This is a genomic window from Streptomyces sp. NPDC006512, assembly GCF_040611935.1.
Taxonomy (GTDB): domain Bacteria; phylum Actinomycetota; class Actinomycetes; order Streptomycetales; family Streptomycetaceae; genus Streptomyces.
Window position 1 is genome coordinate 1 of the sequence record NZ_JBEXPG010000012.1, and the last position, 54631, is coordinate 54631.

The following is a 54631-nucleotide window of genomic DNA, read 5'->3' on the forward strand; positions in this document are numbered from 1 at the left end:
TCGGACCACGGAGGTACGTCCAGTACGAGCCGTGGCCCTCCGCCTTGAGATGCACCGCACCGGACGCCGCGACCCGGCAAACCTTCCCGGCCACGACACTAGGCGCCCGGGCGCAGGCCGGCCGCGATGCGGTGGGCGGCCGCCGCGAGGTGGGCGCGGGCCTCGGCCAGCTGGGCCGGGGTCACTCCGTGGTCGCGGGCCGCGTCGCGCACGTCGTCCCGGAAGCGGTCGAGCAGCCGGTCCAGGTCCCGCGCCGGGTCGGCGGTGGCCGCCAGGTCCTCGGCCCAGCCGTACTCCGGGGCCGGCGGCGCGCCCGCGGAACCGGCGGCCTGCCCGGCACTCCCGTGGCCGTTGCCGCCGCCCAGCCAGGCCCCGGCCAGGCTGCCCAGGACCCCGCCCGGCTTCGTGAACTGCTCCTGGAGCTGCGCCGCGATCCGCTGGACCTCCTCGCGGGCCCGCTCCTGCGCCTCCTTGGCCTGGCGGCGGGCCTGCTGGGCCTCCTCACGGGCCCGGCGGCTCTCGTCCTTCGCCCGGCGCGCCTGTTCCTTCCACTCGGCCTTCGCCTTGCGGAGCTCCTCCTTGGCCGCCTTCCAGGACTCGTCCTCGACCTGGGTGGCCGTCGCGGAGGCCGCGGCCCGCATTTCGCGCCGCAGGTCGCCGGCGGCGCCGCGTACGTCGTCCCGGATCTCGGCGGCCAGCTCGGACACGGAGTCGCGGATCTCCAGCTCCAGGTCGGCCAGCTCGCCCACGCGGTCGGCGAGTTCGGCGCGGCCGGCCTCGGTGATCGAGTACACCTTGCGCCCGCCCTCGGTGGCGTGGGTGACGAGACCCTCCGCCTCCAGCTTGGCGAGCCGCGGGTACACGGTGCCCGCGGAGGGCGCGTACAGGCCCTGGAAGCGCTCCTCCAGCAGGCGGATCACCTCGTACCCGTGGCGCGGGGCCTCGTCGAGGAGCTTGAGGAGGTAGAGGCGGAGACGGCCGTGGGCGAAGACGGGCGGCATGTCAGAGCACCTTCTTGTCGAGCTGGAGGGGGGCGTCGGCCTCCGCCTGCGGGCGGCGCAGCAGCGCGATGGAACCGGAGACCGTGGTGGCCCGCAGGGTGCCCGCGCCCGTACCGAGGGTGCCGGTGATCCGCTTCGCGCCGAGCTGGCCGGAGACGCGCAGGTCCTCGAAGGCGTTGGAGACGCCCCCGGTGGCGGTGTTGGCCTCGACCTTGGCGTCGGCGGGGTGCGGAAGCCGGATGGCGACCTCGCCGGAGACGGAGTTGAGGGAGATGTCGACCGGCTTCGGCGCGGCCGCGTCGGGGGCCAGGTCGATGAGCATGTCCCCGCTGACCGAGTCGGCCCGTACGCTGCCGCCCGCACCGTCGACCACCGTCAGCCCGCCGGAGACCGAGTGGAAACCGAGCTCACCCGTGACGGACTGGGCCTCGACGCTGCCGGAGACGGTGTGCGCCTTGACCCGGCCGGAGAGCCCGACGAGGGTCGCGTCGCCCGAGACGCCGTTGACGTCGACGGGGCCCGCGATGCCGGAGACGAACGCGGTGGCGCTGACGGCGGCCAGCTGGACGCGGGTGCCGGCGGGGACGGCGAGCGTGACGGTGACGCTGCGCTCCCAGGCCTTGCGGCCGTCCTCGGAGGCGCCCGACCAGGCCTTCCACGGCTTGCCCTCGAACCACTTCTTGAACCCCTGGGTGCCGTTCCAGGGGAGGTCCTCGTAGGACAGGGTGAGCGCGCCGTCCTCGTGCACGACGTGCAGCGGCGGCCCCTCCACCTCGGCCACCTCCAGCCGGGCCGGACCCTCGTCGGCGGCGACCACGTTGACCGTGCCGCCGACCACACGGACGCGCAGCTCCGTCACCGGCTGCTCGAAGGTGAGCTTCTGGGGCGCGGCGACGGACCAGGTCATCTGCTCTGTCATGGTGCTGCTCCTCCTCGTGGGCTGACGCACGCAACATATCGCGTCTCGTACGAACACGATATATCGCGGTCAAGGGAAGTCAAGCACCGCCACCCCGTGCCGGGGCCAGACGCGAAGCCCGCCCGGGAGCGCGAGCGCGCAACCGAAACCGAACCCGCGAGTCGCGGAGCAACCGGGACCGGGGCCGGGAGCGCGGAGCCACCAGGACCGGGGCCGGGAGAGCGCGGGCCGGGGCCGGGGACGGGGTGGGGTGTCGTCCGGGACTAAAACGTGATTTGTTGGCGCCCTGTCCCACCGGCAAAGGGGGCCCGGAGCAGGCGCCATAAATCATGCCCGTCCCGGACGACACCCCACCCCGGCACCGGCCCCGGCCCCACCCGCAGCCCCCGCACGACCCCGGCCCGGACCCCGCCGCTGCGCGGACCCGTCCCCGACCCGCCCTTCCACCGTTCCCGCCTCAAACGCCGACGGGGCTCACGACCGGGGGCCAGCCCGGCGAGGCTGAACACGGGACACCACCTCAGCCACCCCAAGCCCCGCCCCAGCCGGGGCAGCACCCCACCCGCCCTCCGCCCGGCCAGGGCAAGGGCAGACCCCACCCGACCCCCGCCCGGCCAGGGCAAGGTCAAGGTCAAGCCACCAGCAGCGAATTCCCGTGGTACCGCAGCCACGCCCGGTACGGCGGGGTGCTCAGGGCGACTTCGCGGTAGGCGGCCCGGAGGTCCTCGAAGACCTCCGCATGGGCGCCCGGCCGCGTCGCGAGGAGCAGCCGCACCGCCAGCGGGTCCCCCGAGATCGGCCGGATCGCCATGTCCTCCCGCGGCCCGGACGTCGGCTGGCAGGGGGCCACCGCCTCGCCGGAGACGATCAGCGAGGTCGCCGTGTGGTAGTCGGCGTGCAGGACCGGCGGGTCGAGCCCGGCCCCGGCGAACACCCGCCGCAGTCCGTCCCATTCGCCGTCGACGGAGGGGTCGACCATCCACCGGTCGCGCGCGAGGTCCTCTAACCTGACGATCGCCGACCGCGCCGCCGGATGGTCCGGGGACATGGACACGAACTGCGGCTCGCGTTCCATCAGGACGTGCAGTTGCAGTCCCGCCGGCACCCGTAGCGGGCTGCCCTCCACCTCGTGGACGAACGCCACGTCCAGCTGCCCGGCGTCCACCATCCGCAGCAGCGCATTGGCCGAGACGTCCACGACCAGCGAGGTTTCCGCGTCGGGGTGTCTTCGGTGGAGCCGGCGCAGCCACCCCGGCAGGGCCCGGCTCGCCGTGGAGCCGATCCGCAGCCGCGGCCCGTGCGCGGCGGCCCGCGCTTCGGCGACGAGCGCCGCCATCTCGGCGAGCAGCGGACGCGCCCGCCCGAGTACCGTGCGTCCGAACGGCGTTGGCCGGCATCCGGTGCGTTCGCGCAGGAACAGCTCTCCGTCCAGGGCCCGTTCGATCCGCCGCAGCTGGGTCGTCAGCGAGGGCTGGCTCACGCCGAGCTGCCGCGCCGCCTTGTGCAGGCTGCCGGCGTCGGCGATGGCGCACAGCGCGCGCAGGTGCCTCACCTCGAGCTCCATGCCCCGAGGGTAGGGCGGGGCCGGTGGGCCGCACCAGCCGCCGATAGCCCCCCGAATCCCGCCATTCTCACGCCAGTTGGCCTACCGAAAACCTCCCGATAGCCCGGCGTTATCGGGCTCTGACATCATCCGCCGGCCCCTTCCGCTCCCGCAGACTCCGGTACCGAACGACCACCCCCCACACCGGATGAGTAGGAGCTCCCCCACATGCGCCACTCCCGCAAGGCCACGCTGGCCACCGCTGTCGGTCTCGGCGTCGCCGCCGCGCTCGGCGGCATCGTCCCCTCCGCGAGCGCCGCGACCCCCGCCTCCCCCGCCGGCAGCCCCGCCAGCTACGCGGCGTACGAGCGGTCCCAGGAGAACTCGGCCGCCAACCGGGCCTTCTTCGAGGCCGTGCAGCGCTCGGTCGCCGAGCAGCGCGCGGCGAACCCGGGCGCCCTCGCGGTGACCGTCACCTACAACACCCGCAACGCGCCCAGCTTCCGTTCGCAGATAGCCAGTTCGACCCGGATCTGGAACGGCTCGGTGGCCAACGTCAAGCTGCAGGAGGTGTCCTCCGGCGGGAACTTCTCGTACTACGAGGGCAACGACTCGCGCGGCTCGTACGCGAGCACGGACGGGCACGGACGGGGTTACATCTTCCTGGACTACCGGCAGAACCAGCAGTACAACTCCACCCGGGTGACGGCGCACGAGACCGGTCACGTGCTGGGTCTGCCGGACCACTACTCGGGTCCGTGCAGCGAGCTGATGTCGGGCGGCGGCCCGGGCACCTCGTGCACGAACGCCAACCCGAACAGTGCCGAGCGGGCGCGCGTGAACCAGTTGTGGGCGAACGGCCTGGTGGCGTCGGGCCTCGGCTCGAAGGGCTGATCCGGCCGGTCCTCCCGGGGGCTAGACCCCCGGGGGGACGCGGCGCGGGCACCGCGGGTCCCGGCAGGGGCCCGGACCCCATTGCGGTACGAAGACCCCGAGGGACTTGTGCCGCCTGACCACCGTTGCGACGGGGCTCCCGCAGCCCGGGCACGTCTGCTGCTCGTGCCCGGCCTGCGGAGCGGCCCGCTCGTGCGCGCGCTGCTCCTGGTAACCGGCCATGCCTCCACGGTAGGCCGGTTTTCGCCCTTGCGGCGAGTCAGCGCTTGACGGTGTAGCTGCTGATGATCTGGCCGCCGCCGAGGACGGTGGCGCCGGTCAGCTCCAGCGGGCGCACGCCGAATCCGGCCCGGGACATCGGCATGCCCGTGCCGACGACGACCGGGTAGGTCTTGACGATGTACTCGTCGATCTCGTCGGCCAGCTGCCCGGCGAGGTCCGCCCCGCCGCACAGCCAGATGCCGAGCCCGTCCTGCGCCTTCATCTCACGGACCTTGGCGACGACGTCGCCGCTGATCAGCCGCACCTGCGGGTCGGGCGCCTCGGCGAGGGAGCGCGAGACGACGTACTGCTCGCGCATGTGCCCGTAGGGGCTGGCCAGGCCGGCCTTGAGGCCCGGTTCGTAGGTGCCGCGGCCCATGAGGACCGCGTCGAAGCGCTTCGGGGCCGCGTCCTCGATCCCGAGCTGCGCGCGTCCTGCGGCGGAGACCGTCTCCGGGTACTCGGCCGTCAGGTGGGCGATGAACTCCGGGTCGAGGTGGGCGTAGAGGAAATCGGCATCGCCGTCCGGGGCTCCGATGAACCCGTCGACGGTGGTGGCGATGAAGTACGTGAGCTTGCGCAAGCGAGTCTCTTCCGTTGGACGGTGCCACCGCTCCGGGGCACGTCGATGAAAGTACTTCACCTGAAGTACTTTGCCAAGAGCCATTTCGCGGGGCCGCGCACCTCACCCCTGTGGCTTGCGCCACATCGGCCACATCAGCGGCCCGTCGGGCAGCCGTACCGCCTCGCCCGTGAACTCCCAGCCGAGCCGCTCGTACAGCCGCCTGCTGCGCTCGCTGCTCGCCTCCAGGTACGCGGGCACCCCCTCGCGGTCGCAGCGCTCCAGCACCGGCCGCATCAGCTCGGTGCCCAGCCCCTCGCCCTGGCGGCCCGGCGCGACGGCGATCATCAGCAGGTACTCGTGTTCCTCGGCGGTCGGGTGCACCTCCCCGGTGAGCCGGCCGACCAGTTCGCAGCGCTCGTTGCCGGGGTCGGCCACCGCGCGCATCTTCGCCGGGACCTCGTCCTCGCCCTCCGGCTCGCCGGCCGGGACCCGCAGCCACAGCGCCGCCGCCGAGCCGTCCTCCGTACGGTCGATCCGGCCCTCGGCCAGCGCCACGTCCACGAACACCCCGAGGAACCTGCCGTGCACGGCGGCCCGGTGCTCCGGGTCGGGGAAGACCCACGTGCTCACCGGGTCGTCACGGAAGGCCTCGTCCAGCAGCCGTGCGACCGCGTCCCGGTCGGACCGGTCCGCCCGGCGTATCTCCAGCACCACAGGTAGCACCCTTCACTCACGCGTCAACAACCGTGAGTGATCCTAGAGTTGGCCCACCGGCACGGTAAGGCCCGTTCCGGCACCCCCAGGTACCGGAACGGGCCTTGCGCGCACTCCCGCTACTTGGTGCGGCGCGTGACGAACTCCGCCAGCGCCAGCAGGCCGCCCGCCGCGCCGAGGTCCGGAACGGCCCGGGACAGCTCCTGCACCGCGCGGCCCATCCGGTCGGCGGCATGGGCCTGCGCCCAGTCACGGCCGCCGGCCCGCTCCACCGCCCGGGCCGCCTCGCGCACGTCGTCCCCGGTCATGGGGCCCGCGTACAGGGCGGCCAGGTCGGCCCCCGCCGCGGTGCCCGAGGTGAGCGCGGCCACGACCGGGAGGGACTTCTTGCGGGCGATCAGGTCGGCCCCGGCCGGCTTGCCCGTGTGCCCCGGGTCGCCCCAGATGCCGATCAGGTCGTCGATCAGCTGGAAGGCCAGCCCGGCCTCCCGGCCGAAGGCGTCCATCGCGTCGACCTCCTCCGGCCCGGCCCCCGCGTACAGCGCGCCCAGCGCGCACGCGCAGCCCAGGAGGGCCCCGGTCTTGGCCGTCGCCATCGTCAGGCACTCGTCGAGGGAGACGTCCGGCCGCTCCTCGAAGGCGCAGTCCGCCTGCTGCCCCGCGCACAGCTCGATGACGCAGGCCGCGAGCCGGGCCGAGGCCGGCGCCGATGCCGGGTGCGGGTCCTCGGCGAGCAGCCGCAGCGCGAGCGCCATCATGGCGTCGCCCGTGATGATCGCGTCCGGTACGCCGAAGACGGTCCACGCCGTGGGACGCCCGCGCCGCCGGACATCGTTGTCGATGACGTCGTCGTGCAGCAGCGTGAAGTTGTGCGCCAGCTCCACGGCCACCGCCGCCCGCACCGCGTCCTCGGCGACCTCGGGCGCGGCGCCCAGGGCCTGCGCCGAGGCCAGCACGAGCGCCGGCCGGATGGCCTTGCCCGCGTTGCCCTCGGCCGGGGTGCCGTCCGCGTCCTGCCAGCCGAAGTGGTACATCGCCACGTTCCGCATGGAGCCGGGCAGGCTCTCGACCGTCCGGCGCAGCCGGGGGTTGACCGTTTCTCTCGTGCGTTCCAGCAGGGCCCCGGCGTCCTGCCCCTCACCCGTGGCGAGGGCGTTGGCAGTCATCAGGGCCAGCGGCCGATCTCGACGTTCTCCAGGACGCCGAGCGCGTCCGGCACCAGCACCGCGGCGGAGAAGTAGGCGGTGACCAGGTAGGAGATGATCGCCTGCTCGCTGATGCCCATGAAGCGCACCGACAGGCTCGGCTCGATCTCGTCCGGGATCCCGGGCTGGTGCAGGCCGATCACGCCCTGCTCCTCCTGGCCGGTGCGCATGCACAGGATCGAGGTCGTGCGGGCGTCGCTCACCGGGATCTTGTTGGACGGGAAGATCGGCACGCCGCGCCAGGAGGGCACCCGGTGTCCGCCGATCTCGACCGACTCCGGGTACAGGCCGCGCTTGTTGCACTCGCGGCCGAAGGCGGCGATGGCCTTGGGGTGGGCGAGGAACAGCTTGGATCCGCGCCGCATGCTGAGCAGCTGGTCCATGTCGTCGGGGGTGGGCGCGCCGTCGTGGGGCTGGATGCGCTGGTCGTAGTCGGCGTTGTGGAGCAGGCCGAAGTCGCGGTTGTTGAGCATCTCGTGCTCCTGGCGCTCGCGCAGCGCCTCGACCGTGAGCCGCAACTGCTGCTCGGTCTGGTTCATCGGCTGGTTGTACAGGTCGGCGACGCGGGTGTGCACGCGCAGGACCGTTTGTGCAATGGAGAGCTCGTACTCGCGGGGCCGGGCGTCGTAGTCGACGAAGGTGCCGGGGAGGACGGCCTCGCCCTCGTGGCCGGCGGAGAGGTCGATCGCGGCCTCGCCGTACTTGTTGGTGCGCTGCTCGGGCATCGTCCGTACGTGGTCGATGTGCGCGCGCAGGGACTCGACGCGGTCGGCGAGGAGCTGGAAGTCCTGGCGGGAGAGGACGAGGGCGGTGCCGGAGGTGGCGGCGCGGGCGGTGTACTCCCAGATCGCCTCCTCGTCGGTGAGGGAGTCCTCGCCGAAGTAGGCGCCGTCGGCGACGGTGCGCAGCACCGCGTCGTCTCCGTAGGGGCCGGGGCCGATCTGGTCGACGCGGCCGTGGGCGAGGAGGAACACCTGGTCGGAGGTGTTGCCGAAGGAGGTGAGCTCCTCTCCGGCCGCGAAGTCGATCTGCCGGCACCGGGCGGCGAGTTCGGTGAGGACGTCCTCGTCGTCGTAGTCGCGCAGCAGCGGGAGTTCACCGAGTTCGGCCGGGATGACCTGGACCTGGGTCCCGGTCTTGATGAACTCCACGCGCCCGTCGCCGACCGAGTAGCTCAGCCGGCGGTTGACGCGGTACGTGCCGCCCTGGACCGAGACCCACGGGAGCATCTTCAGCAGCCACCGCGAGGTGATCTCCTGCATCTGCGGCGCGGACTTGGTCGTGGTTGCCAAGTTCCGTGCGGCCGAAGTGCCGAGACTGCGCTGCGGTGTCTGGGCTTCGGTTTCGGAACCTGCCTGGACCGACATGTCTTTCCCTTTCGATCACTCCATGGATCTGCGGTACGAAAGGCTGTCAGTACGCAACGTGGCCGGACCATTACACAAAAGGGTGGGACTACTCCGTGTGGGTGTGGGCATCCTCTGCGGTCGGTTTCTTCGCGCGCTCCGCCCCGGACCCACTGTTTCCGGCCACCTCGCGCGCACCGCCGCCGCGCACCTGTTTTTAATTTGCATCGCGGATGCAAGGTTTCTAGGCTGGGGGCATGCGGCTGACCCGATTCACCGACCTGGCGCTGCGCGTGCTGATGCGCCTGGCCGTCGAGGAGACGGACCTCCCCACGACCCGCGAAGTGGCGGCGACCATGGAGGTTCCGTACACGCACACCGCCAAGGTGGTCGCCAGGCTCCAGCACCTCGGACTGGTCGAGGCCCGGCGGGGCCGGGGCGGCGGGCTCGCGCTCACCGCCTCCGGACGCGCCGCGTCGGTGGGCGGGGTGGTGCGCGAACTGGAGGGCGCCGGTGACGTCGTCGACTGCGACGGCAGCACTCCGTGCCCGCTGCGGAACGCGTGCGTCCTGCGGGGCGCGCTGCGCCGGGCGCAGGAAGCGTTCTTCGCCGCGCTGGACCCGCTGACGGTGAACGACCTGGTGGCGGCCCCGACGGGACCGCTGCTACTGGGCCTGTCGGGCGGATCCGGCGCCGGGGCGGCCGGCCCCGCCTGAGGCCGGGCCGAAAGTCCCGCCGGTGCGGGCCGGATGGCCGGTTCGGTCCCCTGTTCCGCCGCCCTAGGCTGAGGCCGAAGGGCCTCCCGAACAAACGTCCGCACTACTGCGGGCCTTTTTTCGGGGCTTGAATATGCATGTCACATGCCAATTAACTGCGAGGAGCTCCCATGCTGTCCGAGAAGTCGACCGCGACCGTACGCGCCACCCTGCCCGCCGTCGGGGCGGCGATCGGCGACATCACGGAGCTCTTCTACACCAAGCTGTTCGCGGCCCACCCGGAGCTGCTCCGCGACCTGTTCAACCGCGGCAACCAGAGCGCCGGCCTCCAGAAGCAGGCCCTGGCCGGCTCGATCGCCGCCTTCGCGACCCACCTCGTCGAGAACCCCGGCACCCGCCCCGACGTGATGCTCGGCCGCATCGCCCACAAGCACGCCTCCCTCGGCGTCACCCGCGAGCAGTACCCGGTCGTCCGCACCCACCTCTTCGAGGCCATCGCCGAGATCCTCGGCGAGGCCGTCACGCCCGAGGTCGCCGAAGCGTGGGACGAGGTCTACTGGCTGATGGCGAACGCCCTCGTCAGCATCGAGGAGCGCCTCTACGCCGAGCAGCGGGTCCTCGCCGGGGACGTGTGGCGGGAGTGGACCGTCGCCGCGCGGGTCGAGGAGACCGCCGACTGCACCACCTTCCACCTGACCCCTGCCGACGGCGCCCCCGCGCCCGGCTTCCGGCCCGGCCAGTACGTCTCCGTCCAGGTCGAACTCGCCGACGGGGCCCGCCAGATCCGCCAGTACAGCCTCTCCAGCGCCCCCGGCTCGCCGGTCCGCTCGATCACCGTCAAGCGCGTCCACGGCCCGGCCGCCGGCGGCCCCGACGGCGAGGTCTCCAACCACCTGCACGCCCGGGTCCGCACGGGCGACCGGCTCCGCGTCTCCGCCCCCTACGGCGACCTCGTCCTGCGGGACGGCTCCGCGCCCGTGCTGCTCGCCTCGGCCGGCATCGGCTGCACCCCGATGCTGTCGATGCTGGAACACCTGGCCGACACCGGGCACGCCGCGCCGGTCACCGTGCTGCACGCCGACCGCTCCCCCGCCGACCACGCGCTGCGGGCCGACCACCGCGCCCTCACCCACAAGCTCGCCGACGCCTCGGCCCGGTTCTGGTACGAGGAGGAGGCGGAGCCGGGCGACCGCGCCGGCCGCGTCGACCTGGCGGACGTCCCGGTCGCCCCCGGCACCCGGGCCTACCTGTGCGGGCCGCTGCCCTTCATGCGGGCGGTGCGCGGGCAGCTGATCGCCAAGGGCGTGCCCGCCTCGGACATCCACTACGAGGTGTTCGGCCCGGACCTGTGGCTGGCGTCGGCCTGACGGTCCGGCCGCCCGACCGCCGACCGCGCGGCGCGGCCTGCCGGCCGGCCTGATCCACTGGCCGGATCGGCTCGCTCGCCGTACGAGAGCCCTAGCCCCGGAAGGGCCGCCTCCACTACACCGGAACGTAACGAGGCGCACACACACGGTGTCCGCCTCACGCACCGCAAAGGAGGCGGCCATGGCCGCACCCATGTCCGCGGACCGCTTCGTCGCCGCCCTCCGGGGCGAGGGCCTGACCGTCGTCGAGGTCGGTTCCTGGCGCACCCACAACCGCAACCACAAGGGCCCCTGGGGGCCCGTGCACGGCGTGATGATCCACCACACCGTCACGCGCGGCACCCCGTACACCGTCGCCCTCTGCCGCGACGGCGACGCGGCCCTCCCGGGCCCGCTGTGCCACGGCGTGATCGCCAAGGACGGCCGGGTCCACCTCGTCGGGTACGGCCGGGCCAACCACGCCGGAGCCGGCGACTCCGACGTCCTCGCCGCGGTCATCGCCGAGAAGCGGCTGCCCGCCGACCACGACGCGGACACCGACGGCAACCGCCACTTCTACGGCTTCGAGTGCGAGAACCTCGGCGACGGCGAAGACCCCTGGCCCGCCGTCCAGCTCGACGCCATCGCCCGCGCGGCGGCCGCCGTCTGCCGCGCCCACGCCTGGACCGCCCGCTCCGTCATCGGCCACCTCGAATGGCAGCCCGGCAAGATCGACCCCAAGGGCTTCACGATGAACTCGATGCGGGCCCGCGTCACCGAACGCCTCAAGTGACCCCGCCCGGCCGACAATGAACGGGTGACCCACCCCGAACTGCGCCCCCGCCCGCCGTCCCCGCTGGTCGAGGCGCCCGACGAACGCTTCGCCGCGCACGGCGTCCGGCTCCTGCTCAAGCGGGACGACCTGGTGCACCCGGAGCTGCCCGGCAACAAGTGGCGCAAGCTCGCGCCCAACCTCCGGGCCGCCCTGGACGCGGGCCACGACCACCTCGTCACCTTCGGCGGCGCCTACTCCAACCACCTGCGGGCCACCGCCGCCGCCGGCCGGCTGCTCGGGCTGCGCACCACCGGTGTCGTGCGCGGGGACGAACTGGCCGGCCGGCCCCTCAACGGCTCGCTCGCCCGGTGCGCGGCGGACGGGATGGGCCTGCACTTCGCGACCCGCTCCGACTACCGCCGCAAGACCGAGCCGGGGACACGGGACCGGCTGCTCGCCCGGGCCGGCGCCGAGGGCGCGTACGTCGTCCCCGAGGGCGGCAGCAACGCGCTCGCCCTGCGGGGCTGCGCCGAGCTCGGCCGCGAGCTGCGCGGCCGCGCGGACGTCGTGGCCGTGGCCTGCGGTACGGGTGGCACCCTGGCCGGCCTCGCGGCCGGCCTCGGCACCGGCCAGCGGGCCCTCGGAGTACCGGTCCTCGCGGGCGGTTTCCTGGGGGCGGAGATACGTTCCCTCCAGGCGGCCGCCTTCGGGGGCCCGGCCGGTGACTGGAGCCTGGCCGAGGGCTTCGACCACGGCGGCTACGCCCGCGTCCCGGCCGCCCTGGACGCCTTCGCCGCCGACTTCGCCTCCCGCCACGGCTTCCCGGTCGAGCGGATCTACGTGGCCAAACTGCTCTGGGCCCTGGCCGCCCTCACCGAGTCGGGAGCCTTCCCGCCGGGCACCACCCTGGCCGCCGTCATCACGGGCCGGCCCTGACCCGCCGCGTCCGCGGCGGAGGGGGCGCCGCCCCGGACCGGCCCCCACGCCGGCGGGGGAGGCCCCGGCTCCCCCGGACGCGGGGTCAGGCCGACTCCTCCCGGTAGGCCGCGGCCTCCTCCAGGTCCAGCCGGCGCAGCAGCGCGCGCAGCATCTCGTCGTCGATCCGCCGTGCGTCGCGCAGGGTCACGAACACCTCCCGCTCGGCCCCGATCATCTCCCGGGCGAGCCTGCGGTAGACGTCGTCGGCCGACTCCCCCGTCTGCGGGTTGACCTCGCCGAGGCGCTCCCACACCGCGTTGCGGCGGCGTTCGAGCACCGTGCGCAGCCGGTCCACCAGCGGTGACGGGAGGGCGTTGTGGTCCGTGTCCTCCAGCAGTTCCGCCAGCCGTTCCTCGGCCGCCCGCGAGGCCTCGCTCTGCGCCTGCGCCTCGGCGAGGGTCTCGGCGTGGACGTCGCGGGGCGGCAGTTTCAGCAGCTTGATCAGCGGCGGCAGGGTCAGGCCCTGGACGACCAGGGTCCCGATGACCGTCGTGAAGGTGAGGAAGAGGATGAGGTTGCGGTGGGGGACGTCCAGCGGCACGGAGAAGGCGATCGCCAGCGACACGACCCCGCGCATGCCGGCCCAGCCCACGACCACCGGGGCCTTCCAGTTGGTCTCCGGCTCCCGCCGCCGGATCCGCTCGGACAGCCAGCGCGGTACGAACGTCGCCGGGAACACCCACACGAACCGCGAGACCACCACCACGAGGAACACCACGACCGCGTACCAGGCGGCGGAGGGCCCCTGGTACTCCCCCAGCCCCTTGAGGACCACCGGCAGCTGGAGTCCGATCAGCGCGAAGACCACCGACTCCAGGACGAAGGCGACCACCTTCCACACCGCCTCCTCCTGGAGCCGGGTCGCGAAGTCGACCTGCCAGTTCCGGTGGCCGATGTACAGGGCGACGACGACCACCGCCAGCACTCCCGAGGCGTGCACCCGCTCGGCCGCCGCGTACGCCACGAACGGGATCAGCAGCGACAGGGTGTTCTGCAGGAGGGGCTCCTTCAGCCGCTTGCGCAGCTGGTGGATCGGCACCATCAGCAGCAGGCCCACGCCGACCCCGCCGACGGACGCCAGCAGGAACTCCGCCAGAGCGCCGGCCCAGCCCGCGCTGACCCCGACCGCCGCGGCGAGGGCCACCTTGTAGGCGGTGATGGCGGTGGCGTCGTTGACCAGCGACTCGCCCTGGAGGATGGTCGTGATCCGGTTCGGCAGCCCGAGCTTGCGGGCGATCGCGGTCGCCGCCACCGCGTCCGGCGGCGCGATCACCGCCCCCAGCACCAGCGCCACCGGCAGCGACAGCCCCGGCACGACCAGGTAGGCCGCGTACCCGACGGCCAGCGTCGCGAAGAGCACGTACCCGACGGACAGCAGCGCGACCGGCCTGATGTTGGCGCGCAGGTCCAGGTACGAACTGTCCACGGCGGCCGTGTGCAGCAGCGGCGGCAGCAGCAGGGGCAGCACGATGTGCGGGTCGAGGACGTACGCCGGCACGCCCGGCACGTACGCCGCCACCAGTCCGACCGCGACCAGCAGCAGCGGCGCCGGCACCGGTGTCCGGCGGGCCAGCCCCGCGACGGCCGCGCTGGCCGCCACCAGCGCCACCAGCGGCAATACCTCCATGACGTTCCACCCTCATCGCGTCGTGCACCCGCAGCCTGGTCGTACGCTGGCCATCATGAGCGAGTGCACCCACGTTGCAGAACTGCCGCGCCCCGAGCCCGTCCCTCATGCGCTGACCTGCCCGGAATGTGAGGTGCTCGGCAGCCATCCGGTGCAGTTGCGGATGTGTCTCCAGTGCGGATACGTGGCGTGCTGCGATTCCTCCCCGTACCGTCATGCCACCGCGCACCACCAGGAGTCCGGCCATCCGGTGATGCGGAGCTACGAGCCGGGGGAGACCTGGCGGTGGTGTTTTGTCGACGGTTCGATCGTCTGAAGCGGGGTAGGTCAACCCTCCGCCGGTTCCCCCGAATTGGGCCCGCAGACCCCTAGCCACTGTGCGTACCCATGGGCTTACCATCAGTCACTGGACGCACGGCCGGCCGGCCCGGGCGCCCCGAAAGGGGTGCCGTGAGGGGTGCCGCGACACGATCACCCGGATCGCGATAGCGTCACCGGCGAACAGAGCTCGTACCACCTTGGAGGTGAGGGTGTCCCAGATCGCAGGCGAGCCCGGGACCCAGGACTTCGTGGAAGTCCGGCTGCCCGCTGCGGGTGCCTACCTGTCCGTGCTGCGAACGGCCACGGCCGGCCTCGCAGCCCGTTTGGACTTCACTCTCGACGAGATCGAGGACCTCCGCATCGCGGTGGACGAGGCCTGCGCGATCCTGCTCCAGCAGGCCGTGCCCGGCTCCGTCCTCAGCTGCGTCTTCCGGCTGGTGGACGATTCGCTGGAGGTGACCGTCTCGGCGCCGACCACCGACGGCCGCGCACCGGAGCGCGACACGTTCGCGTGGACGGTGCTGTCGGCCCTGGCCGGCAAGGTCGAGGCGACGGTCGAGGAGAACCGGACAGTGAGCATCAGTCTCTACAAACAGCGCGGCGCGGGGCCAGGCCCGGCGTGAGCGGCGGGGAGATCCCGGTGCGGGGCGGGGATCGGCCCCGGGTACGGCACGAGGTCGACGGCGGCATCCCGGAGCAGCAGCACGCCCGGCCGCACCCGGCTGACGCGGATGCGGAAGACGGCTTTTTGGACTCGGCGGAGCGACGGGCGGGCCCTATGAGCGAGAACCAGCACGACCAACCACAGCCACCGGAGGCCGCTGCCACGGCCCCGGCGGCACCGGCTCCGCCGCTGGCGCTGCCGGATCCGCGGGACCGCAGCGGAGCGCGGGCCCTGTTCTTCGAGCTGCGCGAGCTGCCCGAGGGCTCGCCGGAACGCGCCGAGTTGCGCAACCGGCTGGTCCGGATGCACCTCCCGCTGGTCGAGCACCTGGCCCGGCGGTTCCGCAACCGCGGGGAGCCGCTGGACGACCTGACGCAGGTCGCGACCATCGGCCTGATCAAGTCGGTCGACCGGTTCGACCCGGACCGCGGGGTCGAGTTCTCGACGTACGCCACGCCCACGGTCGTCGGCGAGATCAAGCGGCACTTCCGTGACAAGGGCTGGGCGGTACGCGTCCCCCGGCGGCTGCAGGAGCTGCGGCTGTCGCTGACCACGGCGACGGCCGAGCTGTCGCAGCAGCACGGCCGCTCCCCGACGGTCCACGAGCTGGCCGAACGGCTCGGGATCTCCGAGGAGGAGGTGCTGGAGGGGCTGGAATCGGCCAATGCCTACAGCACGCTCTCCCTGGACGTCCCGGACACGGACGACGAGTCCCCGGCGGTCGCGGACACGCTGGGTTCGGAGGACGAGGCGCTGGAGGGCGTCGAGTACCGCGAGTCCCTCAAGCCGCTGCTGGAGGGGCTGCCGCCGCGGGAGAAGCGGATCCTGCTGCTGCGGTTCTTCGGCAACATGACCCAGTCGCAGATCGCGCAGGAGGTCGGCATCTCCCAGATGCACGTGTCCCGTCTGCTGGCCCGCACGCTGGCGCAGCTCCGGGAGAAGCTCCTCGTCGAGGAGTAGGGGTCAGGGAGCGGGAGGGGTCATCGGGCCTGTTCGCCGGGCCCGATGCCGAGCGCCTCGGTGGCCGTCGGGTTCACGAGCAGGGCGCCGACGGCGACGGCGGTCAGGGCCAGGGCCACCGCGGCGGCGGTCATCGCGCCGCCGGTGGTCCACAGGGTCCACGCCACCGGCATCGCCATCAGCTGGGTGATCAGTGCCGGGCCGCGGCTCCAGCGGCGGCCCAGGCGCAGTCCGCGCGCGGCGATCAGCGGGAGCGCGGCGAGCGCGAGCAGGGTCACTCCCCCGGTCTCGGCCTGCTGCGGGGAGTCGGGGTCCCCGGCGATGCCGACGAACAGCATGTAGACGCCGAGGCCGGCCAGGGCCAGCCCCTCCAAAGCGGTGAGCACGGCGGCGGCGGTGAGCCGGCCGGGCAGCGCCGCGGGGGCGGCGGGCGCGGCGGGCTCCGGGGCCCGCTTCGCGGTCGGCTTGGCGGTCGGCTTCGGGCGCGGCTTCTTACTCACCTCAGCAGGGTAGCCGCGCGCCGTCGGCGCGGGACGGGACGGTCGGTAGGGGATGCTCGGGGAGGGGTGGGTACTCTGGCGGTCATGCGTGCACTCCTCGTGGCCAACCCAGCAGCGACGACCACCAGTGCGCGCACGCGCGACGTCCTGACCCACGCGCTCGCCAGCGAGATGAAGCTGGAGGCGGTGACCACCGAGTACCGGGGGCACGCCCGCGACCTGGGCCGCAAGGCCGCGCACGAGGGCCTCGACCTGGTGGTGGCCCTCGGCGGTGACGGCACGGTCAACGAGGTGGTCAACGGGCTCCTGCACGACGGGCCGGATCCGGAGCGGCTGCCGAGGCTGGCGGTGGTCCCGGGTGGTTCCACGAACGTCTTCGCCCGTGCGCTGGGGCTGCCCAACGACGCGGTCGAGGCGACCGGCGCCCTGCTGGACGCGCTGCGCGAGCAGCGCGAGCGGACGGTGGGTCTGGGTCTGGCCGCCGGCTCCCCGGGCACCGAGGACGAATCGGTTCCGGCCCGCTGGTTCACGTTCTGCGCGGGCTTCGGCTTCGACGCGGGCGTGGTGGGGCGGGTCGAGCAGCAGCGGGAACGCGGCAAGCGTTCGACGCACGCCCTGTACGTGCGACAGCTCATGCGCCAGTTCTGGGAAGAGCCGAACCGCAGGAACGGCACGGTCACGCTGGAGCGTCCCGGCCAGGACCCGGTGACGGACCTGGTGCTGTCGATAGTCTGCAACACCTCCCCCTGGACGTACCTGGGGAACCGGCCGCTGTACGCCTCTCCGGAGGCGTCGTTCGATACCGCGCTTGACGTATTGGCGCTCAATCGTTTGTCAACTCCGGCCGTCGCCCGGTACGCGACACAGCTCCTGACCTCGACTCCTGAGCGCGGCCCGCACGGCAAGCACGCGGTGTCTCTGCACGATCTGACCGACTTCACCTTGCATTCGAAGGTTCCGCTGCCGTTCCAGATGGACGGCGATCACCTCGGACTGCGCACCAGCGTTCGGTTCACAGGCGTACGCCGTGCACTGCGTGTGATTGTGTGAGTGGAAGGGCCAAAAGTCCTTTCACTCGAACGTTTACACGCCGGTCCACCCCCAGGAACTAGGGCTGTGACCTAGTAGACACCGACGAATCCAAAAAAACTTTCCGGAAGGGGTTGTATCCCCGTCCGAGGTTTGCGAATCTCTACATGGCGATCGGGACAGCCCGCAGCACCCGGCACCCACACAGAGCGCCAGAACCCCTCCACGCATCTCGGACCGCACCAGGCAACTGGGCGTCGGCCCTTCCCTCACGGGGGGATTCGTGAAAGCGTTCACATTCACAAGCAACCTGCCCGCAATACAAGGAGATGGAGCAGCCATGGACTGGCGTCACAACGCCGTTTGTCGTGAGGAAGACCCGGAACTCTTCTTCCCCATCGGCAACACCGGTCCTGCGCTGCTGCAGATCGAGGAAGCCAAGGCCGTCTGCCGCCGCTGCCCCGTCATGGAGCAGTGCCTGCAGTGGGCGCTCGAGTCCGGTCAGGACTCCGGCGTCTGGGGCGGTCTCAGCGAGGACGAGCGCCGCGCGATGAAGCGCCGCGCCGCTCGCAATCGGGCGCGCAACGCCACCGCCTGACATCGACTTTCGAGCCTCGAGCCGCAGCGCGTAGTACCCATAGCAGCGCTCAGCAACGTGCTCTTGAGCCCCGGACCGGGACTCCTCCCAGCTACCGCTGGGGGTGCCCCCTGGTCCGGGGCTCAGTGCTTTCCCCGGCGCCTTCCCCGGTGGCACCGCTTCTGCCCCGTCACGCTGGGTGACGGGGCGGGGGGCTACTTCTGGGGGCTGGCCGGGATGTCGAGGACGACCTTCGTGCCGCGCGGCTCGGCCCGCAGCATGTCGAACGTTCCGCCGAGCTCCCCCTCCACGAGGGTCCGTACGATCTGCAGCCCGAGGTTGCCGGCCCGCTGGGGGTCGAAGCCCTCGGGCAGGCCGCAGCCGTCGTCGAGCACCGTGATCAACAGCCGGGCATCGGCGCGGCCGCTGCCGGAGCGGATCGCGGCCACCTCGACCGTGCCGCCCTCCCCCTGCGTGAAGGCGTGTTCCAGCGCGTTCTGGAGCACCTCGGTCAGCACCATCGACAGCGGGGTGGCGACCTCCGCGTCCAGGATCCCGAAGCGGCCGGTGCGCCGGCACTGCACCTTGCCCGGGGAGATCTCGGCGACCATCGCGATCACGCGGTCGGCGATCTCGTCGAACTCCACCCGCTCGTCGAGGTTCTGAGACAGCGTCTCGTGCACGATCGCGATCGAACCGACGCGGCGCACGGCCTCGTTCAGCGCCTCGCGGCCGTTCTCCGAATCCATCCGGCGGGCCTGGAGCCGCAGGAGCGCGGCCACCGTCTGGAGGTTGTTCTTCACCCGGTGGTGGATCTCCCGGATGGTCGCGTCCTTGGTGATCAGTTCGCGTTCGCGACGGCGGAGTTCGGTGACGTCGCGGCACAGGACGAGGGAACCGATGCGGGTCCCCTTGGGCTTGAGCGGGATCGCGCGCAGCTGGATGACCCCGCCGTTGCCCTCGACCTCGGTCTCCCGGGGGGCCCAGCCGCTGGCCAGCTTGACCAGCGCCTCGTCCACCGGGCCCCGGGACGGGGCGAGTTCGGCGGTGGTGGTGCCCAGGTGCTGGCCGACCAGGTCGGCGGCGAGGCCGAGCCGGTGGTACGCGGAGAGCGCGTTCGGGGACGCGTACGTCACCACGCCCTCGGCGTCGAGCCGGATCAGGCCGTCCCCGACGCGCGGGGAGGCGTCCATGTCGACCTGCTGGCCGGGGTAGGGGAAGGAGCCCGCGGCGATCATCTGCGCCAGGTCGGAGGCGGACTGGAGGTAGGTCAGCTCCAGCCGGCTCGGTGTACGCACAGTGAGCAGGTTGGTGTTGCGGGCGATGACGCCCAGCACCCGGCCCTCGCGGCGGACGGGGATCGACTCGACGCGGACCGGCACCTCCTCGCGCCACTCCGGGTCCCCCTCGCGCACGATCCGGCCCTCGTCGAGGGCGGCGTCGAGCAGCGGGCGGCGGCCGCGCGGCACCAGGTGGCCGACCATGTCGTCCTGGTACGAGGTGGGGCCGGTGTTGGGGCGCATCTGCGCAACCGAGACGTACCGGGTGCCGTCGAGGGTGGGGACCCAGAGCACGAGGTCGGCGAAGGACAGGTCGGAGAGCAGCTGCCACTCCGAGACCAGCAGGTGGAGCCACTCCAGTTCGGCTTCACTGAGAGCGGTGTGCTGGCGTACGAGGTCGTTCATGGAGGGCACCTGGCGAGCGTACCCCGGGTACGGCCATGACTTTTCCCACGGCGAATACTCAGGAGTACCCAGGAGGGGGTCCGTCCGCGTACTGTTGGAGGAAGTGACGGTGCGAAGAGACCCGTCATTGGATGGACAGAGCAGAATGGTCTAGTCCACAATTGACTCAGGCTTCCGCCCTCCCCGCACAGGAGGACGGATCGAGGTAACCGCGCGCTCTGCCCTGACCGCGCAGGCACCTCCCAACCGGCCGCCGGGAACCGCACACCCGACGGCCGTAAGTACTCCGGGCTACGGTGCCGGACGGGTTGAGGGTCCCGTCCTGCACCGTGGCCCAGAGGAATTTCAGGGCCGAATTCCGGGCCCGAATTCAGGAATTCCCCCAGTGGATCTTCCGCGGGGATCTTGCGCGGCGGATCTCGCGCGGTGGACCTCCCGCGGCGTCCCTCCCGGAGCGGGTCTTTCCCGCGGCGGACCGGGTCAGGCCGGCCAGGCCAGCATCGCCCGCGCCGCGACCGCTTCCAGCTCTTCCCTGCTCGCCCCGTCGCGCGACTGCACGGACATCCCCTGGATCACGGCTCCCGCGTAGCGCGCCAGCGCCCCCGCGTCGGTGTCGGCGGGGAGCACCCCGGCGGCGACGTCCGCGCGGATCCGGCTCTCGAACATCCGCAGGTTGGCGTTCCGCCGCCGGCGCAGGGCCTCCGCCACTTCTTCGCTGGTGGTGTTCACGGCCGCGCTGATCACCATGCAGCCCGGCGGGTGGGCCGGGTCCGTGTAGACCTCGGCGGCCTCGAAGAGGATCCGCGCCACCGCGTCCCGGGCGGTGGGCTCCTCGGCCATGGCCACGTTCGCGAAGTCTCCGTAGCGGCCCCCGTACACCACGACGACCTCGTCGAAGAGCTTGCGCTTGTCGCCGAAGGCCGCGTACAGGCTGGGCGCGCTGATGCCCAGGGAGGCGGTCAGGTCGGAGATGGACGTCGCCTCGTACCCGCGCTCCCAGAAGGCGAGCATGGCCTTGTCGAGGGCGGCGTCACGGTCGAAGGAGCGGGGCCTGCCGCGCTGTCCGGTCACCATGCGCAGATTCTATAGCGGTCGCTAGAGAATCTGGTACGGTCCCTTTCTGTAGCGACCACTAGAGAATGCTGAAGGGGGGCGCGTCATGGGCGTGCTCAAGGGGAAGACGGCACTGGTCACGGGCGGCAGCAGGGGGATCGGACGGGCGGTCGCGCAGCGGCTGGCCCGCGACGGAGCCCTGGTCGCGGTGCACTACGGACACGACCGGGCGGCGGCGGAGGAGACTGTCGCCGCGATCGGGGCCGCGGGGGGAACGGCGTTCCCGGTCCGCGCGGAGCTCGGGGTGCCGGGCGACGCGCAGGCGCTCTGGGCGGCGTACGAGGCCCATCCGCTGGCGACGGAGCACGTGGACGTCCTGGTGAACAACGCCGGCGGGGCGGCCTTCGCCGGCATCGCGGAAACGGACGAGGAGACCTTCGGGCGGATCCAGGACCTCAACGCCCGGGCGCCGTTCTTCGTGATCCAGCACGGACTGGCGCGGCTGCGGGACGGGGGCCGGATCGTCAACGTCACCGGCACCCCCCACCTCGCGCTGCCCGCGATCCTCGCCACCGTCATGGCCAAGGGCGCCGTGAACGCGCTGACCGTGTCCCTCGCCGCCGAACTCGCCCCGCGCGCGATCACCGTGAACTCGGTCGGCCCCGGCATCACCGAGACCGACCTGAACGCCGCCCTGCTCTCCGATCCCGCGACCCGGGAGCACCTGGCCGCCCGGTCCGTCTTCCGCCGGGTGGGCACCGCCGAAGAGGTGGCGGACGTGGTCGCCTTCCTCGCCTCGCCCGACTCCCGCTGGGTCACCGGCCAGCACCTGGACGCCACGGGCGGGCTCCAGCTCTCCCTGGTCTGAGGACCGCCGGGCCCTCAGCGGGTCTCCGTCACCTCGGCCAGGGCGCGGGGCGCGTCGGGGTCCTGGCCCCGGGCGACGGTGATCTCGCGGGCGAGGAGCTACGCGCCACCTCCGCGTCCCGGAATCCCCCAGGCCGCCCGCGCCGCACGTCCGGAAGGGGTCCGGCCGGCGCCCCGCGCGCGGTCGGCGCCCGGGAGGCCGGGGCGGGCGATCGGGATCACGATGGATGGGGGCGAAGGCCCGCCACGGACGGGCCCGCTCTGCTAGATTGGTCTATACCACAATGTGACCGCACCCCTCTCAGATCGGCAGGCCCCGCGTGGAAGTTGTCATCGTCCCGGACGCCAAGGCAGGCGGCGAGCTCATCGCGGAGGCCATGGCCGCACTGGTCCGCCGCAAGCCCGACGCCCTGCTCGGCGTGGCGACCGGCTCTACCCCGCTGCCCATCTACGAGGCCCTCGCCGCCAAGGTCAGGGCCGGCCTGGTCGACGCCTCGAAGGCCCGCGTCTGCCAGCTCGACGAGTACGTCGGCCTGCCGGCCGGGCACCCCGAGTCCTACCGCGCCGTCGTCCTCCGCGAGGTCGTCGAGCCCCTCGGCCTGTCCGAGGCCTCCTTCATGGGCCCGGACGGCTCCGCCGAGGACATCGTCGGCGCCTGCGACGCCTACGACCGCGCCCTCGCCGAGGCCGGCGGCGTGGACCTCCAGCTGCTGGGCATCGGCACGGACGGCCACATCGGCTTCAACGAGCCCTGCTCCTCCCTGGCCTCCCGGACCCGGATCAAGACGCTGACGGAGCAGACCCGCGTGGACAACGCGCGCTTCTTCGACGACGACATAGACCAGGTGCCGCACCACGTCATCACCCAGGGCATCGGCACCATCCTCGACGCCCGCCACCTGGTCCTGCTGGCCACCGGCGAGGGCAAGGCCGAGGCCGTCGCGCAGACCGTCGAGGGCCCGCTGTCCGCCCTCGTCCCGGCCTCCGCGCTCCAGCTGCACCGGCACGCCACGGTCGTCGTCGACGAGGCCGCCGCCTCGAAGCTGAAGCTGGCCGACTACTTCCGCCACGCCTACGCCAACAAGCCCGCCTGGCAGGGCCTGTAGGAACCGGCACGACGAAGGGCCGGGCCCCCCTCCTCGGGGGCCCGGCCCTTTCGCGCGTCCGCCTCCACGGCGGAGCCGGGCACCCCCGTGACGGGTACCCGGCCCCGGCCCGGGGGCCGTGGTCCTACCGCGCGCCCGCGATGACCTCGGCGGCCGCGCGGCCGCAGACGCGGGAGGCGCCGTGCGTCGCCAGGTACAGCGCCCCGCGCGGCTCGGCGCGCGGCACGCCCATCTCGACGACCACGGTGTCCGGCCGGGCGGCGACCAGCGCGTCCAGGACCTCGGTCATCCACGGGTGCCGGTGCGCGTCGCGGACCACCGCGACGACCGTACGGCCGCCCGCGGCCGCCAGCACGTCCGCGGCGGCGGAGCCCTGCGGGTAGACGCCCGATTCGGTGCCCGGGACCAGCGCCGCCAGTTCCGCGGCCACGCCCCACGGGGTCTCGTCGCCGACGGCGATGTTCGCGACGGGGGCGAGCGTGGCGACGTAGGGGGCGGTCACGGGGGTGGCGGTGCCCGAGACGACGACCGCCCGGCGGGCCGCGGTCAGGCCGATGCCGGACGCGCCGCTCCCCTCCGGCCGCGCGTCCGGCCGGGCCCGGCGGGTCCAGTCCGCGAGGGCGCGCACCCGGGCGGCGGCGTCGGCGAGCCGCTCCTCGGGCAGCGCGCCCTCGCGGACGGCGGCGACCAGCGCGTCCCGCAGACGCAGCACGGTCGCCTCGTCGGCGAGTCCGCCGCCGACGCAGATGGCATCGGCGCCGGCCGCGATGGCCAGGACCGAGCCGCGCTCGATGCCGTACGTCCCGGCGATGGCGTTCATCTCCATGCCGTCGGTGACGATGAGGCCCTCGTAGCCGAGTTCCTTGCGCAGCAGACCGGTCAGGATCTGCGGGCTGAGCGTGGCCGGGCGGGTCGGGTCGAGGGCGGGCACCAGGATGTGCGCGCTCATGACCGCCTTGGAGCCGGCCTCGATGGCCGCCTTGAAGGGGATCAGCTCGCGGGCCTGGAGGGTGTCCAGGTCCACGTCGATGCGGGGCAGCGCGTGGTGCGAGTCCACGTTGGTGTCGCCGTGGCCGGGGAAGTGCTTGGTGCAGGCGGCGACGCCCGCGGCCTGGAGTCCCTCCACGTACGCGGCGGTGTGCCGGGCGGCGAGGGCGGTGTCGGCGCCGAAGGAACGGACGCCGATGACGGGGTTGTCCGGGTTGGAGTTGACGTCCGCGGACGGCGCCCAGTTGAGGTTGACGCCGCACTCGGCGAGCCGGCGGCCGAGCTCGCGGGCCACGTCGCGGGTCAGCGCCGTGTCGTCGATGGCGCCCAGCGCCAGGTTGCCGGGGAAGGACGAACCGCCGCGCACCTCCAGGCGCGTGACGTCACCGCCCTCCTCGTCGATGGCGACGAGTACGTCGTCCCGCTCGGCCCGCAGCTGCGCGGTGAGCGCGGAGAGCTGCCCGGCGGAGGTGATGTTGCGGCCGAAGAGGCCGACGGCGGTGAGACCCTCTCCCACCCGGCGCAGCAGCCAGGCGGGGGCGGTGGTGCCCTCGAAGCCGGGCTGGAGGACGGCGAGGGCGTCGCGGGTCACCGTATCCGTGCGGTGCGCAAGGACAGTCATGTCGGCCGTTATCCCTTCACGGCGCCGGCGGTCATGCCGCCGACGGCCTTGCGCTGGAGGAAGATGAAGATCAGCAGGACCGGGACCGCGAAGAGCGAGGAGGCGGCCATGGTGGCGCCCCAGTCGCTGCCGAAGGCGGTCTGGAACTCGGTCAGCCACAGGGGGAGGGTCTGGGCGGTCTTGTCCTTGTTCAGGATCAGGACCATCGCGAACTCGTTCCAGGCGGTGATGAAGCCGAAGAGTGAGGTGGACATCAGACCGGGGGCGAGCAGCGGGAAGATCACCTTGCGGAAGGCCTGGCCGCGGGTGCAGCCGTCGATCTGGGCCGCCTCCTCCAGGGTCACCGGGACGGCGGCGATGAAGCCGCGCAGGGTCCAGATGGTGAAGGGGAGGACCATCACGAAGTAGATGGCGGTCAGCACGCCGATGTTGTTCAGCATCTCGGCGTCGCGGACGATCATGTACATCGCGATGACCATGACCTCCCAGGGCGCCATCTGCGCCATCATCACGGCGAGGACGAGGCCCTTGCGGCCCTTGAACTTCATGCGGGCGATGGCGAAGCTCGCGGCGAGGGCGACGAGCAGGGCCAGCAGGACCGCGCAGACCGTGACGATCAGGCTGTTGCCGACGTAGTTCCAGAAGTTCTCGACCCCGGTGGCCTTCTCGAAGTTCTTCAGCGTCGGGGTGAAGACGAAGACGGGGTCCTTGCTGAGCATCTCGCTCGACGGCTTGAGCGCCGAGGAGAACATCCAGTAGACCGGGAAGACGAAGACGAGGGCCAGCAGGAGGGCGCCGGCGTTCTTGGCGACGGCTGCGGGACGCAGCGGCCCGCGGGTGCGGAGCTTCTGCGCGGGCTTCGCGGACGGTGCGGACGGCGCCGGCTTCGGGGCGGTGGTCGTGCTCACTGCTCCTCCTCCTGCTTCAGGATCAGGCGGAAGTAGAAGGACATGACGATGATGAGGATCAGGATCGTCAGGACGGAGATCGCGGCGGCCAGGCCGTAGTGGAACTGGCTCTGGCCCTCGACGTAGGCGAAGACCGGGAGGATCTCGGAGGCGCGGTCGGGGCCGCCCTTGTTCATCGCGTAGACCTGGGTGAAGGCCTTGAAGACCCAGATCACTTCCAGGAAGGTGGTGATCAGGAAGAAGGGCTTCAGCTGGGGGAAGACGACCTTCCAGAAGGTCTGCCAGCCGTTGGCGCCGTCCATCCGCGCGGCCTCGTACAGTTCCGCTCCGACCGTGGTGAGGCCGGCGTACATGTTGAGGGCGACGAAGGGGACCGAGCCCCAGACCACCAGGACCGTGATGATCACCAGGGTGGAGAGGCCGGTCTCGAACCAGTTGTGCTGGTCGTAGCCGGCGAAGCCGGCGGTGCGCATGACCCAGTTCATGACGCCGAACTGCTCGTCGAACAGCCACTTGAAGACCTGCACGGAGGCGACGATCGGCATGGCCCAGGCCATCACCAGCGCCATCGACAGGACCAGGCGCATCCACTTGCCGAGCTTGTTGAGCAGGATGCCGATGAGGCAGCCGACGGCCATGATGAGCGCGACGTTGGCGAAGGTGAAGCCGAAGCTGCGCAGGACGACGGTCCAGAAGTCCGAGTCGCCGAGCAGCTGGGTGTAGTTGTCGAATCCCGCGAACGGGTACTTCCGCTGGATGAACTCGATCTTGTTGATGTCCTGGAAGGACAGGATCACGTTCTTGATCAGCGGATACAGCAGCAGTGTCGCGAGGCTGAGGACCGCGGGCAGGACGAGCAGATACGGCGCCCACCCCGAGGGGAGCGACTTTCTGCCCCCGCGAGGCGACGGATGGCTGGGGCCGGTACCGGTGCCGGGCACCTTCGGCCGTCCGGCGGACTTCAGTGGTGCGTCCTGTGGAGCGTCGGTGGTCGCTCCCTGGGAGTGCACGGTCATGTCTGGGCTTCCTCGCGGTTGACTGTGGAGTCAAATGCGCGACCGGGGGCGCGGCAGGCGCTGCGGGGCGCCTGCCGCACCCCCCGGTGCGTTCACACTGCTGGGTCGTGCGGGTGCTGCTCGGTCCGTCCGTACTGCCCGGACGGACCGTACTGCGGGTGCTGCGGGTGCTGCGGGTGCTGCCGGTTCCGCGGGGCGGGACTACTTGTTGATGCGGCTCGCGATTTCCTTGTCCGCGTCCGCGCCCGCCTTGGCGGCGTCCTCACCCTTCAAGACCTTGGTCATGAACTCCTTGATGGGGTTCGGCTCGGTCTCGACGTTCGCCCAGCCCGCGGTGACCGGGGTGATCTTGCCGGAGACGGAGGCCTTGGCCATCGACTCGGCGAAGGAGCCCGGGGCGGCGGCGAAGTTCGCGGCGGCCTGGTTCGGGAGCAGGGCGCCCTCGGTGGCGGCGGCGTACTTGGTCATCTGGTCCTTGCCGGCGGCCAGCGCCAGCCACTCCTTCGCGAGCTCCTTGTTCTTGGAGCGCTCGGCGACGGCGAGGTTCGAGCCGCCCAGGAAGACGGAGCCCGGCTTGTCGGCGGTCTTGCCCGGGATCGGGAAGTAGCCGAAGTCGCCTTCCTTGCCCGCGTCCTTCAGGGCCTTCAGGGCGCCCTGGGCCTCCCAGCCGAGACCGATCCAGGACGAGACGCCGCCCTTGGGGATGATGTCGGTGGACTGCTGCGGGGTGGCCTCGTCCTTGTCCTTGGGGGCGGTGGAGAAGGACTGGAGCTTCTTGTAGAAGTCCATCGCGGAGGCGGCCTGCGGGGTGCCGAGCTGGCCCTTCCACTTGCCGCCGTCCTTGACGGCGAGGTCGCCGCCCTCGTCCCAGACGAAGCCGGCGAGGATGTACCAGCTCTGGCCGGGGAGGTAGATCGGCTGCGAGGCGGGGTCGGACGCCTTCAGCTTCTCCAGGCCGGCCACCCACTCGTCGCGGGTCTTCGGCGCGGTGATACCGGCCTTCTCGTAGGCCTTCTTGTCGTAGATGACGACGCGGTTGGCGGCGTACCAGGGGGCGGCGTAGAGCTTGCCGTCGACCTCGGCGGAGGACGTCATGCCCTTCGACCAGGCGTCGGCGCCGAGCTTGGACTTGTCGTCCGACAGGTCGGCGAGGCCACCGGTGACGGCGTAGCCGACGGTCTGGGTGTTGCCGAGCTCAAGGACGTCCGGCGGGGTGTTCTCGGAGAGGGCCGTGGTGACCTTCTCCTGGATGCCGGTCCACTTCTGCTCCTCGACCTTGACCGTGACACCGGGGTGCTTGGCCGAGAACTCCTTGTTGACCTCGTCGATCCAGGCCTTCGGTGCGGAACCGTCCATCACCCAGACGGTGATCTCCTTGGCCGCGCCACCCGATGCGTCGGTCTTCGCCTTGTCGTCGGCACCGTCGCCACACGCCGCGAGGCCGATAACCATGCCCGCGACTCCGACCGCCGCGATGAGCTTGCGCTTCACGCCACCCTCCTCAGGGATGCTGCCTGCAACTTCCCTCGCCCACCGCGGTGACGTACCAAGTACTGCCCGTGGGGCCGGGATCCGATCCATATTGGTTTAGACCAGTACCCGGAGCTTGGCCTAGACCTTTAGGGGTGTCAAGGGTCTAATGAGCGGGTGCTCGGTCCGTTACCGGACCGACACCTGGGGGAGGGAGGAGGCCTGTCCTCCCACCCGTGTCACGATGTGACCGCACATATCGGAGGAGCCGGTGACGGCAGCGAAACTGGAGTCGGGAAGGCGGGCGTCGATGTCCACCGAAGGGGCGACCACGGAGCCGGAGGGCGGGCCGGCCACTCGGACGGCGCGCGTGCCCAAGTACTACCGACTCAAGCGGCACTTGCTCGACATGACCGAAACACTCCCCCCCGGCACGCCGGTCCCGCCGGAGCGCACGCTCGCGGCCGAGTTCGACACCTCCCGGACCACCGTCCGGCAGGCCCTGCAAGAGCTCGTCGTCGAGGGCCGGCTGGAACGGATCCAGGGCAAGGGGACCTTCGTCGCCAAGCCCAAGGTCTCCCAGCCCCTGCAACTCTCCTCGTACACGGAGGACATGCGGGCCCAGGGCCTGGAGCCGACGTCCCAGCTGCTCGACATCGGCTACGTGACGGCCGACGACACCCTCGCCGGGCTGCTCAAGATCTCCACCGGCGGCCGGGTCCTGCGCATCGAACGGCTGCGCCTGGCCAGCGGCGAACCGATGGCCATCGAGACCACGCACCTGTCGGCCAAGCGCTTCCCCGCGCTGCGCCGTTCGCTGGTCAAGTACACCTCCCTCTACACCGCCCTCGCCGAGGTGTACGACGTCCGTCTCGCCGAGGCCGAGGAGACCATCGAGACCTCCCTGGCCACGCCGAGGGAGGCCGGACTGCTCGGCACCGACGTCGGGCTGCCGATGCTGATGCTCTCGCGGCACTCGCTCGACGCCGACGGCGAACCGGTCGAATGGGTACGTTCGGTGTATCGCGGCGACCGTTACAAGTTCGTTGCCCGTCTCCAGAGGCCCGCATTGTGACGGCCGGTTGACTCCCGTTTGATCCTCAGTGGACGCTCGTACCGCTATGCGGACGGGGGCTTACGTCCAGCGGTCAAGCCCCCGTAGATTCCCTGCGCTTACGCAGCTGATCAACGAGGGGACGAGGATCATGCCGGAACCGGAAGCAACGGGGACATACCGGACTCCATCACCGGAGGGCGCGGCGGGTCCGGGTGACGGACCCGGCTCGCCCTCCCGGCCGGGCGGCCTCACTCCGCAGTCGATCGCCGTGTGGGCGCTCGTGGCCCTCATCGGGGCCATCGGCTGGGGCGTGCTCGCACTGTCGCGGGGCGAGGAGATCTCGGCCGCCTGGCTGCTCGCCGCCGCGCTGGGCTCGTACGCCATCGGATACCGCTTCTACGCCCGCTTCATCTCGCACCGTGTCCTGAAGGTGGACAAGACGCGGGCGACCCCCGCCGAACGGCTCGACAACGGTGTCGACTTCCATCCCACCGACCGCCGGGTGCTCTTCGGCCACCACTTCGCCGCCGTCGCCGGCGCGGGCCCGCTCGTCGGACCGGTGCTCGCCGCGCAGATGGGCTACCTGCCGGGCACCATCTGGATCGTCGCGGGCGTCATCTTCGCCGGCGCCGTGCAGGACATGGTGACCCTGTTCTTCTCCACCCGGCGCGACGGCCGCTCGCTCGGCCAGATGGCCCGGGACGAGATAGGGCCCGTGGGCGGAGCCGCCGCCCTGGTCGCCGTGTTCGCCATCATGATCATCCTGCTGGCGGTGCTGGCCCTCGTCATCGTCAACGCCCTGGCGCACTCGCCGTGGGGCGTCTTCTCCATCGGCATGACCATCCCGATCGCCCTCTTCATGGGCGTCTACCTGCGCGTGCTGCGGCCGGGACGGGTCACCGAGGTCTCGGCCATCGGCGTCGCCCTGCTGCTGCTCGCCATCGTCGCGGGCGGCTGGGTCGCCGAGTCCTCCTGGGCGGACACCTTCACCCTGGAGAAGGAGACGCTGGTCGTCTGGATGATCGTGTACGGCTTCATCGCGTCGGTGCTGCCGGTGTGGCTGCTGCTCGCGCCCCGCGACTACCTGTCCACCTTCATGAAGGTCGGCACGATCGCGCTGATGGCGGTGGGCGTCGTCATCGCGATGCCGACCCTCCAGATGCCCTCGGTCACCGACTTCGCGGCGCGCGGCGACGGGCCGGTCTTCGCCGGCTCGATGTTCCCGTTCGTCTTCATCACCATCGCGTGCGGGGCCCTGTCCGGCTTCCACTCGCTGGTCTCCTCGGGCACCACCCCGAAGATGATCCAGAAGGAGACGCAGGTCCGGGTCATCGGCTACGGCGCGATGCTCACCGAGTCCTTCGTCGCCATCATGGCCGTGATCGCCGCCTGCATCATCGAGCCCGGCCTCTTCTTCGCCGTGAACTCCCCCGCCGGGGTCATCGGCACCACGGTCGACACCGCTTCCGCGGCCGTCACCAACTTCGGCTTCGCCATCAGCCCGGACGCCCTCGCGCAGGCCGCGAAGGACGTGGAGGAGAGCAGCCTGCTCTCCCGTACGGGCGGAGCGCCGACGTTCGCACTCGGAATGTCGGAGATCTTCTCGGCCGTCATCGGTGGCACCGCCATGAAGGCCTTCTGGTACCACTTCGCCATCATGTTCGAGGCCTTGTTCATCCTGACGACGGTCGACGCGGGCACCCGCGTGGGCCGGTTCATGCTCCAGGACACCCTCGGCAACGTGCACAAGTCCTTCAAGGACGTCAGCTGGAAGCCGGGCGTGTGGCTGGCGAGCGCCATAGTGGTCGGCGGCTGGGGCTACTTCCTGTGGGTCGGCGTCAAGGACCCGCTGGGCGGCATCAACCAGCTGTTCCCGCTGTTCGGCATCGCGAACCAGCTGCTCGCGGCAGTGGCCCTGGCGGTCTGCACGACGCTGCTCGTGAAGTCGGGCCGGCTCAAGTGGGCCTGGGTCACCGGGGTTCCGCTGGCGTGGGACGTGGCCGTCACCCTCACCGCCAGCTACCAGAAGATCTTCTCCGAGGACGTGAAGGTCGGCTTCTTCGCCCAGCGCGACAAGTACCAGGCGGGCATCGACGCCGACAAGGTCCTGCCGCCCGCCAAGACCATGGGCGACATGCACACCGTCGTCACCAACGCCACGGTCGACGGGGTGCTGTCGGTGCTGTTCGCGGTCCTGATCGTCATCGTGCTGGTGGACGCGGCCCGGACCTGCTTCAAGGCCATCGCCCACCCCGAGACGGTGCGCCTGTCCGAGGTCCCGTGGACCGAGTCGAAGATCGTAGCCCCGGCCGGGCTGATCGCCACGCCCGAGGAGAAGGCCGAACTCGCGGCGGCCGGCCTCGACGCGGGCGGCGGCCGGGCCAAGACCCCCGTCGCATGAGCGGCACGAGCGCCGCGCGCGCGGTGAGCGGGGTCCGGGGCGCGCTGTCGAAGGCCCGGTTCTACGTACGGGAGTTCTCCGGCGAGGCCGCGTACGACCGCTACGTGGCCCACGCCCGCGCCCACGACCCGCACGCCGAGGTCATGACCCGGCGCGCCTTCGAGCGGGCCCGCACCGACGCCCGCGAGGCGGATCCCCGGGAGGGCTTCCGCTGCTGCTGAGCGGCACGCGCGAGGGCCCCGCCGGCCTCGTCCGGCGGGGCCCTCGCGCGTGCCCGGCACCGGACCGCCGGGATCCGGGCGTCCGCCCGCGGCCGTCGCGCACACTCGACGCATGGACATCGTGATCAGGGCGGCGCAGCCCGCCGAATACGAAGAGCTGGGCGGGATCACCGCGCGGGCCTACCTGGAGGACGGGCTCCTCGAAGCCAACACCGACGACACGTACGAGCGGACGCTTCGGGACGTCGCGGGCCGGGCCGGATCCGGCGAGGTGCTCGTCGCCGTACTGGACGGACGCCTGCTGGGCGGTGTGACGTTCGCCCCTCCGGGCAGCCCCCTCGCCGACATCGCGGGCCCCGGCGAGGCCGAGTTCCGGATGCTCGCCGTGGCCGCCGCCGGCCGGGGCAAGGGCGCCGGCGAAGCACTCGTACGGGCCTGCGCCGACCGCGCCAGGGCCCTGCCGGGAGTGTCCCGGCTGGTGCTCTCCACCCAGCCGGGCAGCCCCGCCGCGCACCGGATCTACGAGCGCCTGGGCTTCGTGCGCACCCCGGAACGGGACTGGTCCCCGGTCCCCTCGGTGCCCCTGCTCACCTACGCCTTGGAGCTGTACGCACCCGAGCAGTAGCCACGCCGACACAACATGTGGGGGCTACCGCAACGGGCCGCCCCCACATGTATGCTCATGGCTGCTGTCGTCGCAGGGGAATCCGGTGCGAATCCGGAACTGTCCCGCAACGGTATGAAGTGCACCCATTGGTGCGTCCGGAAGTCCGAGGACCTGCCGACAGCGCGCCCGGCTCAACCGAACCGGGTGCCGATACGTCCGGGCCTCGCGGTTGGGCCGGTGGACGCCACGCGGCGCACGTACCGCCTGCCCTGTCCGGGCCGGTCCGTGGGCTTCCCGCGTGCGCCCGCTCGCCCCGCCCCGTCGAAGACCGGGCCGAGCGAGGGAGAGCTCCCCCCGTGACCATCGCGCCTGCCGCACCGCGCGCCGAGTCCGCCCAGTCCGACACCGAGGCTGCGCTCACGCCCGAGGGCCCGGGGACCGCACTGCTGCGTACCCTCACCGAGCTGACGGCCGACCTCCCCGACACCGACCCCGGCCGGGTCGCCGCCGCCGCCCTGCGCGGCCGCAGCTCCGTCGCCGACGAGGCCGAACTGCGCGGGCTGGCCACCGAGGCCGCGGCCGGTCTGATCTCCGAGGACCCGGCGTACTCCCGCCTCGCCGCCCGGCTGCTGACGCTGGCCGTCCGCGACGAGGCCGCGGGCCAGGGCTCCACGTCCTTCTCGGCGTCCGTCGCCGTCGGCCACCGCGAGGGGCTCATCGCCGACCGCACGGCCGAGTTCGTCACGACCCACGCGGCCCGCCTGGACGCGCTGGTCGAGCACACCCTCGCCGAGGGCGCCGACGACCGCTTCGGGTTCTTCGGCCTGCGCACCCTGCACAGCCGCTACCTGCTGCGCCACCCGATCACCCGTCAGGTCATCGAGACCCCGCAGTACTTCATGCTGCGCGTGGCCTGCGGCCTGGCCGAGAACGACACCGTCCAGGCCGTCGAGGAAGTGGCCTCGCTCTACCGGCTGATGAGCCGCCTCGACTACCTGCCGTCGTCCCCCACGCTCTTCAACTCCGGTACCCGGCACCCGCAGATGTCCTCCTGCTACCTGCTGGACTCCCCGCTGGACGAGCTGGACTCGATCTACGACCGCTACCACCAGGTCGCGCGCCTGTCCAAGCACGCCGGCGGCATCGGCCTCTCGTACTCCCGCATCCGCGCCCGGGGTTCCCTGATCCGCGGCACCAACGGCCACTCCAACGGCATCGTCCCGTTCCTGAAGACCCTCGACGCCTCCGTCGCCGCGGTCAACCAGGGCGGCCGCCGCAAGGGTGCCGCCGCCGTCTACCTGGAGACCTGGCACGCGGACATCGAGGAGTTCCTGGAGCTCCGCGACAACACCGGTGAGGACCAGCGCCGTACGCACAACCTGAACCTCGCCCACTGGGTGCCGGACGAGTTCATGCGGCGCGTGAACTCCGACGGGCAGTGGTCGCTGTTCTCACCGGCCGACGTCCCCGAGCTCGTGGACCTGTGGGGCGACGAGTTCGACGCCGCCTACCGCAAGGCCGAGGCGGACGGCCTGGCCCGCAAGACCATGCCCGCGCGTGACCTGTACGGCCGGATGATGCGCACCCTCGCGCAGACCGGCCAGGGCTGGATGACCTTCAAGGACGCCTCCAACCGCACGGCGAACCAGACCGCCGAGCCGGGCTCGGTCGTCCACTCCTCCAACCTGTGCACCGAGATCATCGAGGTCACCGACGACGGCGAGACGGCCGTCTGCAACCTCGGCTCGGTCAACATGGGCGCCTTCGTCGTGGACGGGGACATCGACTGGGAGCGGCTGGACGAGACCGTCCGTACGGCCGTGACCTTCCTCGACCGCGTGGTGGACATCAACTTCTACCCGACCGAGCAGGCCGGGCGTTCCAACGCCCGCTGGCGTCCGGTCGGCCTGGGCGCGATGGGTCTGCAGGACGTCTTCTTCAAGCTGAAGGTGCCCTTCGACTCCCCCGAGGCGCGGGCGCTGTCCACGAAGCTCTCCGAGCGGATCATGCTGGCCGCGTACGAGGCCTCCTGCGACCTCGCCGAGCGCAGCGGTCCGCTGCCGGCCTGGGACAAGACCCGTACCGCCCGCGGTGTCCTGCACCCGGACCACTACGACGTCGAGCTGAACTGGCCGGAGCGCTGGGACGCCCTGCGCGCCCGCGTCGCGAAGACCGGCATGCGCAACTCCCTGCTCCTGGCCATCGCGCCGACGGCGACGATCGCCTCGATCGCGGGCGTCTACGAGTGCATCGAGCCGCAGGTCTCCAACCTCTTCAAGCGCGAGACCCTCAGCGGTGAGTTCCTCCAGGTCAACGCGTACCTGGTGGAGGAGCTGAAGCAGCTCGGCGTGTGGGACGCGCAGACCCGCGAGGCGCTGCGCGAGTCCAGCGGTTCCGTGCAGGGCTTCGGCTGGATCCCGGCCGAGGTGCGCGAGCTGTACCGCACGGCGTGGGAGATCCCGCAGCGCGGCCTGATCGACATGGCGGCGGCCCGTACGCCGTTCCTCGACCAGTCCCAGTCGCTGAACCTGTTCCTGGAGACGCCGACCATCGGCAAGCTCAGCTCGATGTACTCGTACGCCTGGAAGCAGGGCCTGAAGACCACGTACTACCTGCGTTCGCGCCCGGCGACGAAGATCGCCCGTGCGGCGCAGGCCGCCGCCCCGGCGGCGCTCCCGCAGGCGGTGGCCGACGCGGAGGCGCTCGCCTGCTCCCTTGAGAACCCCGAATCGTGCGAGGCCTGCCAGTAATGAGCTCCAACGACAACAAGAACCTCCTGGACCCGGGCTTCGAGCTCACGCTGCGCCCGATGCGCTACCCGGACTTCTACGAGCGGTACCGGGACGCGATCAAGAACACCTGGACCGTCGAGGAGGTCGACCTCCACTCGGACGTCGCGGACCTCGCGAAGCTGACGCCCGGTGAGCAGCACATGATCGGCCGGCTGGTCGCGTTCTTCGCGACGGGCGACTCGATCGTGTCGAACAACCTGGTCCTGACGCTGTACAAGCACATCAACTCCCCGGAGGCGCGCCTGTACCTGTCGCGCCAGCTGTTCGAGGAGGCCGTGCACGTCCAGTTCTACCTGACGCTGCTGGACACCTACCTGCCCGACCCGGACGACCGTGCGGCCGCGTTCGACGCGGTCGAGGAGATCCCGTCGATCCGCGAGAAGGCTCAGTTCTGCTTCAAGTGGATGGACTCGGTCGAGAAGATCGACCGGCTGGAGACGCAGGCCGACCGCCGTCGTTTCCTGCTGAACCTGATCTGCTTCGCGGCGTGCATCGAGGGCCTGTTCTTCTACGGCGCCTTCGCGTACGTGTACTGGTTCCGCTCGCGCGGTCTGCTGCACGGTCTGGCGACGGGCACCAACTGGGTGTTCCGCGACGAGACCATGCACATGAACTTCGCGTTCGAGGTCGTGGACACGGTCCGCAAGGAGGAGCCGGAGCTCTTCGACGACGCGCTCCAGCAGCAGGTCACCGACATGCTGAAGGAGGCCGTGGAGGCGGAGCTGCAGTTCGGCCGTGACCTGTGCGGCGACGGCCTGCCGGGCATGAACACCGAGTCCATGCGCGAGTACCTGGAGTGCGTCGCGGACCAGCGTCTGGTGCGCCTCGGCTTCCCGCCGGTGTACGGCTCGCAGAACCCGTTCTCGTTCATGGAGCTCCAGGGCGTCCAGGAGCTGACGAACTTCTTCGAGCGCCGTCCGTCGGCCTACCAGGTCGCGGTCGAGGGCACGGTGGACCTGGACGAGGACTTCTAGTCCTCCGTCCGCGCAGGTGTGCGCCGGGAGCCGGAACGCGAACGACCGCGTCCCGGCTCCTCGCGTTTCCGGGGGCCGGGGCTCAGTGGGCCATGCGTCCCCGGCGTCCGAGGCCGAACCGGATGCCGCGCCGGCGCGGGGTGGGTTCCAGACCGCCCGCCCGCTGGCGCGGCAGCCAGACCCGCCGGGTCTCGACGGCCCGCAGCTGCCGGTCGATCCGGCGGTCGCGCCACGTCCCGTACAGGCTGGGCCCGAGCAGGACGGCGGCGAGGGCCAGGATGACGAGGTAGTTCACGAAGGTGCTCATACCTCCACTGTCCGCCTGATCCGCCATGATCGAACAGTGGCAGTACTGTCACTGAAGTACGAATTACTGCCACACTGGGGTCATGCTGACCAACGTGGCCGTGGCCCTCGTCGACGGAGTCGCCCCCTTCGAGTTCGGGATCTTCTGCGAGGTCTTCGGGATCGACCGCGGCGCGCAGGGGCTGCCGGTGTACGACTTCGCCGTGTGCGCGGCCGAGGAAGGCCCGCTGACCATGGCCGACGTCGGCTTCGCCATCGCGCCCGCGCACGGCCTGGAGCGGCTGGAGGAGGCGGACCTGATCTGTGTGCCCGCCGACCGGCAGGCGCCCGTACGGGAGTACCCCGAGCCGTACCTCGACGCCCTGCGGCGGGCCGTGGACCGGGGGGCGCGGGTGCTCAGCGTGTGCAGCGGGGCCTTCGTGCTCGGTGCGGCCGGGCTGCTGGACGGCCGGCGCTGCACCACCCACTGGATGCACGCCCCGGCGCTGGCGCGCCGCTACCCGAAGGCCCTCGTCGACCCCGACGTGCTGTACGTGGACGAGGGCCCGGTGATCACCGGGGCGGGCACCGCCTCGGGCATCGACGCCTGCCTGCACCTGGTGCGCCAGGAGCACGGCGCCGAGGTGGCCAACACCATCGCCCGGCGGATGGTCGTACCGCCGCACCGGGACGGCGGGCAGGCCCAGTACGTCCGGCGGCCGCTGCCGCGGACCGCCTGCGACACGGTGGGCGAGGTGATCGGGTGGATGGCCCGGCACCTGGAGGAGGAGATCACCGTCGAGCAGCTCGCGGAGCGGGCGCACATGTCGCCGCGGACGTTCGCACGGCGCTTCCTCCAGGAGACGGGGACCACCCCCTACCAGTGGGTGCTGCGCCAGCGGGTGCTGCTCGCGCAGGAGCTGCTGGAGTCCACCGACGAGACGGTGGACTCCATCGCGGGCCGCAGCGGGTTCGGCAACGCCGCCGCCCTGCGCCACCACTTCCTGCGCACCCTGGGCACCACCCCGAACGCCTTCCGCCGCGCCTTCCGGGGACCGCAGGCGGCCTAGTGCCGCGGCCGGGAAGGTGTGCCGGGTCGCGGCGTCCGGTGCGGTGCGTCTACGCGTTCGGGACGACCTCGTAGCGCGGGGTGTTCTCCGCCATCTGGCGCAGGGCGTCCTTGCGGTCGCGCTTCGAGAGGCGGTCGATGTACAGGTACCCGTACAGGTGGTCCGTCTCGTGCTGGAGGCAGCGCGCGAAGTAGCCGGTGCCGCGGACCTTGATCGGGTTGCCCTGGGCGTCCTGGCCGGTGACCTCGGCGTAGTCCGGGCGGGCCAGCGAGGCGTAGGCGGTCGGGACGGAGAGGCAGCCCTCGTTCGAGTCGTCCAGGACCCGCGTGCCGGCCGGCAGTTCCACCAGCTTCGGGTTGACGACGACACCGGTGTGCCGCTTGCCGTCGTCGTCCGGGCAGTCGTAGACGAAGACCTTCGCGTCCACGCCGATCTGGTTCGCGGCCAGGCCCACGCCCTCGGCGGTCTTCTGGCTCGCGAACATGTCGTCGATCAGCTGCGCCAGCTCTTCGCCGAACTCGGTGACGTCCTTGCACTCCCGGTGCAGCACCGGGTTGCCGACCACCGTGATCGGGCGGGACGTGCCCCGCTCGCGGTAGGCGAGCTCGCGCGCCTCACAGTCCTCGGTGTCCACGACGTAGCCCTCGTCGTCGACCGGGACCATCTGGTTCTCCTGCTGCGCCATGTCCGCCGTACGCCTTCCGTAAGTCACCGATGTGCCGGTACAGCCTACGGCCCGGACTCAGCAGACTTCCTCGAGATCCCGCCACTCGCGGCTGTCCGGGCTGTCGGCCACCCAGCCGTCGAGCAGCCCGCGCACCAGACCGGCCGGCGCCGCGATGCCGCACTCGCGCTCGGGCACCCACAGCGGGCCGGAACCGGCCGTGCGGTGGCCCAGCGGTCCGGGGTGCCCGGGCTCGCTGTGGTCGTGCGGGTCCAGGTGGTCCCCGGCGGCCTCGCCGCTCGGCATCGCGCTCTCCGAACAGGTCCGGCACAGCAGCCGCACCGACGAGGACCAGTCCTCGGCGGCGAAGCCCGCGTCCGAGGCCAGCTGCTCCAGCGCGTTGCGGTCGGCCTCCGTGGCCGCTTCCAGCAGCACCACCCAGGTCGGCACCGGCGAGGGCGCCCACAGCTCGATCTCGTCGAAGACCGGGTACGAGGGACCGGCCGCGGTGACCCGCTCGCCGTGCGGGACCCCGTCGTGCAGGACCACCTCGCCCCAGCGCCGCCCCGAGGAGGGCAGCGGGATCGAGAGGACCTCCATCCGGGCCGGATCGAGCCTCCGGCCCCACACGACCTCGGCCTCGCCCTCGGGCGACAGCCGCACCGCGGCGCTGCCGAGTTCCATGCCGACCGGCTCGCCCGTGCCCGCGCTGCTGTGGGGGTCCCCGGGCACCTTCAGCCCGTACGCCTGCCAGGCCCGCCGGGCCAGCGGCCAGTCCTGGAGCGCGGTCGCGGCGATGCCGACGTTCCACCAGTCCGGCGCCCCGGCCTCACGGTCCAGGAGCGCCACGGCACGCAGCCCCGCGGACCGGGCCTGCTCCCAGTCGTGGCGGAACTTGTGCAGGAGGGCCAGGTTGAACCAGGACTCCGACAGCCAGGGCTCCAGGTCCGCCGCTCTGGTCAGGAGCGCGCCCGCGTCCTCGTACCGCCCGTCACCGATCAGCGTGAACGCGCGGTCGGTGGCCTGCCGCCACGAGGCGGAGGGCCGATGCCGTACCTTCCCGAAGATCCTCACGATTCCCGCCTGCCGGTCCAACGGTGCAGCCTTGCGGACACCCTCACGGACACTCTTACTGCATCCAACCATGCCCGCTCGGACGGCCGCTCATTACCCATGGGTTACCCCGGTGGGACGGGTACGACTCTGCCCCGCCCGCCCCTGGCCAGAACCCTGGCCAAGGACTCCACGACCTCCGGCTGGTAGTCGCGCCCGGTGCCCAGCCGGAGCTGCTCCAGCGCGGCCAGTGAGCCGCCCGGGTGACGGGTCCCGCCCGCCAGGTCGTCGTACGCGTTGACCGCGCGCACGATGCGGGCCGCGACGGGCTGCTCCCGGTACGGGTCCGCCTGGCGTTCCACGATCACCGCCACCTCGGCCGGGACGCCGGTCTGCCGCGCCACCTCGCCGCCGAGCTCGGCGATCCGGCGGGCCTCGGCGGCGGGCAGCTCGGCGGTGGCCCCGCAGGGGACCGGGTCGACGAGCGACAGCTGGCCGATGTCGTGCATCAGGGCCGCGTACTCCAGCACCGTGAGCTCCCGCTCCGAAAGACCGAGCTCCCGGCCGACGGCGCAGCTCAGCGCCGCGACCCGGCGGGAGTGCCCGGGCGGGGTGTACCCGGCGATCTCGGTGGCCCTGGCCAGGGAGGTGATCGTCTGGCGGTAGGTGGTGCGCACGGCGGTGATCCGGTGGAAGGACATCTGGGTCAGCAGCAGCGGCACGCTGAAGACGGGCAGGGCCCACGGGCCCGCCACGGCCACGCCGAGGGCCATCACCACGCCGGTGGCGCAGATCGCCGAGCCGATGCCGAGCTGCGCGCGCAGTTCGTCGCGCAGCAGGGGGCCGTAGGGCCACCCGGTGCGGGCCCCGGCCAGGACGGCGGCGAGGACGGCGTCGCACAGGGCGGTGAGGCCGAGCACGAACAGCAGGAACAGGACGAGGTACGGTCCCTGCCCGATCCACTCCCCCAGCCGCCCGGAGTTGTAGAGCGGCTGGAAGCAGGCGGCGGCGAAGGCGACGGTGAGGACCCGCCGGGCCACGTGGTCGAGGGCGGGGCCGCGGCCGCGGGCGACGTGCGGGACGGCTCCGACGAGCGCGGCCGCGACGACGACCGTGACGGTCTGGAGGACCCCGTGGTGGGTGGGGTGCCCGGCGTTCTGGCCGAGGAGGGCGTAGGCGAGGGCTCCGGCGGAGCCCAGCGGCGCGGGCTGGCGGTCCTCGGGCGGCAGGTGCCCGGCGCCCGCGCCGGGGCGGCCCGCGCGGGGATCGCGGCGGGCGAGCTCGCCGACGGTGATCAGGGTGCCGAAGGCGAGGGCCACGCCCGGTTCGAGGACGCCGGTCCACAGGGTGTGGCCGAGCCCGGCCAGGGTCAGCAGGACGGCGGCCCCGCGCACGGCGTGTACGGCGAAGGCTCTCACCGGGGGCCCCGGACGGGACGGGAGCGGGCCGCCGCGGCGCCGCCGTTCAGCGGGTCCCGCGTCCCGCGGGCCTCGGCGGCGGTCCCCGTCCGGGCCTCGGGGCCCGGGCCGGGACGGGCCGAATCCACCGGGTCCGCCGGGTCCGCCGTCGCCGGCGGGCCGGCCGCGTCCGCCGCGTCCGCCGCGTCCGTCGGGCCCGTGTCGCGGCCCTGCGCCGGCAGGCCCGTGGGCGCCTGCGTCCCCGGGCCGGGTCCCCCGGTGGCGGAGCTGATGACCTGGAGGTCGTCGTCGGAGGTGACCACCGGGTGCCAGCCGTGCCGGCCGATGGCGCCCACCAGGGCCCGGACCATGGCGGGGTCGTACTGGGTGCCCGCGCAGCGTTCCAGCTCCGCCAGGGCGACCGCCACCGGGCGGGCCCGGCTGTAGGAGCGGGTCGAGGTCATCGCGTCGAAGGAGTCGGCCACCGCCACCACCCGGGCCAGGACCGGGATCTGCTCGCCGTTCAGCCCGTACGGGTATCCGGTGCCGTCGACCCGCTCGTGGTGGTGCAGGATCGCGGACCGGGCCTCCCCCAGGAAGCCGATGCCGCGCACCATCTCGTGGCCGTACTCGGGGTGCAGCTCGATGACCCGGCGTTCCTCGGGGGTCAGCGGGCCGTCCTTGCGCAGCAGCCGGGTCGGTACGCCGAGCTTGCCGACGTCGTGCAGGATCCCGGCGATGCGGACGGTCTCCAGGCGCTCCTCGGTCATGCCCAGCTCCCGGGCGATCATCGCGGAGGCCTGGCCGACCCGCTCGCTGTGGCCGCGCGTGTAGCGGTCCTTGATGTCGACGGCCTGGACGAGGGCCCGGATCGTGGCCTGGTGGGCGGCGCTCTCGCGGTGGTACTGGGCGAAGACCCAGCAGGAGATGTACATCGGCAGCAGGACGAGCAGCGCGGCCGGAAGCCCGTACGGACTGCGCCACATGACGGCCATCATCAGCCCGGCGAGGCCGTGGACGCAGTGCGGCAGCAGGGAGCGGGTGAGCAGGCCGCGCCAGGCGGTGGCGGCCGGGCGGCGTTCGGCGGCGGCCAGGACGAGCCCGTCGAGGGCGGTGAGCACGAGGCAGAAGGCGACGGCGGCGGCCGCGGCGGGGAGCATCGCGTACGGGAAATCCGCCACCCACGCGGACGGGTCGCCGTGCGCGTGGCCGTCCGGCGGTCCGGAGCCGCCGCCCGCGGCGCCGTCGGCCCCGGCGAGCGCCCGGCGGCCGCCGAGGAGCCCGAACGCCTGTCCGGCCGTCCACGCCGCCGTCGCCTGCTGGGCGCCGTGCCACACCCGGCGCACCCCGGCGGGCCGTTGGACCACGGCCTGGGCCAGCCCGCCGGGCACCGCGACGAGCGCGGCGGCGGCGGGCGGCAGCAGGAAGACGGCGGCCAGGACGACGGGGAAGAAGGAGCCGATGCCCTCGGGGACCCGCTGCCCCAGCAGGGGGCAGATCCGGACGAGTTCGCAGCCGAGGTAGAGCACGGCCAGCAGGGCGACGGCGGCCCACGGGGTCGCCGGGTCGGTCAGGGCGGGGGCGACGCACGCGAGGGCGGCGAGGACCGCGCACAGGACGCAGGCGCGCGCCGCCGGCGGAAGTACCCGCATGGCGTTCTCCTCCCCCTGTGCCGTACCGGCCGGATACCGAAATCAAACCAGTACCGCGAGGGGAGAATAGGACGGCCCCCGAGTGAAGAGGGGCCCCTTTGTGCATTGCGCCGTACGGGCGCCCCCGGATTAGCACCTTCGGGTGAACGAAGTGCCCTTCCGGGGGCGGTTGTTCAGCCGGTCGCCGGACCGGCCGTCACATCGTGATCGGGTACGGCCTGACCTGATCTGATCAGTTCGATCCGGCCCATGACCTTGGAGCGGAGATCGGACGGCACGTCGTCCGATCCGCAGCAACGCTTCACCAGCTTCTTCACGGCCTGTTCCAGGCCGTACTTCTCCAGACAGGGATTGCACTCGCCGAAGTGGGTCTCGAACTTCGTGCAGTCACTGTCGGGCATCTCGTGGTCCAGGAACTCGTAGAGATGGTCCAGGACCTCGGCGCACTCCGTCTCGTGCGGCTCTCCGCAGCTCATGAGCCTGAGCCTTTCAGGTCGTTCGACTCTCCCGCGCCGGCGGGGACCAGCCCGCGCTCGCGGGCATAGTCCTCCAGCATTCCGCGGAGTTGACGGCGGCCACGGTGCAGTCGCGACATGACCGTACCGATGGGTGTACCCATGATGTCCGCGATCTCCTTGTACGCAAAGCCCTCTACGTCGGCAAGATAGACCGCGATGCGGAACTCTTCCGGAATGGCCTGGAGCGCTTCCTTCACATCGGAATCGGGCAGGTGGTCGAGCGCCTGCGATTCCGCGGAACGCAAACCGGTCGACATGTGCGACTCGGCGCGCGCCAGCTGCCAGTCCTCGATCTCCTCCGCGGCGCTGCGCTGCGGCTCGCGCTGCTTCTTGCGGTAGGAGTTGATGAACGTGTTGGTCAGGATGCGGTACAGCCACGCCTTGAGATTGGTGCCCTCACGGAACTGGTGGAAGGACGCGTACGCCTTCGCGTACGTCTCCTGGACCAGGTCCTCGGCGTCGGCCGGGTTACGCGTCATACGCAGCGCGGCGGAGTACATCTGGTCGAGGTAGCCGAGGGCGTCCCGCTCGAAGCGCGCATTGCGCTCCGGGGTCGTCTCCTGCGCCTGGCCTTCGTCGGTCCCAGCGACAGGACCCACCTCCTCCGACAGCGTGGCGGCTCCGAAAGCGGATCCGCTCGAATCGGAGAATAGTCGACCATCCCGGCCTTCCGCCGCCCGAAGCGAAGCGCGCTTCGGCCCGGGCAGAACGGTCCAGTCCAGGTCAGCGGCCTGCGGACGGTTCTGGCTGATGACCTGGGTCATGCGGTCCCTCTTCCTCCGACGTGTTTCCCGTGCGTACCGACACTCCGCACAACAGGGCCCCGGGGCCCCGCATTCCCGGGCTCCGCACGCCGTCGCGGGCCGTTCCGGGCGGCGGCGGGAGGCGGGTGAGCGGGATCACCCGAAAATGTGTCAGGTCGTCCTCACCCGCTGAGCCGGGCGAGCCACGGGGCCACCGCGCCGGTGATCACCGCGAGGGTCTCCTCCTGCGTCGGGCCGGCCTTCTTCGGCACCGCGAAGCCGTGGTCCCCGTACGGCACCTCGACCAGCTCGTACGGGTCCGGCCCGGCCGGCTCGGGGAACTCCTCGGGCCGCCCGAAGGGGTCCCGGCCGCCCTGGAGCACGAGGACGGGCCGCCCGGCGCCCAGCAGCTCCGCCGCCCGGGACTTCTCGGGCCGGCCCGGCGGGTGCAGCGGGAAGGCCAGCGCGAGCACCCCGGCCGCCCCCAACGCGTCGGCCGTCCGGCAGGCCACCCGGGCCCCGGCGCTGCGCCCGCCCGCGACCACCGGCAGCCCGGGCCGCGCCAGGGCGGGCCACAGGCCCCGCCAGCCCTCGTCCAGCACCTTGGGCGCGGCGGCGACCTTCTTCCCGGCGACCCGCCAGGGCTGCTCCACGAGGGCGACGGTGACCCCCTGCGGCGGCAGGGCCGCGGCCAGGGCCTGGAGGTCCCGGGCCTCGATCCCGCCCCCGGCGCCGTGGCTCACGGCGAGGACGAGCCGCGCCGCGCGGGCGCGGTGCCAGGTGACGCGGGCCTCGCCCGCCGGGGTGTCGACGCTCTCGGTGGTCACGGCTCGCTGCGCTGTCATGGGGCGATCATGCCCGGTCAGGGCGACCGTTCCGGTTCACGGGGGCGTGCCGTGCCGGTTCACGGGCGCGTACCGGTTCACGGGCGCGGGTCGGTTCAGAAGAGCGTGCCCTCTTCCGGCGCGGCGAGCTCGCCCAGCAGCTCCGGCCCGTTGTTGCGCACGTTGCTCACGGCGGTGGACACCGGGTAGGCGCGCATCAGGCCGCCCGGCGGCGGCGCCAGCAGGTCCCGCAGTTCGGTCTCGTCGGTGCGGGCCGGGTCCAGCCAGGCGTCCCAGCGGTCCGGGGTGAGCATGAGCGGCATCCGGGGGTGGATGTCGGACAGGGACTTCGGCCCCTCGGCCGGGCCCGCGCCCAGCGGCGCGGTCTCGGCCTCGGCGGTGATCACCGAGCAGGTCACCCACCAGGCCAGCGGGTGCTCGTCGGGCAGGGTCCGGTCGCGCCAGAACTCGTAGAGGCCGGCCATGGCGAAGACGGAGCCGTCGGTGGGGAGCACGAAGTAGGGCTGCTTGCGGGCCCGCTTCTTCTTCCCCTCCACCTCCAGCTGCCGTTCGTCGTGGGCGGTGACCCACTCGTAGTAGCCGTCGGCGGGGACGATGCAGCGGCGCTGCGCGAAGGGCCGGCGGAAGGACGGCTTCTCGTGCAGGGTCTCGGACCGCGCGTTGATCATCCGGGCGGCGCCCTCGGGGCTCTTCGCCCAGGACGGCACGAGCCCCCACCTCAGCGTCCTCAGCTGGCGAACCGGACGGGGGTCCGGCGCGTCTTTGAGGGGACGGTCGAGGACGACGTGGACCTCCTTGGTCGGAGCCACGTTCCAGTCGGGGGCCAGCGTCTCCCGCGGCTCCCACCTCTCGATGCCGAATATCCCCGCCAGTTCCTCGGGCGTACGACTCGCCGCAAACCTTCCGCACATGGCTGACACACTGCCATGGCACCCGCACACCACCGCAAGGAGTCCGCCAACCCATGGACAGCATCACTGCGGCCGGCCTCTGGGACCGGCTCACCGGGATACAGCCGGAGCCCGACCTGTGGCTGGTGGCCGCCACGGGCCTGGCCGCACTGGCCGTGGTCGCGGCCCGCCCGCTGTGGCGGCCGGCCCGCAACGCGATCACCATCGCGCACGAGGGCGGCCACGGACTGCTCGCCCTGCTGTGCGGGCGCCGCCTCGACGGGATCACGCTGCACTCCGACACCAGCGGGCTCACCGTCAGCCGCGGCAAGCCCTACGGGCTCGGCATGATCCTGACCGCCGCCGCCGGGTACACCGCGCCGTCCCTCCTCGGCCTGGGCGGGGCCGCCCTGCTGTCGGCGCACCGGATCACCCTGCTGCTGTGGGCGGCGAGCGCGCTGCTGGTCCTGATGCTGGTGATGGTCCGCAACGCGTACGGGGTGCTGACGGTGGTGCTGACCGGCGCCGCGTTCGTCCTGGTGTCCTGGCTCGCCCCGGCCGAGGTGCAGGCCCTGTTCGCGTACGCGGTGGTGTGGTTCCTGCTGCTGGGCGGCGTCCGGCCGGTCTTCGAACTCCAGGCGAAGCGGCGGCACGGCGGGGCGCCGGATTCGGACGCGGACCAGCTGGGGCGGCTCACGCACGTGCACCCGGTCGTCTGGCTCCTGTTCTTCCACGTGGTCGCGCTCTGCGCGCTCTTCGGCGGCGGGCGCTGGCTCCTCGGCGCCTGAGACGGGACCGCGATCAAGATCTGGGTCCGGAGGAAGCCACTAAAGTGGAGGCCATGACCGAGACCCCCGCGCTCCACACCCTCTGGCCCGCTCCCCTCGCGGACGGGGCCGTCCACGCCACCGTCACCGTGCCGGGCTCCAAATCGGTCACCAACCGCGCCCTCGTCCTCGCCGCGCTCGCCGCCGAGCCGGGCTGGGTGCGCCGTCCGCTGCGCTCGCGCGACTCCCAGCTGATGTCGGACGCGCTGCGCGCGCTGGGCGTCGGCATCGAGGAGACCGTCGCCTCCAGCTCGGCCGACGGGGACAGCGGCGAGGCCTGGCGGATCATCCCGGCCGGCCTGCACGGCCCGGCCACCGTCGACGTCGGCAACGCGGGCACGGTCATGCGCTTCCTGCCGCCCGTCGCCACCCTGGCCACCGGTGACATCCGCTTCGACGGCGACCCGCGCTCCTACGAGCGCCCCCTCGGCGAGGTCATCAACGCCCTGCGCGCCCTCGGCGCCCGCATCGACGACGACGGCCGGGGCGCGCTGCCCCTGACCGTCCAGGGCGGCGGGGCGCTGGAGGGCGGCACGGTCGAGATCGACGCGTCCAACTCCTCCCAGTTCGTCTCCGCGCTGCTGCTGTCCGCCCCGCGCTTCAACCAGGGCGTCGAGGTCCGGCACACCGGTGCGACCCTGCCGTCGATGCCGCACATCCGGATGACGGTCGAGATGCTGCGCGCCGCCGGCGCCCAGGTCGACACCCCCGAGTCCGGGGGCGAGAAGAACGTGTGGCGGGTCGCGCCCTGCGCACTGCTCGGCCGCGACATGGTCGTGGAGCCCGACCTGTCCAACGCCCAGCCGTTCATGGCCGCGGCCCTGATCACCGGCGGCACGGTCACCATCCCCGACTGGCCGCGCCGCACCACCCAGCCCGGTGACGCGCTGCGCCGGATCTTCACGGAGATGGGCGGTTCCTGCGAGCTGACCGACGAGGGCCTGGTCTTCACGGGCACCGGGAAGATCCACGGCATCGACGTGGACCTGTCCGAGGTCGGCGAGCTGACCCCCGGCATCGCGGCGGTCGCGGCGCTGGCCGACTCCGAGTCGGTCCTGCGCGGCGTCTCGCACCTGCGCCTGCACGAGACGGACCGGCTGGCGGCCCTGACGGCCGAGATCAACGGTCTCGGCGGCGACGTCACCGAGACCGCCGACGGCCTGCACATCCGTCCGCGTCCGCTGCGCGGCGGCGTCTTCCACACCTACGACGACCACCGGATGGCGACCGCCGGCGCGGTGATCGGCCTGGCCGTGGAGGGTGTGGAGATCGAGAACGTGGCGACGACCGCGAAGACCCTGCCGGACTTCCCGAAGATGTGGACGGACATGCTCGCCGGAACGGGTGCGGGAGCGTAGGGCCCGTCATGCGCAGGTACGGCAAGCACACCGACGAGGACGACATCCGCCAGCGCCCGAACCCCAAGGGCAACCGGCCGCGGACGAACATCAGGCCCAAGCACGAGGACGCCTCGGAGGGCTTCGTCCTCACCGTCGACCGGGGCAGGCTGACCTGCCTGGTCGAGGACCGCACGGTGCACGCGATGAAGTCGCGCGAACTGGGCCGCAAGGCCGCGGTGGTGGGGGACCGGGTCTGGATCGTCGGCGACCTGTCCGGCAAGAAGGACACCCTCGCCCGGATCGTGCGGATCGAGGAGCGCAGGTCCGTCCTGCGGCGCACCGCGGACGACGACGACCCGTACGAGCGGGTGGTCGTGGCCAATGCCGACCAGCTGGCCATCGTCACGGCGCTGGCCGATCCGGAGCCCCGGCCCCGGATGATCGACCGCTGCCTGGTGGCCGCGTACGACGCCGGGCTGGAGCCGCTGCTCGTCCTCACCAAGTCCGACCTGACGTCCGCCGACAAGATCCTGGAGATCTACTCCACCTTCGGCCTGAACTACGTCGTCACCAACCGCGAGGAGCTGGCGACGGGCGACGCGGCCGAGCGGGTGCGCGAGCGCCTGAACGGCCGGATCACCGCCTTCGTCGGCCATTCGGGCGTCGGCAAGACCACCCTGGTGAACTCGCTGGTCGCCGAGGGCCGCCAGCGCGCCACCGGCCGCGTCAACGCGGTCACGGGCCGCGGCCGGCACACCACGACCTCCGCGCTGGCCCTGCCGCTGCCCTCCGGGGACGGCTGGGTCATCGACACCCCGGGCGTGCGTTCCTTCGGCCTGCACCACGTGGATCCGTCCCGGGTGATCCTGGCCTTCCCGGACCTGGTGCCTGGGACGGAGGAGTGCCCGCGGGCGTGCAGCCACGACGAGCCGGACTGCGCGCTCGACGCGTGGGTGGAGGGCGGCCACGCCGACCCGGCCCGCCTGTACTCGCTGCGGCGGCTGCTGCAGACGCGCGAGCGGCGCGAGGGCGACTGACCCCGTCCGGCGGGGCCGGCACTGGTTTACCAGCAGTCACATCGGGATAAATGCTCATCGCACCAAGTGACAGGACGTCACGTGACGCGGGGAGGCACAAGCCATGGCGTGGCTGCTGGTCGTGGTCGCCGGACTCCTGGAGACCGGTTTCGCGGTCTGCCTCAAGCTGTCCCACGGGTTCACCCGGCTGTGGCCGACGGTCGCCTTCGCCTGCTTCGCGCTCGGCAGCTTCGGCCTGCTGACGCTCGCGCTCAAGAAGCTGGACGTCGGCCCGGCGTACGCGGTGTGGACCGGCATCGGTGCGGCCGGGACCGCGATCTACGGCATGGTCTTCCTCGGGGACCTGGTCTCCACTCTGAAACTCGTCTCGATCTCGCTGGTCATCCTGGGGGTCATCGGGCTCCAGCTGTCCGGTTCGGCCCACTGAGCGGCGTACCGGGCGCGGCCCCCTGGAGCGGCAGCAGCCGCCCCGGGCCGGCGTCGTCCTCCCCCGGGGCGAGGACGTAGGAGAGGGCGAGCCGTACGACGAGCTCGCACCGCTGCGCCGGTTCCGGCGCGAGCGCGGCCGCCGCCCGGTCCCGGACGGTACGGACCAGCTCGGCGGGCCCGAGCGCCGGCTGCCCCGGCCGTAACCCCATCGTGGGCGGCGACGGCAGGGCCCCGTCCCAGCATCCCGTCAGCAGGGCCCGTACGAGGGGCTGCGCCCTGGCCTCCCGTACGGTCCACTCCGCGACCGCCGCGAGCCGTTCCGCGGCCGGGGCCGGGGACCCCTCGGGGGCGAGCGCCCGGTCCACGCCGTCGAGGTACCGGTCGGCGGCGCGGCGCACCAGGGCGCGGCCGAGGCCGGCCTTGCCGCCGAACTCGTTGTAGAGGGTCTGCCGGGACACCCCGGCGACGGCCGCGACCTCGGTCATCCGCACGGCCGGCCAGGGGTGCGCGGACAGGGCGGCTTCGGCCGCTCGCAGCAGGGACTCCCGGGCTGCCGGCATCGTCGCTCCCCCCATGGCCTCTCCCGCCAGAGTTGACGGGGCGCCAGGTCCTGTCAAGGGCGCCTCCCGGCCGCACTGTGGGACCCGTTCGCCGGTCCGCGGGAGTGTCGATACTGTTCGGGCATGCCCGAGTATGACGATGACCTGCGCCTCGCCCTCGAACTCGCCGACGCGGCCGACGCGGCCACGATGGAGCGGTTCCGCGCCCTCGACCTGGCGGTCGAGACGAAGCCCGACATGACCCCGGTGAGCGAGGCGGACACCGCCGCCGAGGAGATCGTCCGGGCCGGGATCCTGGCCGCGCGGCCCTCCGACGCGATCCTGGGCGAGGAGTACGGCCTCAAGGGCGAGGGCCCGCGCCGCTGGGTCGTCGACCCGATCGACGGTACGAAGAACTACGTGCGCGGGGTTCCCGTGTGGGCGACGCTGATCTCCCTCACGACCGAGGGCGCCGACGGGGTGTTCCGGCCGGTCGTCGGGGTGGTCTCCGCCCCGGCACTGGGCCGCCGCTGGTGGGCGGCGAAGGGTTCGGGTGCCTTCGCGGGCGGCGCGCTCGGCGAGACCACCCCCCTCGGGGTGTCGAAGGTCTCCACCCTCGGCGACGCCTCCTTCGCTTACTCCTCGCTGAGCGGCTGGGAGGAGCAGGGCCGGCTGCCCGGCTTCCTGGACCTGACCCGCGCGTGCTGGCGCACCCGGGGCTACGGCGACTTCTGGCCGTACATGATGGTCGCGGAGGGCTCGCTGGACCTGTGCGCCGAGCCGGAGCTGAACCTGTGGGACATGGCCGCCCTCGCGGTCGTCGTCGAGGAGGCGGGCGGGCGTTTCACCAGCCTGGACGGTGCGGAGGGGGTGCACGGCGGGAACGCCGCGGCCTCCAACGGCCTGCTCCACGAGGAGATGCTGGGCCTGCTCCGGCCGCGCGCCTGACCTTCCGCGCGCGGGTGAGTGCGCCGAGCGCGCCCCCTTGTTGGGCCCCCGCCCCCGTGGGAATCTGAGAATCCCCCCGCTTGTGCGCTTGTGAAGCATTTCTCTAGGAGTGCCTCACCGGAGCACCCACCCAAGCGCGGGGACTCACCCAGGAGGTGGCTCTCTTCATGCTCGTCCGCGACGCCATGAGCACCGTGATCCTCACCCTCGGACCCGCGCACACCCTCCGTCAGGCGGCCTGCCTGATGTCCGGCCGGCGCGTCGGCGCGGCCGTCGTCCTCGATCCCGACCACAGCGGCATCGGCATCCTGACCGAGCGCGACATCCTCAACTCCCTCGGCGCCGGTCACGATCCCGACCGGGAGTCCGTGGGCCCGCACACCACCAACAACGTGGTCTTCTGCACCCCGGACGCCACCCTGCGGGAAGCGGCCGAGGCCATGGTCCGCGGCGGCTTCCGCCATCTGATCGTGCTGGAGGACGGCGGCCCGGTGGGCATCGTGTCCGTACGCGACGTCGTCCGCTGCTGGGCGCCGGCCCGGCGGACGGTGCCCGCCTGACCGGCGCCCGTACGCGAAACGGCCGTCGGGCCGGAACCCCGACTGGGGGTTCCGGCCCGACGGCCTGCTACGACAAGCAGGTCAGTCAGCCGCGAAGGGCCTGGACCGCGGCTTCCAGCCGCTTGCCGAAGTCACCGTCCGCCTGGCGGAAGTTGTCGATCGCCCGCTCGGCGATGTCGTCGCGCGAGACCTTGGCGATGAAGCCGGAGAGGTTCTCGATCAGACGGGTCTTCTCGTCCTCGGAGTACAGGCGGTAGAGGTTGCCCGCCTGGACGAAGTCGTTGTCCTCGGCGTGCGAGGGGGTGGCGTGGTTGCCCGTGCCGCCGGTGACGGCGGAGGACTGCCACAGCGGGCGGTCCGTCTGGAAGGGGCCGCCGAAGCTGTTGGGCTCGTAGTTCTTCGCGCCCTTGTGACGGCCGTCGTACAGGAAGCCGTCGCGGGAGTTGGTGCGCGCCTCGGTGGCGTGCGGACGGTTCACCGGCAGGTGGTCGGCGTTGATGCCGACCCGGTAGCGGTGGGCGTCGCCGTACGCGAAGAGACGGCCCTGGAGCATCTTGTCCGGGGAGGGACCGATGCCGGGGACGAAGTGCGCCGGGCTGAAGATGGACTGCTCGACCTCGGCGAAGACGTTCTCCGGGTTGCGGTTGAGCTCCAGCTTGCCGATCTCGATCGGCGGGTAGTCCTCGTGCGGCCACACCTTGGTGAGGTCGAACGGGTTGAAGCGGTACTCCGCCGCCTCGGCCGCCGGCATGATCTGGACCTGGACGGTCCAGGACGGGAAGTCGCCGCGCTCGATGGACTCGCGCAGGTCGCGCTGGTGGGAGTCCGGGTCCTCACCGGCGAGGGCGTTGGCCTCGGCCTGGGTGAGGTTCTTGATCCCCTGGTCGGTCTTGAAGTGGTACTTGACCCAGAAGACCTCGCCGGCCTCGTTGTTCCACTGGAACGTGTGCGAGCCGTAGCCGTTCATGTGGCGGTAGGACGCCGGTATGCCCCGGTCGCCGAACAGCCAGGTCACCTGGTGCGTGGACTCGGGCGACAGACCCCAGAAGTCCCAGACGTTGTCGGGCTCCTGCGAACCCGTGTAGGGGTCGCGCTTCTGGGTGTGGATGAAGTCGGGGAACTTGATCGCGTCCCGGATGAAGAAGACCGGGGTGTTGTTGCCGACGAGGTCGTAGTTGCCCTCTTCGGTGTAGAACTTCAGCGCCCAGCCGCGCGGGTCACGGCGGGCGTCGGCGCCGCCGAGGCTGTCGGCGACGGTGGAGAAGCGCAGGAAGGTCTCGGTCTCCTTGCCGACCTCGGAGAGGAACTTGGCCCGGGTCCACTGGGAGACGTCACGCGTGAGGGTGAAGGTGCCGTAGGCGCCGGCGCCGCGGGCGTGCACCACGCGCTCCGGGATGCGCTCGCGGTTGAAGTGGGCGAGCTTCTCCAGCAGCAGCTGGTCCTGGACGAGGACCGGCCCGCCGATACCGGCGGCCTCACTGTTCTGGTTGTCGGCGACCGGAGCCCCGGCCTCCGTGGTGAGCGGTCCCTGCGTCACGTGCGCCTCCTGCGTCATTACTGCTGGTCCTGTCCTTGGTGTTTGCCGTACACGATCCTACGATGGACTTTGTCTAAGTCAAGTAAGCATCCAATTCCACACCGGTTCGGGATCTACACCGAATCGCCTCGCTGTTAGGCTGGCGTCCATGAGTGACCTGCTGGAACGACTCCGCGGACGCGGCTGGCGCATGACGGCCCAGCGCCGTGTCGTCGCCGAGGTGCTCGACGGTGACCACGTTCACCTGACGGCAGACGAGGTGCACGCGCGCGCCGTGACCAAACTGCCCGAGATCTCTCGAGCCACGGTCTACAACACCTTGGGCGAGCTCGTGAGCCTCGGCGAGGTCCTGGAAGTGTCGACGGACCGGCGCGCCAAGAGGTACGACCCGAACGCCCACCGCCCCCACCAGCACCTGGTCTGCGCCCAGTGCGGCGCGATCCGCGACGTCCACCCGGCGGGCGACCCGCTGGCCGACCTGCCGGCCGGCGAGCGCTTCGGCTTCGTGGTCTCGGCGGTCGAGGTGACGTACCGCGGGGTGTGCCCGAACTGCGCGGGCGCGTAGCCGCGCGACCGGGCGGGAACGCGAGGACGGGCCGGGGGCGGAACCCCCGGCCGTCATTTTTTGCCGCTTGGCATCCGGAAACGACTCGAGGCCCGGATCCATGGGATCCGGGCCTCGGGCCTTCAGTAGCGGGGACAGGATTTGAACCTGCGACCTCTGGGTTATGAGCCCAGCGAGCTACCGAGCTGCTCCACCCCGCGTCGGTAAACCCCACTGTACGGGGAGGCCGACGGCAGATGCAAATCCGTTAACGGGCTCCCCGGGAGCCCGGACCGGGCCCGGGTCAGGCGGAGAGTTCCTCGGCCAGCGCGTCGCGCAGCCGGGCCGCCCGCTCCGAGACCTCCGCCGGGCCCAGCTCCATGGCCCGGACGCACCACTTCTGCCCCTCGGCGAGGTCCCCGTGGCGGGCGGCGAGCAGCCCCAGCCGCAGCGCGGCCCGGCCGTGGCCGGCCACCGCGGCGCGGGTCCACCACAGGGCGGCCTCCGGCTCGTTGCCCTCGCGCGCCAGCAGCAGCCCGAGGTTGAAGGCGCCGTTGCGGGAGCCGGCCTCGGCCGCCTCCCGGTACCACCGGGCAGCCACCGCCAGGTCGCCCCGGGCGGCGGCCAGCATTCCGACGCGCACCTGTGCCCGGCGGTGGCCCTGCTCGGCGGCCCGCTCGTACCACTCCTCGCTCTCGGTGCGCGCGGCTCCGCCCGCCGGCTCGCCGAGGGCCACCGGCTCCGGCGGCGGGGCCAGCGACTCCAGCAGCGAGGCCAGCCGGAAGGCCGCCTCGGCACTGCCGCCGCCCGCCGCGCAGCGCAGGTGCCGCTCGGCGGCCCGCTCGGCGCCGTCCCGCACCAGGGCGATCCCGACCTGGAGCGCCGCGTCGGTGTGCCCGGCCGCGGCGGCCCGCTCGTACCACTTCAGCGCGGTGCGGTCCTCGTCCCGGCTCGCGAAGAGGATCCCGAGGTTGAAGGCCGCGTCCACGCTGCCGGCCTCGGCCGCCTTCGAGAACCAGGGCTCGGCCCCGGCCGCGTCCCCGCCCTGGAGCAGCAGGATCGCGAGCGCGTTGGCCGCCTCCCGGTGCCCGGCGTAGGCGGCCCGGCGGTACCACTGCTCGGCCTGCGCGGTCCGCTCCTGCGCGGCGCACAGCAGGGCGAGGTTGTACGCCCCGTTCTGGTCGCCGGCGTCCATGGCGGCCCGGTACCAGCGCTCCGCGGTCTGGGTCTCCCCCCGCGCGGCGTGCAGCGCGCCCAGCGCGTTCGCGGCGTTGCCGTCGCCGTCCTGTGCGGCCCGGAGCCACCAGGTCGCCGCGTTCTCCTCGTCCCCGGCGTCGCGCAGCAGGAAGCCGAGGGCGCAGGCCGCCCGGGCCTCGCCCTGCTTCGCCGAGCTCAGGTACCAGCGGCCGGCCTCCTTCAGCTCGCCCCGCGCCTCCAGCAGGGCGCCCAGGTGCAGGCCGGCCCGCCGGTGGCCGCGCGCGGCGGCCTGGCGGTACCACTGCTCGGCCTCCTTGGGGTCGCCCTTGCGCAGGTGGCGCGCCAGCCGGTACGCCGCTTCGCGGTGCCCCTGCTCGGCGGCGGCCCGGAACCAGCGCTCCACTCCCTTGTCCCCGCGGTGTTCGAGGAGGTCGGCCAGCCCGTACGCGCCCAGGGCGTGGCCGGACTCCGCCGCCTGGCGCATCCAGTACTCGGCGGCGGGCTCGTCCCCGCGCTCGCGGTAGTGGCGGCCCAGGGCGTGCGCGGCGGGGGCGGATCCGGCGACGGCGGCGACGCGCCACCAGCCGGCGGCCTCGTCGGGGTGGCCGCGCTGGTGCAGGAGGACTCCGAGGTTGTTCGCGGCGGCGCGGTCCCCTTCCCCGGTGGCGCCGCGCAGGTAGGGTTCCGCCCCGGCCAGGTCGCCGCGGCGCAGCAGGAGGGCCCCGAGCACGCTCATGGCTCCGGGGTCGCCCTTGTCGGCCGCCACCCGGTGGCGTGCCTCGAGCTCGGCGTCGGTGGCCCCTTCGGCCTCTCCGAACGCTTCTTCCGCGAACGCCGCATCGGTCAGTG

Annotated in this window: 53 protein-coding genes, 1 tRNA gene and 1 riboswitch (1 of these 55 cut by a window edge); of the genes, 26 read left to right on the forward strand and 28 right to left on the reverse strand. The window is 72.2% G+C overall.

Annotation, left to right across the window (positions count from 1 at the left end; all coding sequences use genetic code 11):
- Positions 1–98: 98 nt before the first annotated feature.
- The 3 genes from ABZZ17_RS11130 to ABZZ17_RS11140 all read right to left on the reverse strand — a co-directional run bounded on the left by ABZZ17_RS11130 (position 99) and on the right by ABZZ17_RS11140 (position 3484).
- Positions 99–1001: a helix-turn-helix transcriptional regulator gene (locus tag ABZZ17_RS11130; RefSeq protein WP_356874413.1), complete on the reverse strand. Its 903-nt coding sequence runs from the start codon at positions 999–1001 to the stop codon at positions 99–101.
- A 1-nt stretch (position 1002) separates the two neighbouring features.
- On the reverse strand, positions 1003–1920 hold the full coding sequence (locus ABZZ17_RS11135) for a DUF4097 family beta strand repeat-containing protein (RefSeq protein ID WP_356874415.1): 918 nt from the start codon (positions 1918–1920) through the stop codon (positions 1003–1005).
- Positions 1921–2551: 631 nt separating this feature from the next.
- Complete coding sequence (locus ABZZ17_RS11140; protein ID WP_356874417.1) at positions 2552–3484, reverse strand: LysR family transcriptional regulator; 933 nt, start codon at positions 3482–3484, stop codon at positions 2552–2554.
- Positions 3485–3691: 207 nt separating this feature from the next.
- On the opposite strand from ABZZ17_RS11140, the gene snpA reads away from it, so the two are divergent.
- Entirely contained in the window at positions 3692–4357 is a 666-nt protein-coding gene (snpA, locus tag ABZZ17_RS11145) for a snapalysin (RefSeq protein WP_356874419.1), read from the forward strand.
- Between the two features lie 259 nt (positions 4358–4616).
- Here snpA and ABZZ17_RS11150 read toward each other — a convergent pair whose 3' ends face one another.
- From ABZZ17_RS11150 to ABZZ17_RS11165, 4 genes are all read right to left on the reverse strand, one after another.
- Complete coding sequence (locus ABZZ17_RS11150; RefSeq protein ID WP_356874421.1) at positions 4617–5201, reverse strand: dihydrofolate reductase family protein; 585 nt, start codon at positions 5199–5201, stop codon at positions 4617–4619.
- 102 nt (positions 5202–5303) lie between these two features.
- Positions 5304–5897 carry a GNAT family N-acetyltransferase gene (locus ABZZ17_RS11155; protein ID WP_356874423.1) on the reverse strand — a complete coding sequence of 198 codons (594 nt, stop codon included), beginning with the start codon at positions 5895–5897 and terminating at the stop codon, positions 5304–5306.
- Positions 5898–6016: 119 nt separating this feature from the next.
- Positions 6017–7063: a family 2 encapsulin nanocompartment cargo protein polyprenyl transferase gene (locus ABZZ17_RS11160; RefSeq protein ID WP_356874425.1), complete on the reverse strand. Its 1047-nt coding sequence runs from the start codon at positions 7061–7063 to the stop codon at positions 6017–6019.
- Positions 7063–8469: a family 2B encapsulin nanocompartment shell protein gene (locus ABZZ17_RS11165; RefSeq protein ID WP_356874427.1), complete on the reverse strand. Its 1407-nt coding sequence runs from the start codon at positions 8467–8469 to the stop codon at positions 7063–7065. The genes ABZZ17_RS11160 and ABZZ17_RS11165 overlap by 1 nt, the downstream gene beginning before the upstream one ends.
- A 236-nt stretch (positions 8470–8705) precedes the next feature.
- Between ABZZ17_RS11165 and ABZZ17_RS11170 the strand changes: the two genes are divergently transcribed.
- From ABZZ17_RS11170 to ABZZ17_RS11185, 4 genes are all read left to right on the forward strand, one after another.
- A complete protein-coding gene (locus tag ABZZ17_RS11170; RefSeq protein ID WP_356874429.1) occupies positions 8706–9164 on the forward strand; it encodes an Rrf2 family transcriptional regulator in 459 nt (152 codons plus the stop codon).
- Between the two features lie 170 nt (positions 9165–9334).
- Positions 9335–10531, forward strand: a complete 1197-nt coding sequence (locus tag ABZZ17_RS11175) for a globin domain-containing protein (protein WP_356874431.1) — start codon at positions 9335–9337, stop codon at positions 10529–10531.
- Between the two features lie 181 nt (positions 10532–10712).
- A complete protein-coding gene (locus ABZZ17_RS11180) occupies positions 10713–11303 on the forward strand; it encodes an N-acetylmuramoyl-L-alanine amidase (protein ID WP_356874433.1) in 591 nt (196 codons plus the stop codon).
- Positions 11304–11327: 24 nt separating this feature from the next.
- Positions 11328–12221 carry a pyridoxal-phosphate dependent enzyme gene (locus tag ABZZ17_RS11185; protein WP_356874435.1) on the forward strand — a complete coding sequence of 298 codons (894 nt, stop codon included), beginning with the start codon at positions 11328–11330 and terminating at the stop codon, positions 12219–12221.
- Between the two features lie 85 nt (positions 12222–12306).
- On the opposite strand, the gene ABZZ17_RS11190 is transcribed toward ABZZ17_RS11185, so the two are convergent.
- Positions 12307–13890, reverse strand: a complete 1584-nt coding sequence (locus ABZZ17_RS11190; RefSeq protein WP_356874438.1) for a Na+/H+ antiporter — start codon at positions 13888–13890, stop codon at positions 12307–12309.
- A gap of 55 nt (positions 13891–13945) precedes the next feature.
- Here ABZZ17_RS11190 and ABZZ17_RS11195 point away from each other — a divergent pair, with 55 nt between their 5' ends.
- The 3 genes from ABZZ17_RS11195 (at position 13946) to ABZZ17_RS11205 (ending at position 15835) form a co-directional block, all read left to right on the forward strand.
- Positions 13946–14206: a UBP-type zinc finger domain-containing protein gene (locus ABZZ17_RS11195; RefSeq protein ID WP_356874440.1), complete on the forward strand. Its 261-nt coding sequence runs from the start codon at positions 13946–13948 to the stop codon at positions 14204–14206.
- A gap of 214 nt (positions 14207–14420) precedes the next feature.
- Positions 14421–14834: an anti-sigma regulatory factor gene (locus ABZZ17_RS11200; protein ID WP_008741530.1), complete on the forward strand. Its 414-nt coding sequence runs from the start codon at positions 14421–14423 to the stop codon at positions 14832–14834.
- A gap of 11 nt (positions 14835–14845) precedes the next feature.
- Positions 14846–15835, forward strand: coding sequence for an RNA polymerase sigma factor SigF (locus ABZZ17_RS11205; protein WP_356874657.1), 990 nt, complete (start codon positions 14846–14848; stop codon positions 15833–15835).
- Between the two features lie 20 nt (positions 15836–15855).
- Here ABZZ17_RS11205 and ABZZ17_RS11210 read toward each other — a convergent pair whose 3' ends face one another.
- Positions 15856–16248, reverse strand: a complete 393-nt coding sequence (locus tag ABZZ17_RS11210) for a hypothetical protein (RefSeq protein ID WP_356874659.1) — start codon at positions 16246–16248, stop codon at positions 15856–15858.
- Positions 16249–16419: 171 nt separating this feature from the next.
- On the opposite strand from ABZZ17_RS11210, the gene ABZZ17_RS11215 reads away from it, so the two are divergent.
- Positions 16420–17385: a diacylglycerol kinase family protein gene (locus ABZZ17_RS11215; RefSeq protein ID WP_356874442.1), complete on the forward strand. Its 966-nt coding sequence runs from the start codon at positions 16420–16422 to the stop codon at positions 17383–17385.
- Between the two features lie 319 nt (positions 17386–17704).
- Positions 17705–17962 carry a WhiB family transcriptional regulator gene (locus ABZZ17_RS11220; RefSeq protein WP_004937597.1) on the forward strand — a complete coding sequence of 86 codons (258 nt, stop codon included), beginning with the start codon at positions 17705–17707 and terminating at the stop codon, positions 17960–17962.
- Positions 17963–18156: 194 nt separating this feature from the next.
- On the opposite strand, the gene ABZZ17_RS11225 is transcribed toward ABZZ17_RS11220, so the two are convergent.
- Entirely contained in the window at positions 18157–19626 is a 1470-nt protein-coding gene (locus tag ABZZ17_RS11225) for a PAS domain-containing sensor histidine kinase (RefSeq protein WP_356874445.1), read from the reverse strand.
- 480 nt (positions 19627–20106) lie between these two features.
- On the reverse strand, positions 20107–20700 hold the full coding sequence (locus ABZZ17_RS11230; protein ID WP_356874447.1) for a TetR/AcrR family transcriptional regulator: 594 nt from the start codon (positions 20698–20700) through the stop codon (positions 20107–20109).
- Positions 20701–20785: 85 nt separating this feature from the next.
- On the opposite strand from ABZZ17_RS11230, the gene ABZZ17_RS11235 reads away from it, so the two are divergent.
- Positions 20786–21547, forward strand: a complete 762-nt coding sequence (locus ABZZ17_RS11235; RefSeq protein WP_356874449.1) for an SDR family oxidoreductase — start codon at positions 20786–20788, stop codon at positions 21545–21547.
- Between the two features lie 319 nt (positions 21548–21866).
- Positions 21867–22652, forward strand: a complete 786-nt coding sequence (gene nagB, locus ABZZ17_RS11240; protein WP_356874451.1) for a glucosamine-6-phosphate deaminase — start codon at positions 21867–21869, stop codon at positions 22650–22652.
- Between the two features lie 124 nt (positions 22653–22776).
- On the opposite strand, the gene ABZZ17_RS11245 is transcribed toward nagB, so the two are convergent.
- From ABZZ17_RS11245 to ABZZ17_RS11260, 4 genes are all read right to left on the reverse strand, one after another.
- Positions 22777–24261 (reverse strand): glycoside hydrolase family 3 protein, encoded by a 1485-nt coding sequence (locus ABZZ17_RS11245; protein WP_356874453.1) that lies wholly within the window; start codon positions 24259–24261, stop codon positions 22777–22779.
- Positions 24262–24269: 8 nt separating this feature from the next.
- Positions 24270–25088, reverse strand: coding sequence for a carbohydrate ABC transporter permease (locus tag ABZZ17_RS11250; RefSeq protein WP_356874661.1), 819 nt, complete (start codon positions 25086–25088; stop codon positions 24270–24272).
- A 77-nt stretch (positions 25089–25165) separates the two neighbouring features.
- A complete protein-coding gene (locus ABZZ17_RS11255; protein ID WP_356874455.1) occupies positions 25166–26185 on the reverse strand; it encodes a sugar ABC transporter permease in 1020 nt (339 codons plus the stop codon).
- A gap of 201 nt (positions 26186–26386) precedes the next feature.
- A complete protein-coding gene (locus ABZZ17_RS11260; RefSeq protein ID WP_356874457.1) occupies positions 26387–27676 on the reverse strand; it encodes an extracellular solute-binding protein in 1290 nt (429 codons plus the stop codon).
- Between the two features lie 289 nt (positions 27677–27965).
- Between ABZZ17_RS11260 and ABZZ17_RS11265 the strand changes: the two genes are divergently transcribed.
- The 6 genes from ABZZ17_RS11265 (at position 27966) to ABZZ17_RS11290 (ending at position 35707) form a co-directional block, all read left to right on the forward strand.
- Positions 27966–28730 carry a GntR family transcriptional regulator gene (locus ABZZ17_RS11265; RefSeq protein WP_356874459.1) on the forward strand — a complete coding sequence of 255 codons (765 nt, stop codon included), beginning with the start codon at positions 27966–27968 and terminating at the stop codon, positions 28728–28730.
- Positions 28731–28860: 130 nt separating this feature from the next.
- Entirely contained in the window at positions 28861–31113 is a 2253-nt protein-coding gene (locus ABZZ17_RS11270; protein ID WP_356874461.1) for a carbon starvation CstA family protein, read from the forward strand.
- Positions 31110–31334 carry a YbdD/YjiX family protein gene (locus ABZZ17_RS11275; protein ID WP_356874463.1) on the forward strand — a complete coding sequence of 75 codons (225 nt, stop codon included), beginning with the start codon at positions 31110–31112 and terminating at the stop codon, positions 31332–31334. The genes ABZZ17_RS11270 and ABZZ17_RS11275 overlap by 4 nt, the downstream gene beginning before the upstream one ends.
- 112 nt (positions 31335–31446) lie before the next feature.
- Positions 31447–31959, forward strand: a complete 513-nt coding sequence (locus tag ABZZ17_RS11280) for a GNAT family protein (protein WP_356874465.1) — start codon at positions 31447–31449, stop codon at positions 31957–31959.
- A 41-nt stretch (positions 31960–32000) separates the two neighbouring features.
- Positions 32001–32135: riboswitch (cobalamin riboswitch) on the forward strand.
- Positions 32136–32297: 162 nt separating this feature from the next.
- The gene (locus ABZZ17_RS11285) at positions 32298–34691 is read left to right on the forward strand and encodes a ribonucleoside-diphosphate reductase subunit alpha (RefSeq protein ID WP_356874467.1); all 2394 of its coding nucleotides are present in this window, start codon (positions 32298–32300) and stop codon (positions 34689–34691) included.
- Complete coding sequence (locus tag ABZZ17_RS11290) at positions 34691–35707, forward strand: ribonucleotide-diphosphate reductase subunit beta (RefSeq protein WP_356874469.1); 1017 nt, start codon at positions 34691–34693, stop codon at positions 35705–35707. The genes ABZZ17_RS11285 and ABZZ17_RS11290 overlap by 1 nt, the downstream gene beginning before the upstream one ends.
- Positions 35708–35789: 82 nt before the next feature.
- Here ABZZ17_RS11290 and ABZZ17_RS11295 read toward each other — a convergent pair whose 3' ends face one another.
- Positions 35790–36014 (reverse strand): hypothetical protein, encoded by a 225-nt coding sequence (locus ABZZ17_RS11295; RefSeq protein WP_356874471.1) that lies wholly within the window; start codon positions 36012–36014, stop codon positions 35790–35792.
- Between the two features lie 82 nt (positions 36015–36096).
- Here ABZZ17_RS11295 and ABZZ17_RS11300 point away from each other — a divergent pair, with 82 nt between their 5' ends.
- A complete protein-coding gene (locus tag ABZZ17_RS11300) occupies positions 36097–37062 on the forward strand; it encodes a helix-turn-helix domain-containing protein (protein ID WP_356874473.1) in 966 nt (321 codons plus the stop codon).
- Positions 37063–37111: 49 nt separating this feature from the next.
- Here ABZZ17_RS11300 and def read toward each other — a convergent pair whose 3' ends face one another.
- The 8 genes from def to ABZZ17_RS11340 all read right to left on the reverse strand — a co-directional run bounded on the left by def (position 37112) and on the right by ABZZ17_RS11340 (position 44845).
- Positions 37112–37747: a peptide deformylase gene (def, locus tag ABZZ17_RS11305; RefSeq protein ID WP_356874475.1), complete on the reverse strand. Its 636-nt coding sequence runs from the start codon at positions 37745–37747 to the stop codon at positions 37112–37114.
- Between the two features lie 57 nt (positions 37748–37804).
- Positions 37805–38800, reverse strand: a complete 996-nt coding sequence (locus ABZZ17_RS11310; protein ID WP_356874477.1) for a hypothetical protein — start codon at positions 38798–38800, stop codon at positions 37805–37807.
- Positions 38801–38904: 104 nt separating this feature from the next.
- Complete coding sequence (locus ABZZ17_RS11315; protein ID WP_356874479.1) at positions 38905–40197, reverse strand: HD domain-containing protein; 1293 nt, start codon at positions 40195–40197, stop codon at positions 38905–38907.
- On the reverse strand, positions 40194–41828 hold the full coding sequence (locus ABZZ17_RS11320) for an HD-GYP domain-containing protein (protein WP_356874481.1): 1635 nt from the start codon (positions 41826–41828) through the stop codon (positions 40194–40196). The genes ABZZ17_RS11315 and ABZZ17_RS11320 overlap by 4 nt, the downstream gene beginning before the upstream one ends.
- A gap of 173 nt (positions 41829–42001) precedes the next feature.
- The gene (gene rsrA, locus ABZZ17_RS11325) at positions 42002–42304 is read right to left on the reverse strand and encodes a mycothiol system anti-sigma-R factor (protein ID WP_030225838.1); all 303 of its coding nucleotides are present in this window, start codon (positions 42302–42304) and stop codon (positions 42002–42004) included.
- Entirely contained in the window at positions 42301–42945 is a 645-nt protein-coding gene (locus ABZZ17_RS11330) for a sigma-70 family RNA polymerase sigma factor (protein ID WP_266576354.1), read from the reverse strand. Before ABZZ17_RS11330 ends, rsrA begins: the two co-directional genes overlap by 4 nt.
- Positions 42946–43271: 326 nt before the next feature.
- On the reverse strand, positions 43272–43934 hold the full coding sequence (locus ABZZ17_RS11335) for an alpha/beta family hydrolase (RefSeq protein WP_356874484.1): 663 nt from the start codon (positions 43932–43934) through the stop codon (positions 43272–43274).
- Positions 43935–44029: 95 nt separating this feature from the next.
- The gene (locus ABZZ17_RS11340) at positions 44030–44845 is read right to left on the reverse strand and encodes an SOS response-associated peptidase (RefSeq protein WP_356874486.1); all 816 of its coding nucleotides are present in this window, start codon (positions 44843–44845) and stop codon (positions 44030–44032) included.
- Between the two features lie 53 nt (positions 44846–44898).
- Between ABZZ17_RS11340 and ABZZ17_RS11345 the strand changes: the two genes are divergently transcribed.
- The 4 genes from ABZZ17_RS11345 (at position 44899) to ABZZ17_RS11360 (ending at position 48455) form a co-directional block, all read left to right on the forward strand.
- Complete coding sequence (locus ABZZ17_RS11345) at positions 44899–45612, forward strand: M50 family metallopeptidase (RefSeq protein ID WP_356874488.1); 714 nt, start codon at positions 44899–44901, stop codon at positions 45610–45612.
- A gap of 53 nt (positions 45613–45665) precedes the next feature.
- A complete protein-coding gene (gene aroA / locus ABZZ17_RS11350; protein ID WP_356874490.1) occupies positions 45666–47009 on the forward strand; it encodes a 3-phosphoshikimate 1-carboxyvinyltransferase in 1344 nt (447 codons plus the stop codon).
- Positions 47010–47017: 8 nt separating this feature from the next.
- Positions 47018–48028 (forward strand): ribosome small subunit-dependent GTPase A, encoded by a 1011-nt coding sequence (gene rsgA, locus ABZZ17_RS11355; RefSeq protein WP_356874492.1) that lies wholly within the window; start codon positions 47018–47020, stop codon positions 48026–48028.
- 103 nt (positions 48029–48131) lie between these two features.
- A complete protein-coding gene (locus ABZZ17_RS11360) occupies positions 48132–48455 on the forward strand; it encodes a multidrug efflux SMR transporter (RefSeq protein ID WP_030011402.1) in 324 nt (107 codons plus the stop codon).
- Here the strand turns inward: ABZZ17_RS11360 and ABZZ17_RS11365 are convergent.
- Positions 48421–49017 carry a TetR/AcrR family transcriptional regulator gene (locus tag ABZZ17_RS11365; protein ID WP_356874494.1) on the reverse strand — a complete coding sequence of 199 codons (597 nt, stop codon included), beginning with the start codon at positions 49015–49017 and terminating at the stop codon, positions 48421–48423. The genes ABZZ17_RS11360 and ABZZ17_RS11365 overlap by 35 nt on opposite strands.
- A gap of 123 nt (positions 49018–49140) precedes the next feature.
- Between ABZZ17_RS11365 and hisN the strand changes: the two genes are divergently transcribed.
- Both hisN and ABZZ17_RS11375 read left to right on the forward strand, forming a co-directional pair.
- Positions 49141–49944 carry a histidinol-phosphatase gene (gene hisN, locus ABZZ17_RS11370; protein ID WP_356874496.1) on the forward strand — a complete coding sequence of 268 codons (804 nt, stop codon included), beginning with the start codon at positions 49141–49143 and terminating at the stop codon, positions 49942–49944.
- Positions 49945–50111: 167 nt separating this feature from the next.
- Positions 50112–50504: a CBS domain-containing protein gene (locus ABZZ17_RS11375; protein WP_356874498.1), complete on the forward strand. Its 393-nt coding sequence runs from the start codon at positions 50112–50114 to the stop codon at positions 50502–50504.
- An 85-nt stretch (positions 50505–50589) separates the two neighbouring features.
- Here the strand turns inward: ABZZ17_RS11375 and ABZZ17_RS11380 are convergent, their stop codons facing one another.
- Positions 50590–52059: a catalase gene (locus tag ABZZ17_RS11380; RefSeq protein WP_356874500.1), complete on the reverse strand. Its 1470-nt coding sequence runs from the start codon at positions 52057–52059 to the stop codon at positions 50590–50592.
- 130 nt (positions 52060–52189) lie between these two features.
- Between ABZZ17_RS11380 and ABZZ17_RS11385 the strand changes: the two genes are divergently transcribed.
- Positions 52190–52606, forward strand: a complete 417-nt coding sequence (locus tag ABZZ17_RS11385; RefSeq protein WP_356874502.1) for a Fur family transcriptional regulator — start codon at positions 52190–52192, stop codon at positions 52604–52606.
- Between the two features lie 126 nt (positions 52607–52732).
- Here ABZZ17_RS11385 and ABZZ17_RS11390 read toward each other — a convergent pair.
- Both ABZZ17_RS11390 and ABZZ17_RS11395 read right to left on the reverse strand, forming a co-directional pair.
- Positions 52733–52806 (reverse strand) — tRNA-Met (locus ABZZ17_RS11390).
- 83 nt (positions 52807–52889) lie between these two features.
- Positions 52890–54631 carry the 3' portion of a tetratricopeptide repeat protein gene (locus tag ABZZ17_RS11395; RefSeq protein ID WP_356874504.1) on the reverse strand. The gene runs 115 nt beyond the window's last position, so the window shows 1742 of its 1857 coding nt (coding positions 116–1857); its start codon lies beyond the right edge, outside the window; it ends in the stop codon at positions 52890–52892.

Excerpts from the sequence above, each read along its gene's own strand:
- ABZZ17_RS11165 (WP_356874427.1), bottom strand. The coding sequence starts at position 8,469 with ATGTCGGTCCAGGCAGGTTCCGAAACCGAAGCCCAGACACCGCAGCGC.
- ABZZ17_RS11160 (WP_356874425.1), bottom strand. The coding sequence starts at position 7,063 with ATGACTGCCAACGCCCTCGCCACGGGTGAGGGGCAGGACGCCGGGGCC.
- ABZZ17_RS11335 (WP_356874484.1), bottom strand. The coding sequence starts at position 43,934 with ATGACAGCGCAGCGAGCCGTGACCACCGAGAGCGTCGACACCCCGGCG.
- ABZZ17_RS11360 (WP_030011402.1), top strand. The coding sequence starts at position 48,132 with ATGGCGTGGCTGCTGGTCGTGGTCGCCGGACTCCTGGAGACCGGTTTC.
- ABZZ17_RS11130 (WP_356874413.1), bottom strand. The coding sequence starts at position 1,001 with ATGCCGCCCGTCTTCGCCCACGGCCGTCTCCGCCTCTACCTCCTCAAG.
- hisN (WP_356874496.1), top strand. The coding sequence starts at position 49,141 with ATGCCCGAGTATGACGATGACCTGCGCCTCGCCCTCGAACTCGCCGAC.
- ABZZ17_RS11275 (WP_356874463.1), top strand. The coding sequence starts at position 31,110 with ATGAGCGGCACGAGCGCCGCGCGCGCGGTGAGCGGGGTCCGGGGCGCG.
- ABZZ17_RS11135 (WP_356874415.1), bottom strand. The coding sequence starts at position 1,920 with ATGACAGAGCAGATGACCTGGTCCGTCGCCGCGCCCCAGAAGCTCACC.
- ABZZ17_RS11195 (WP_356874440.1), top strand. The coding sequence starts at position 13,946 with ATGAGCGAGTGCACCCACGTTGCAGAACTGCCGCGCCCCGAGCCCGTC.
- ABZZ17_RS11140 (WP_356874417.1), bottom strand. The coding sequence starts at position 3,484 with ATGGAGCTCGAGGTGAGGCACCTGCGCGCGCTGTGCGCCATCGCCGAC.
- snpA (WP_356874419.1), top strand. The coding sequence starts at position 3,692 with ATGCGCCACTCCCGCAAGGCCACGCTGGCCACCGCTGTCGGTCTCGGC.
- ABZZ17_RS11365 (WP_356874494.1), bottom strand. The coding sequence starts at position 49,017 with ATGCCGGCAGCCCGGGAGTCCCTGCTGCGAGCGGCCGAAGCCGCCCTG.
- ABZZ17_RS11345 (WP_356874488.1), top strand. The coding sequence starts at position 44,899 with ATGGACAGCATCACTGCGGCCGGCCTCTGGGACCGGCTCACCGGGATA.
- ABZZ17_RS11290 (WP_356874469.1), top strand. The coding sequence starts at position 34,691 with ATGAGCTCCAACGACAACAAGAACCTCCTGGACCCGGGCTTCGAGCTC.
- ABZZ17_RS11375 (WP_356874498.1), top strand. The coding sequence starts at position 50,112 with ATGCTCGTCCGCGACGCCATGAGCACCGTGATCCTCACCCTCGGACCC.
- ABZZ17_RS11245 (WP_356874453.1), bottom strand. The coding sequence starts at position 24,261 with ATGACTGTCCTTGCGCACCGCACGGATACGGTGACCCGCGACGCCCTC.
- ABZZ17_RS11170 (WP_356874429.1), top strand. The coding sequence starts at position 8,706 with ATGCGGCTGACCCGATTCACCGACCTGGCGCTGCGCGTGCTGATGCGC.
- ABZZ17_RS11180 (WP_356874433.1), top strand. The coding sequence starts at position 10,713 with ATGGCCGCACCCATGTCCGCGGACCGCTTCGTCGCCGCCCTCCGGGGC.
- rsrA (WP_030225838.1), bottom strand. The coding sequence starts at position 42,304 with ATGAGCTGCGGAGAGCCGCACGAGACGGAGTGCGCCGAGGTCCTGGAC.
- ABZZ17_RS11175 (WP_356874431.1), top strand. The coding sequence starts at position 9,335 with ATGCTGTCCGAGAAGTCGACCGCGACCGTACGCGCCACCCTGCCCGCC.
- ABZZ17_RS11320 (WP_356874481.1), bottom strand. The coding sequence starts at position 41,828 with ATGCGGGTACTTCCGCCGGCGGCGCGCGCCTGCGTCCTGTGCGCGGTC.
- ABZZ17_RS11385 (WP_356874502.1), top strand. The coding sequence starts at position 52,190 with ATGAGTGACCTGCTGGAACGACTCCGCGGACGCGGCTGGCGCATGACG.
- ABZZ17_RS11265 (WP_356874459.1), top strand. The coding sequence starts at position 27,966 with ATGTCCACCGAAGGGGCGACCACGGAGCCGGAGGGCGGGCCGGCCACT.
- ABZZ17_RS11220 (WP_004937597.1), top strand. The coding sequence starts at position 17,705 with ATGGACTGGCGTCACAACGCCGTTTGTCGTGAGGAAGACCCGGAACTC.
- ABZZ17_RS11295 (WP_356874471.1), bottom strand. The coding sequence starts at position 36,014 with ATGAGCACCTTCGTGAACTACCTCGTCATCCTGGCCCTCGCCGCCGTC.
- ABZZ17_RS11255 (WP_356874455.1), bottom strand. The coding sequence starts at position 26,185 with ATGACCGTGCACTCCCAGGGAGCGACCACCGACGCTCCACAGGACGCA.
- def (WP_356874475.1), bottom strand. The coding sequence starts at position 37,747 with ATGGCGCAGCAGGAGAACCAGATGGTCCCGGTCGACGACGAGGGCTAC.
- ABZZ17_RS11235 (WP_356874449.1), top strand. The coding sequence starts at position 20,786 with ATGGGCGTGCTCAAGGGGAAGACGGCACTGGTCACGGGCGGCAGCAGG.
- ABZZ17_RS11270 (WP_356874461.1), top strand. The coding sequence starts at position 28,861 with ATGCCGGAACCGGAAGCAACGGGGACATACCGGACTCCATCACCGGAG.
- ABZZ17_RS11300 (WP_356874473.1), top strand. The coding sequence starts at position 36,097 with ATGCTGACCAACGTGGCCGTGGCCCTCGTCGACGGAGTCGCCCCCTTC.
- ABZZ17_RS11190 (WP_356874438.1), bottom strand. The coding sequence starts at position 13,890 with ATGGAGGTATTGCCGCTGGTGGCGCTGGTGGCGGCCAGCGCGGCCGTC.
- ABZZ17_RS11230 (WP_356874447.1), bottom strand. The coding sequence starts at position 20,700 with ATGGTGACCGGACAGCGCGGCAGGCCCCGCTCCTTCGACCGTGACGCC.
- ABZZ17_RS11380 (WP_356874500.1), bottom strand. The coding sequence starts at position 52,059 with ATGACGCAGGAGGCGCACGTGACGCAGGGACCGCTCACCACGGAGGCC.
- ABZZ17_RS11225 (WP_356874445.1), bottom strand. The coding sequence starts at position 19,626 with ATGAACGACCTCGTACGCCAGCACACCGCTCTCAGTGAAGCCGAACTG.
- ABZZ17_RS11340 (WP_356874486.1), bottom strand. The coding sequence starts at position 44,845 with ATGTGCGGAAGGTTTGCGGCGAGTCGTACGCCCGAGGAACTGGCGGGG.
- ABZZ17_RS11215 (WP_356874442.1), top strand. The coding sequence starts at position 16,420 with ATGCGTGCACTCCTCGTGGCCAACCCAGCAGCGACGACCACCAGTGCG.
- aroA (WP_356874490.1), top strand. The coding sequence starts at position 45,666 with ATGACCGAGACCCCCGCGCTCCACACCCTCTGGCCCGCTCCCCTCGCG.
- ABZZ17_RS11280 (WP_356874465.1), top strand. The coding sequence starts at position 31,447 with ATGGACATCGTGATCAGGGCGGCGCAGCCCGCCGAATACGAAGAGCTG.
- rsgA (WP_356874492.1), top strand. The coding sequence starts at position 47,018 with ATGCGCAGGTACGGCAAGCACACCGACGAGGACGACATCCGCCAGCGC.